Annotated in this window: 58 protein-coding genes, 1 tRNA gene, 1 rRNA gene, 1 pseudogene and 2 riboswitches (1 of these 63 running past the window's edge); of the genes and pseudogenes, 19 read left to right on the forward strand and 42 right to left on the reverse strand. The window is 44.0% G+C overall.

Going from position 1 to position 56,966, the window contains the following annotated elements; translation table 11 throughout:
- Window positions 1-126: ribosomal RNA gene (locus LWH95_RS17055) — 16S ribosomal RNA — on the reverse strand; the annotation flags it as partial.
- A gap of 470 nt (window positions 127-596) precedes the next feature.
- Window positions 597-698, forward strand: a riboswitch (TPP riboswitch).
- A 100-nt stretch (window positions 699-798) separates the two neighbouring features.
- Here LWH95_RS17055 and thiT point away from each other — a divergent pair.
- Window positions 799-1,377 (forward strand): energy-coupled thiamine transporter ThiT, encoded by a 579-nt coding sequence (gene thiT / locus LWH95_RS17060; RefSeq protein WP_003242272.1) that lies wholly within the window; start codon window positions 799-801, stop codon window positions 1,375-1,377.
- Window positions 1,378-1,417: 40 nt separating this feature from the next.
- Here thiT and LWH95_RS17065 read toward each other — a convergent pair whose 3' ends face one another.
- Genes LWH95_RS17065 through LWH95_RS17075 form a run of 3 tightly spaced genes read right to left on the reverse strand, consistent with a single transcriptional unit; the run spans window position 1,418 to window position 4,036 of the window.
- The gene (locus tag LWH95_RS17065) at window positions 1,418-1,939 is read right to left on the reverse strand and encodes a GNAT family N-acetyltransferase (RefSeq protein ID WP_133486266.1); all 522 of its coding nucleotides are present in this window, start codon (window positions 1,937-1,939) and stop codon (window positions 1,418-1,420) included.
- 24 nt (window positions 1,940-1,963) lie between these two features.
- Entirely contained in the window at window positions 1,964-3,493 is a 1,530-nt protein-coding gene (gene floT, locus LWH95_RS17070; protein WP_003242269.1) for a flotillin lipid rafts scaffold protein FloT, read from the reverse strand.
- Window positions 3,494-3,511: 18 nt separating this feature from the next.
- Window positions 3,512-4,036, reverse strand: a complete 525-nt coding sequence (locus LWH95_RS17075) for an NfeD family protein (RefSeq protein WP_232920069.1) — start codon at window positions 4,034-4,036, stop codon at window positions 3,512-3,514.
- Between the two features lie 167 nt (window positions 4,037-4,203).
- Here LWH95_RS17075 and LWH95_RS17080 point away from each other — a divergent pair, with 167 nt between their 5' ends.
- Window positions 4,204-4,692 carry a DinB family protein gene (locus LWH95_RS17080; protein ID WP_032732387.1) on the forward strand — a complete coding sequence of 163 codons (489 nt, stop codon included), beginning with the start codon at window positions 4,204-4,206 and terminating at the stop codon, window positions 4,690-4,692.
- Window positions 4,693-4,697: 5 nt separating this feature from the next.
- Here LWH95_RS17080 and LWH95_RS17085 read toward each other — a convergent pair whose 3' ends face one another.
- From LWH95_RS17085 to betB, 3 genes are all read right to left on the reverse strand, one after another.
- A complete protein-coding gene (locus tag LWH95_RS17085; protein ID WP_148982745.1) occupies window positions 4,698-5,276 on the reverse strand; it encodes an MOSC domain-containing protein in 579 nt (192 codons plus the stop codon).
- A gap of 88 nt (window positions 5,277-5,364) precedes the next feature.
- Complete coding sequence (gene gbsB, locus LWH95_RS17090) at window positions 5,365-6,573, reverse strand: choline dehydrogenase (protein WP_032732389.1); 1,209 nt, start codon at window positions 6,571-6,573, stop codon at window positions 5,365-5,367.
- Between the two features lie 16 nt (window positions 6,574-6,589).
- A complete protein-coding gene (gene betB, locus LWH95_RS17095; protein ID WP_232920048.1) occupies window positions 6,590-8,062 on the reverse strand; it encodes a betaine-aldehyde dehydrogenase in 1,473 nt (490 codons plus the stop codon).
- 198 nt (window positions 8,063-8,260) lie between these two features.
- On the opposite strand from betB, the gene gbsR reads away from it, so the two are divergent.
- From gbsR to ktrB, 4 genes are all read left to right on the forward strand, one after another.
- Window positions 8,261-8,803 carry a transcriptional regulator GbsR gene (gene gbsR, locus LWH95_RS17100; RefSeq protein ID WP_003242257.1) on the forward strand — a complete coding sequence of 181 codons (543 nt, stop codon included), beginning with the start codon at window positions 8,261-8,263 and terminating at the stop codon, window positions 8,801-8,803.
- A 206-nt stretch (window positions 8,804-9,009) separates the two neighbouring features.
- Window positions 9,010-9,555: a biofilm surface layer hydrophobin BslA gene (gene bslA / locus LWH95_RS17105; protein ID WP_003242255.1), complete on the forward strand. Its 546-nt coding sequence runs from the start codon at window positions 9,010-9,012 to the stop codon at window positions 9,553-9,555.
- Window positions 9,556-9,700: 145 nt separating this feature from the next.
- A riboswitch (cyclic di-AMP (ydaO/yuaA leader) is annotated at window positions 9,701-9,849 on the forward strand.
- Between the two features lie 72 nt (window positions 9,850-9,921).
- Window positions 9,922-10,590, forward strand: a complete 669-nt coding sequence (gene ktrA, locus LWH95_RS17110; protein WP_003242252.1) for a potassium uptake protein KtrA — start codon at window positions 9,922-9,924, stop codon at window positions 10,588-10,590.
- Window positions 10,591-10,596: 6 nt separating this feature from the next.
- Entirely contained in the window at window positions 10,597-11,934 is a 1,338-nt protein-coding gene (gene ktrB, locus LWH95_RS17115) for a Ktr system potassium transporter KtrB (protein ID WP_232920049.1), read from the forward strand.
- Between the two features lie 36 nt (window positions 11,935-11,970).
- On the opposite strand, the gene LWH95_RS17120 is transcribed toward ktrB, so the two are convergent.
- The 4 genes from LWH95_RS17120 to LWH95_RS17135 form a co-directional block, all read right to left on the reverse strand.
- On the reverse strand, window positions 11,971-12,234 hold the full coding sequence (locus LWH95_RS17120; protein WP_003242249.1) for a YiaA/YiaB family inner membrane protein: 264 nt from the start codon (window positions 12,232-12,234) through the stop codon (window positions 11,971-11,973).
- A gap of 108 nt (window positions 12,235-12,342) precedes the next feature.
- Window positions 12,343-13,191: an exo-glucosaminidase LytG gene (gene lytG / locus LWH95_RS17125; RefSeq protein WP_003242246.1), complete on the reverse strand. Its 849-nt coding sequence runs from the start codon at window positions 13,189-13,191 to the stop codon at window positions 12,343-12,345.
- A gap of 151 nt (window positions 13,192-13,342) precedes the next feature.
- On the reverse strand, window positions 13,343-14,884 hold the full coding sequence (locus tag LWH95_RS17130) for an MFS transporter (protein WP_232920050.1): 1,542 nt from the start codon (window positions 14,882-14,884) through the stop codon (window positions 13,343-13,345).
- Window positions 14,885-15,044: 160 nt separating this feature from the next.
- The gene (locus LWH95_RS17135) at window positions 15,045-15,314 is read right to left on the reverse strand and encodes a hypothetical protein (protein ID WP_148982750.1); all 270 of its coding nucleotides are present in this window, start codon (window positions 15,312-15,314) and stop codon (window positions 15,045-15,047) included.
- A 99-nt stretch (window positions 15,315-15,413) separates the two neighbouring features.
- Between LWH95_RS17135 and LWH95_RS17140 the strand changes: the two genes are divergently transcribed.
- A complete protein-coding gene (locus tag LWH95_RS17140; protein ID WP_032732386.1) occupies window positions 15,414-15,899 on the forward strand; it encodes a cysteine dioxygenase in 486 nt (161 codons plus the stop codon).
- A 108-nt stretch (window positions 15,900-16,007) separates the two neighbouring features.
- Here the strand turns inward: LWH95_RS17140 and LWH95_RS17145 are convergent.
- From LWH95_RS17145 to LWH95_RS17155, 3 genes are all read right to left on the reverse strand, one after another.
- A tRNA-Ala gene (locus LWH95_RS17145) sits at window positions 16,008-16,080 on the reverse strand.
- A gap of 106 nt (window positions 16,081-16,186) precedes the next feature.
- Window positions 16,187-17,017: an undecaprenyl-diphosphate phosphatase gene (locus LWH95_RS17150; protein ID WP_232920051.1), complete on the reverse strand. Its 831-nt coding sequence runs from the start codon at window positions 17,015-17,017 to the stop codon at window positions 16,187-16,189.
- 92 nt (window positions 17,018-17,109) lie between these two features.
- Complete coding sequence (locus tag LWH95_RS17155; protein ID WP_003242238.1) at window positions 17,110-18,276, reverse strand: AI-2E family transporter; 1,167 nt, start codon at window positions 18,274-18,276, stop codon at window positions 17,110-17,112.
- A gap of 180 nt (window positions 18,277-18,456) precedes the next feature.
- Between LWH95_RS17155 and iolU the strand changes: the two genes are divergently transcribed.
- Window positions 18,457-19,443 (forward strand): scyllo-inositol 2-dehydrogenase, encoded by a 987-nt coding sequence (iolU, locus tag LWH95_RS17160; protein WP_232920052.1) that lies wholly within the window; start codon window positions 18,457-18,459, stop codon window positions 19,441-19,443.
- 40 nt (window positions 19,444-19,483) lie between these two features.
- On the opposite strand, the gene rhaA is transcribed toward iolU, so the two are convergent.
- The 9 genes and pseudogenes from rhaA to mcpB all read right to left on the reverse strand — a co-directional run bounded on the left by rhaA (window position 19,484) and on the right by mcpB (window position 32,320).
- Window positions 19,484-20,758 (reverse strand): L-rhamnose isomerase, encoded by a 1,275-nt coding sequence (rhaA, locus tag LWH95_RS17165; protein ID WP_232920053.1) that lies wholly within the window; start codon window positions 20,756-20,758, stop codon window positions 19,484-19,486.
- A 25-nt stretch (window positions 20,759-20,783) separates the two neighbouring features.
- Window positions 20,784-21,098 carry an L-rhamnose mutarotase gene (gene rhaM / locus LWH95_RS17170; protein WP_003242233.1) on the reverse strand — a complete coding sequence of 105 codons (315 nt, stop codon included), beginning with the start codon at window positions 21,096-21,098 and terminating at the stop codon, window positions 20,784-20,786.
- Between the two features lie 14 nt (window positions 21,099-21,112).
- Window positions 21,113-22,573, reverse strand: a complete 1,461-nt coding sequence (gene rhaB / locus LWH95_RS17175) for a rhamnulokinase (protein ID WP_232920054.1) — start codon at window positions 22,571-22,573, stop codon at window positions 21,113-21,115.
- Window positions 22,574-22,577: 4 nt separating this feature from the next.
- Entirely contained in the window at window positions 22,578-23,354 is a 777-nt protein-coding gene (gene rhaR, locus LWH95_RS17180; protein ID WP_232920055.1) for a rhamnose catabolism operon transcriptional regulator RhaR, read from the reverse strand.
- A 57-nt stretch (window positions 23,355-23,411) separates the two neighbouring features.
- Window positions 23,412-25,481: a bifunctional aldolase/short-chain dehydrogenase gene (locus tag LWH95_RS17185; protein WP_232920056.1), complete on the reverse strand. Its 2,070-nt coding sequence runs from the start codon at window positions 25,479-25,481 to the stop codon at window positions 23,412-23,414.
- A 137-nt stretch (window positions 25,482-25,618) separates the two neighbouring features.
- Entirely contained in the window at window positions 25,619-27,607 is a 1,989-nt protein-coding gene (gene tlpB / locus LWH95_RS17190; RefSeq protein ID WP_232920057.1) for a methyl-accepting chemotaxis protein TlpB, read from the reverse strand.
- Between the two features lie 112 nt (window positions 27,608-27,719).
- Window positions 27,720-29,708: a methyl-accepting chemotaxis protein gene (mcpA, locus tag LWH95_RS17195; RefSeq protein ID WP_442860846.1), complete on the reverse strand. Its 1,989-nt coding sequence runs from the start codon at window positions 29,706-29,708 to the stop codon at window positions 27,720-27,722.
- Between the two features lie 122 nt (window positions 29,709-29,830).
- Window positions 29,831-30,163, reverse strand: a pseudogene (locus LWH95_RS17200) (methyl-accepting chemotaxis protein); the annotation flags it as partial.
- Between the two features lie 168 nt (window positions 30,164-30,331).
- A complete protein-coding gene (mcpB, locus tag LWH95_RS17205) occupies window positions 30,332-32,320 on the reverse strand; it encodes a methyl-accepting chemotaxis protein McpB (protein WP_232920058.1) in 1,989 nt (662 codons plus the stop codon).
- Between the two features lie 160 nt (window positions 32,321-32,480).
- Between mcpB and LWH95_RS17210 the strand changes: the two genes are divergently transcribed.
- Complete coding sequence (locus LWH95_RS17210; RefSeq protein ID WP_003242213.1) at window positions 32,481-33,218, forward strand: protein-glutamine gamma-glutamyltransferase; 738 nt, start codon at window positions 32,481-32,483, stop codon at window positions 33,216-33,218.
- 12 nt (window positions 33,219-33,230) lie between these two features.
- Here the strand turns inward: LWH95_RS17210 and LWH95_RS17215 are convergent, their stop codons facing one another.
- From LWH95_RS17215 to LWH95_RS17245, 7 genes are all read right to left on the reverse strand, one after another.
- On the reverse strand, window positions 33,231-33,485 hold the full coding sequence (locus LWH95_RS17215; protein ID WP_003242211.1) for a hypothetical protein: 255 nt from the start codon (window positions 33,483-33,485) through the stop codon (window positions 33,231-33,233).
- Between the two features lie 24 nt (window positions 33,486-33,509).
- Window positions 33,510-34,541, reverse strand: a complete 1,032-nt coding sequence (locus LWH95_RS17220; RefSeq protein WP_232920059.1) for a nitronate monooxygenase — start codon at window positions 34,539-34,541, stop codon at window positions 33,510-33,512.
- A gap of 13 nt (window positions 34,542-34,554) precedes the next feature.
- Window positions 34,555-34,953, reverse strand: coding sequence for a secondary thiamine-phosphate synthase enzyme YjbQ (locus LWH95_RS17225; RefSeq protein ID WP_133486233.1), 399 nt, complete (start codon window positions 34,951-34,953; stop codon window positions 34,555-34,557).
- 117 nt (window positions 34,954-35,070) lie between these two features.
- On the reverse strand, window positions 35,071-36,735 hold the full coding sequence (locus tag LWH95_RS17230; RefSeq protein WP_232920060.1) for a glycoside hydrolase family 13 protein: 1,665 nt from the start codon (window positions 36,733-36,735) through the stop codon (window positions 35,071-35,073).
- Between the two features lie 125 nt (window positions 36,736-36,860).
- Window positions 36,861-38,153 carry a hemolysin family protein gene (locus LWH95_RS17235; protein ID WP_232920061.1) on the reverse strand — a complete coding sequence of 431 codons (1,293 nt, stop codon included), beginning with the start codon at window positions 38,151-38,153 and terminating at the stop codon, window positions 36,861-36,863.
- Window positions 38,154-38,196: 43 nt separating this feature from the next.
- Complete coding sequence (locus LWH95_RS17240) at window positions 38,197-38,874, reverse strand: zinc metallopeptidase (RefSeq protein ID WP_003242198.1); 678 nt, start codon at window positions 38,872-38,874, stop codon at window positions 38,197-38,199.
- A gap of 40 nt (window positions 38,875-38,914) precedes the next feature.
- Window positions 38,915-39,178 carry a hypothetical protein gene (locus tag LWH95_RS17245; protein ID WP_133486228.1) on the reverse strand — a complete coding sequence of 88 codons (264 nt, stop codon included), beginning with the start codon at window positions 39,176-39,178 and terminating at the stop codon, window positions 38,915-38,917.
- A gap of 46 nt (window positions 39,179-39,224) precedes the next feature.
- Between LWH95_RS17245 and mstX the strand changes: the two genes are divergently transcribed.
- A complete protein-coding gene (gene mstX, locus LWH95_RS17250; protein ID WP_060399374.1) occupies window positions 39,225-39,557 on the forward strand; it encodes a biofilm formation protein MstX in 333 nt (110 codons plus the stop codon).
- The gene (locus tag LWH95_RS17255) at window positions 39,554-40,537 is read left to right on the forward strand and encodes a potassium channel family protein (RefSeq protein WP_003242193.1); all 984 of its coding nucleotides are present in this window, start codon (window positions 39,554-39,556) and stop codon (window positions 40,535-40,537) included. Before mstX ends, LWH95_RS17255 begins: the two co-directional genes overlap by 4 nt.
- Here the strand turns inward: LWH95_RS17255 and LWH95_RS17260 are convergent.
- The 5 genes from LWH95_RS17260 to LWH95_RS17280 all read right to left on the reverse strand — a co-directional run bounded on the left by LWH95_RS17260 (window position 40,534) and on the right by LWH95_RS17280 (window position 45,330).
- The gene (locus LWH95_RS17260) at window positions 40,534-40,938 is read right to left on the reverse strand and encodes a YugN-like family protein (RefSeq protein WP_232920062.1); all 405 of its coding nucleotides are present in this window, start codon (window positions 40,936-40,938) and stop codon (window positions 40,534-40,536) included. The genes LWH95_RS17255 and LWH95_RS17260 overlap by 4 nt on opposite strands.
- 59 nt (window positions 40,939-40,997) lie before the next feature.
- The gene (locus LWH95_RS17265; RefSeq protein WP_080030921.1) at window positions 40,998-41,369 is read right to left on the reverse strand and encodes a hypothetical protein; all 372 of its coding nucleotides are present in this window, start codon (window positions 41,367-41,369) and stop codon (window positions 40,998-41,000) included.
- Window positions 41,370-41,427: 58 nt separating this feature from the next.
- Complete coding sequence (locus LWH95_RS17270) at window positions 41,428-42,780, reverse strand: glucose-6-phosphate isomerase (RefSeq protein ID WP_003242188.1); 1,353 nt, start codon at window positions 42,778-42,780, stop codon at window positions 41,428-41,430.
- A gap of 110 nt (window positions 42,781-42,890) precedes the next feature.
- A complete protein-coding gene (locus LWH95_RS17275; protein WP_003242187.1) occupies window positions 42,891-44,063 on the reverse strand; it encodes an iron-containing alcohol dehydrogenase in 1,173 nt (390 codons plus the stop codon).
- Between the two features lie 103 nt (window positions 44,064-44,166).
- Window positions 44,167-45,330: an iron-containing alcohol dehydrogenase gene (locus LWH95_RS17280; protein ID WP_003242185.1), complete on the reverse strand. Its 1,164-nt coding sequence runs from the start codon at window positions 45,328-45,330 to the stop codon at window positions 44,167-44,169.
- A 230-nt stretch (window positions 45,331-45,560) separates the two neighbouring features.
- On the opposite strand from LWH95_RS17280, the gene LWH95_RS17285 reads away from it, so the two are divergent.
- Window positions 45,561-45,797 (forward strand): DUF378 domain-containing protein, encoded by a 237-nt coding sequence (locus LWH95_RS17285; protein ID WP_003220771.1) that lies wholly within the window; start codon window positions 45,561-45,563, stop codon window positions 45,795-45,797.
- A gap of 44 nt (window positions 45,798-45,841) precedes the next feature.
- On the opposite strand, the gene yugI is transcribed toward LWH95_RS17285, so the two are convergent.
- The 3 genes from yugI to LWH95_RS17300 form a co-directional block, all read right to left on the reverse strand.
- Window positions 45,842-46,234 carry a S1 domain-containing post-transcriptional regulator GSP13 gene (yugI, locus tag LWH95_RS17290; protein WP_003228864.1) on the reverse strand — a complete coding sequence of 131 codons (393 nt, stop codon included), beginning with the start codon at window positions 46,232-46,234 and terminating at the stop codon, window positions 45,842-45,844.
- A gap of 203 nt (window positions 46,235-46,437) precedes the next feature.
- Window positions 46,438-47,598, reverse strand: a complete 1,161-nt coding sequence (locus tag LWH95_RS17295; protein WP_133486221.1) for an aminotransferase — start codon at window positions 47,596-47,598, stop codon at window positions 46,438-46,440.
- On the reverse strand, window positions 47,599-48,099 hold the full coding sequence (locus LWH95_RS17300; protein WP_009968070.1) for an Lrp/AsnC family transcriptional regulator: 501 nt from the start codon (window positions 48,097-48,099) through the stop codon (window positions 47,599-47,601).
- A gap of 150 nt (window positions 48,100-48,249) precedes the next feature.
- On the opposite strand from LWH95_RS17300, the gene LWH95_RS17305 reads away from it, so the two are divergent.
- On the forward strand, window positions 48,250-49,071 hold the full coding sequence (locus LWH95_RS17305) for an alpha/beta fold hydrolase (protein ID WP_003241092.1): 822 nt from the start codon (window positions 48,250-48,252) through the stop codon (window positions 49,069-49,071).
- A 27-nt stretch (window positions 49,072-49,098) separates the two neighbouring features.
- On the opposite strand, the gene LWH95_RS17310 is transcribed toward LWH95_RS17305, so the two are convergent.
- Entirely contained in the window at window positions 49,099-49,359 is a 261-nt protein-coding gene (locus tag LWH95_RS17310) for a YugE family protein (RefSeq protein WP_060399377.1), read from the reverse strand.
- A gap of 83 nt (window positions 49,360-49,442) precedes the next feature.
- On the opposite strand from LWH95_RS17310, the gene patB reads away from it, so the two are divergent.
- The 3 genes from patB to kapB all read left to right on the forward strand — a co-directional run bounded on the left by patB (window position 49,443) and on the right by kapB (window position 52,451).
- Complete coding sequence (gene patB, locus LWH95_RS17315; RefSeq protein WP_232920063.1) at window positions 49,443-50,606, forward strand: cystathionine beta-lyase PatB; 1,164 nt, start codon at window positions 49,443-49,445, stop codon at window positions 50,604-50,606.
- Between the two features lie 126 nt (window positions 50,607-50,732).
- A complete protein-coding gene (kinB, locus tag LWH95_RS17320) occupies window positions 50,733-52,019 on the forward strand; it encodes a sporulation sensor histidine kinase KinB (RefSeq protein ID WP_133486217.1) in 1,287 nt (428 codons plus the stop codon).
- A gap of 45 nt (window positions 52,020-52,064) precedes the next feature.
- Entirely contained in the window at window positions 52,065-52,451 is a 387-nt protein-coding gene (gene kapB, locus LWH95_RS17325; RefSeq protein WP_003241083.1) for a kinase-associated lipoprotein KapB, read from the forward strand.
- A 27-nt stretch (window positions 52,452-52,478) separates the two neighbouring features.
- Here the strand turns inward: kapB and kapD are convergent, their stop codons facing one another.
- Complete coding sequence (gene kapD, locus LWH95_RS17330) at window positions 52,479-53,096, reverse strand: 3'-5' exonuclease KapD (RefSeq protein ID WP_003241081.1); 618 nt, start codon at window positions 53,094-53,096, stop codon at window positions 52,479-52,481.
- 75 nt (window positions 53,097-53,171) lie between these two features.
- Window positions 53,172-53,375, reverse strand: a complete 204-nt coding sequence (locus LWH95_RS17335; RefSeq protein ID WP_232920064.1) for a hypothetical protein — start codon at window positions 53,373-53,375, stop codon at window positions 53,172-53,174.
- On the opposite strand from LWH95_RS17335, the gene LWH95_RS17340 reads away from it, so the two are divergent.
- The 3 genes from LWH95_RS17340 (at window position 53,278) to LWH95_RS17350 (ending at window position 56,887) form a co-directional block, all read left to right on the forward strand.
- Window positions 53,278-54,486, forward strand: coding sequence for a multidrug efflux MFS transporter (locus LWH95_RS17340; protein ID WP_332880198.1), 1,209 nt, complete (start codon window positions 53,278-53,280; stop codon window positions 54,484-54,486). The genes LWH95_RS17335 and LWH95_RS17340 overlap by 98 nt on opposite strands.
- A gap of 92 nt (window positions 54,487-54,578) precedes the next feature.
- Complete coding sequence (locus tag LWH95_RS17345) at window positions 54,579-56,453, forward strand: transglycosylase domain-containing protein (protein WP_003241076.1); 1,875 nt, start codon at window positions 54,579-54,581, stop codon at window positions 56,451-56,453.
- A 20-nt stretch (window positions 56,454-56,473) separates the two neighbouring features.
- Complete coding sequence (locus tag LWH95_RS17350) at window positions 56,474-56,887, forward strand: thiol-disulfide oxidoreductase DCC family protein (RefSeq protein WP_003241074.1); 414 nt, start codon at window positions 56,474-56,476, stop codon at window positions 56,885-56,887.
- Window positions 56,888-56,904: 17 nt separating this feature from the next.
- Here the strand turns inward: LWH95_RS17350 and LWH95_RS17355 are convergent, their stop codons facing one another.
- On the reverse strand, window positions 56,905-56,966 hold the final stretch of the coding sequence (locus tag LWH95_RS17355; RefSeq protein WP_003220744.1) for a YufK family protein. 496 nt of this gene lie beyond the right edge of the window; the window shows 62 of its 558 coding nt (coding positions 497-558); the start codon falls outside the window, past its right edge — the gene reads right to left on this strand; it ends in the stop codon at window positions 56,905-56,907.

The following is a 56,966-nucleotide window of genomic DNA, read 5'->3' on the forward strand; positions in this document are numbered from 1 at the left end:
TACCCACGTGTTACTCACCCGTCCGCCGCTAACATCAGGGAGCAAGCTCCCATCTGTCCGCTCGACTTGCATGTATTAGGCACGCCGCCAGCGTTCGTCCTGAGCCAGGATCAAACTCTCCGATAAATGGATCACAGGTTAAGTTCACCGCGTTCTGCGGCGACACCTGTGTGACCTGCATCGTGCAGGCCTTAGTTTGACTGACTACGCACATCGCTGTGCGATTTATTTAAAAATGAATTAACAGGTACGTTTTGTCTTGTTTAGTTTTCAAAGATCATTCTGTTACTTACTTCTCAATGAAGCAGCTTTACTAATATAACATTTGGCTTCTTTTTTGTCAACAACTTTTTTTCAAATTGTTTTGAAGCTTCTTGTTTTGTCTGCTGTTCATCAGCGACGTTTAATAATATAACACCTGTATTCATTTATAGCAATAGTTTTTTTAAAAAAATCTATAAAACAAATAAACTATAATCTTCGTCATGGTATCTGTCGCGTATTTATCATATAACTATTTTAAAAGAACATCTATTCAGTAATGCAATCTTGTTGTTTTTTTCTTTTTCTTGTATAGTAGAAACGAACTAAATACTGATGACCACAAGGGGAGCATTAAAGCTGAGAGTGAGCGGTTACGTTCTGACCCTTTGAACCTGTTAGTTAACGCTGGCGTAGGGATGTGGCAAAGTCAAATGAATTGCAGATTGTAAAGCAGTGCGTGGAACTTTTCTCATCCTTCCGCGTACTGCTTTTTTGTTGTCCTTTTGGTTTGTCTATTGATGGAAGGGGATTTTTATGAATCAATCTAAGCAACTGGTTCGCCTTATTGAAATTGCAATTATGACTGCGGCGGCTGTTATTTTAGACATCGTCTCAGGAATGTTTCTCCGTATGCCTCAAGGAGGCTCGGTCTCCATCATGATGATTCCGATCTTTTTGATTTCGTTTCGGTGGGGTGTCAAAGCAGGCCTTACTACCGGTCTGCTGACAGGCCTTGTTCAAATAGCGATCGGAAACTTATTCGCACAACATCCTGTTCAGCTATTGCTAGATTACCTTATCGCGTTTGCAGCTATCGGATTAAGCGGATTTTTCGCTTCTTCTGTCCGTAAAGCCTCTGTATCAAAAACAAAAGGGAAACTGCTTGTTTCAGTAGTCAGCGCAGTTTTTATCGGCAGTTTCCTGCGCTATGCCGCACATGTCATTTCAGGGGCTGTGTTTTTCGGCAGCTTCGCTCCAAAAGGAACGCCTGTATGGATTTATTCTTTAACTTATAATGCTACCTATATGGTTCCTTCATTCATCATCTGTGCAATTGTCCTTTGTTTATTATTTATGACAGCACCGCGTTTGCTCAAAACTGACAGAGCTTAACGAGAAACCCCCAGCGCAATCCGCTGGGGGTTGTTTTTTGCTATCTGTTAAGGACTGTTTTCAAAGCAGGAAGATCCGGCCAGCCAAACCCTATTTCTTTCAGCCTTTCTCCTGCAATTTCAAAGCTGTCCTCCGCTTCTCTTTCAGGGGAATAGGACTGATAAAATGTAATTGAGGGGTTCTTCTCCATCACCCAAACAAACATGCTCGAAAAGCCATGATGAAGCAAAAACTCTGCTCCTTTTGCTAAGAGCGCTCTCCCTGCCCCTTGCCGCTGATGTTCTTCTAAAAGGTAAATAGCGTATAGCTCGCCGTCATAGCCTTTTTGTTCAGAGCGGATAGGTCCAAATGAAGCAAAGCCGAATATCGAACCTTTTTCATCCTGAGCGACAAATACACCCTTTAACGAGCGGCTTTTCCATTTGTCTTCAAATTCCTTATAATTCAGACTGTTTAAGTAATCAGCCGGGACAATTCCGCGATATGTTGTCCTCCAGCTGTCCACATGCACCTTTGCAATGTCCTTTATATCTTCTACCTTTGCTTCTCGTAAGATTACCATCTGCTGCTATCCTTTCCGCAGTCATTATTCTGGTTTTTGGACCGTTTTTGCTTCTTTTATTTCATTTGTTAATTCGTTAATGCTTTGTTTTACGTTTCCTTTTCCTGAAAAGTTCTCAATCATTTCTTTTACGTCAATTCCCGACGATGCTTTCAAGCTTTCTTGCAGGCTTGACATTAAGTTTGTCGCATAGCTGGTTACTTTGTTGGCGCCGCTTGATTCACCGCTTCCACCTGTATCAACAACGGTGATTTTATCAATATTTGAAAGAGGTGCAGCAGCTTGTTTCGCGTATTCCGGAAGCATTTTTACGATCATGTCGAAGATCGCAGCCTGCCCGTACTGCTCGAAGGCAGCCGCAATTTTCTCTTTTGCTTCCGCTTCTGCCAGACCTTTTAGGCGGATAACCTCAGCTTCTGTTTCCCCTTTCGCTTTTTCAGCTTCTGCTTTTGCCAGTCCGTCAATTCTGACTTTTTCCGCCTCAGCCTTCGCCATTGCTTCTATACTGTACTTCTTGGCATCGGCTTCCGCGAGCTGTTTGGCTTTCTCGGCTGCTGCGGACTGCTCGACTGAATAACGGTCTGCATCGGCTTTTTTCTTTACCTCTGAGTCGTATTGGCGTTCACGGCGAAGAATTTCTTTTTCTTCCAGTTCTATTTGTTTTTGGCGTTCGATAATTTTAACCTGCATTTCCTGCTCTGTGACTTGCTGGCGCGCCCTGGCAGTCTCTAAATCATATGCCTGGTCGGCATTCGCTTTTGCCGTATCTTGTTCTCTGCGGTATTCAGCCATTTTGAGCTGATTGATTTTTTCAGCTTCAGCGATTTCTGTCGCCCGTTCAAGTTCTGATTTTTTTGCATCTTTGTCCGCTTCTGCCCGCTTAATCCGGGTTTCTTTATCAGCCTCTGCTGTTGCGATATCAGCATCACGCTTTACCTGGGCAATTCTCGGTTTCCCTAATGATTCAAGATAACCGTTTTTATCACGTACATCTTTAATGGTAAAGGAGACAATCACAAGCCCCATTTTCGCGAGGTCCTGTGAAGCGACACGCTGCACCTCTTGAGAAAATTTCTCCCTGTTTTTATAGATTTCTTCAACTGTCATTGAGCCGAGAATGGAACGAAGATGGCCTTCTAAAACCTCTCGCGCTTCCTGCTCACGATCTTCTTTTGATTTTCCTAAAAATTGTTCGGCCGCTGTAGCGATTTCTCCTATAGAACCGCCGATTTTAATAATCGCAGTTCCATCGGCCATTACAGGCACTCCTTGTTCTGTATAGACTTCAGGTGTCGAAACATCCAGTTTGCTTGATAATAGGCTTAGCGGCTCTGCCTGCTGGAAGACGGGAAGAACAAAGGTTCCTCCGCCGCGGACGATTTTAATACGGTTGCCGCCTTCATCGACATGAACGTTTTTATTGCCGAGATAGCTCCCCGTTACGATTAACGCTTCATCAGGCCCTGCCGTACGATACTTTGTGATAAACACGGCTATTAGTGCAATTAATAAAAAGAATACAACTCCGATGACAATTATAATCGGCATTGTCATATCACATTCCTCCTTGTTTTATATAGGTTCATGCGGAGTAACCGAAAGAACTCCGTTGTTGACATCTACAACTAAAACCGTTGTTCCGTAACTGATCTGCTGATTCTCAAAGCTGACCGCTGACTTCGAGATGGTGCCGCCTATCCCTTCAATGACCACTTCACCAAACCCGTCAACAGGAACAGCTGTAATCACTTTACCGACTCTTCCTTTTAGATCAGCTTCTTTATAAGCCAAAGATTCTTCAGCGGATGATAATGGTACGAGTACAAAGATGTGAAGCAATGTCACCAGAATGATCGAAAGGATGCAAGATAAAAACGCGAGCAACAGGCTGGACAGGGGCAATATAAGCTCGCCTATATATCCGCCTGCTGAAAAACATGTGAAAAATGCGAGCACCAATGTCGGATTAAGAAGCGGAATGCCTTCTGACATCCCTGCAAATACATCCCCGAAAAATAGAAATAACAGCGTAAGACTGCCCGCAATAATAAGCGTATAAAGATAAATTGTTTGTATAGGAACGCCCAATAACTCCAAATGCCTCATCCTTTCCTCATCAATGCATTGATGAACGGCTGCCGTTACCATTTATACGAGACACAATGGAAGAGGTTTCAAAATTTTTAGATAAATACTCCCTGTTAAGTGCTTTATAAATGATAATTGCTTATATATATGGTAATGTCATTTTAGGAGGAGATATGATGAGTATCTTTAATGAAGCCAGATTAGAAACGTGGAACGAAGTGAAAGGACTTTCTGACGAAAAGCTGAATCAAAAGCCTTCTGCTGAAGAATGGAGCATACGTGAAGTTCTTGACCATTTGAAAAAAATCGATATGGCCGCACAAAAAATGCTGAAGGAACGTGTAAAGGAAGCTCCTGTTAAAGAAGTTGAAGAAAAACCGCTTGAGACTGCACAGGACAGAAACAATAAACGGAAAGCTCCGAGTCACCTTGAGCCTGAGCATGATTTTATTTCAGGCAGTCAAATGAAACGCGAGCTTGATGTAGTGAGAGAGCAGCTGACAGCTGCAATTGCCTCTCTGAAAGAAGAAGATCTTAAGAGAGTGCTTCCGCATCCTGTGTTTCAAGAGCTGACTGTCAGACAGTGGATCGATTTTATCGGCCACCATGAAAAACGGCACCTCAGCCAGATTAAAGAAATTAAAGAAAAGGTAGAAAGGGTCTGATTTGATCAGACCCTTTCTGCTTTTCGTTTGACTTTCCGCTGATAGGAATGAACTTCTATTTCATCACCTGCATAAACAGCACCGGGTCTCTCAACAATGCAGACAATCCCTCTTATGCCCAGTGCGTGTCGGACGAAAGCAGGCGCCAGCTTCGGCTTATCCGGATAATAAGATTGAATGACTTCGCCCGGCTGGATACACGGATCATTTTCTCCCTCACACAGCAAAGCGGCTCCGCTTGGGAAAATGAGCCGGCTTCCTTCTTTTAATGATGTGAAATCATGTATGCCGCTGACTGCCACATTCGCCCCAAGCCATTCCGGCAAAATGCTCGGCACTCCCATTTGTAAAGCAATTTGATCACATTCCTCTATTGATACAATAGAAATTTGTCTGCGGTTGAAAATTTCTGTCCCTTTTGAAAACATCGGTTCTCTGGCTCCCGCTTTTTTGGTCAGGCCAAAATGCAAGTCGCCGGGGATGCCGCCATAATCAAAATCAAGCTTGTCCATTTGCTTTGTTACGAAACTTTCTGTATCTGCGATATATAAGCCTTCCGTTCTTGCAGTCATACGCTTCCACATCAGCCGGTACCTTCCTTCTTCTCTAAAATTTCCATCTATGCTTCATTATCCAAAAAAAATCCCGCTCTGTAAATGAGCGGGACATCGATTATACTGTTTTAGGTGTAAGGTTAAAGCAGCGCTTGTAGATCCAATTGTATGCTTTTTCATTTAAATCTCTAGGATTTCCGAAGGTTTGCGGATCTTTCATTGCTTCTTTTGACAAGCGTTCGATCATATCAGGTGATACTCCCTGCTCTTCTAAAGTCGGTACTTCTAAATCTTCAACAAGGTCATACATCCAATTGACAGATGCTTTCGCAGCTTCTTCTGTTGTCATATTGCTTGTATCAATACCAAACGCTTTCGCAATACGTGCAAACTTCTCAGGATAGCCCTTCCAGTTGTACTCCATGACAGGGCCCATCATCGCAGCCACACATTGACCGTGAGCGACTGGGATAATACCACCAAGCGTTTGGCTCATCGCATGAGCCGCGCCCGCTGATTCACTGCCGTAAGAAAGACCTGCAAGCATCGCAGCCTGCGCCATTCCGTATCTTGCTTCCAGATCCTCTCCGTCAGCAAATGCTCTTCTAATGTAATGAGCGGCATATTCAATCGCCATCAAGGCAACTGCATCCGTAATTGGCTGCGCAAATTTCATAGTATAGCACTCAATGGCATGAGCAAGCGCATCAATTCCCGTCATGGCTGTTACATGCGGAGGCATTGAAATATGAAGCTCAGGATCAATGATGGTCAGGTGCGCTGCGATCAGCGGACCGCCCGTGTTGAATTTGAATTCTCTTTCTTCATCTGTGATAACCGCCCACTGGGTTACTTCCGATCCTGTTCCGGCCGTTGTCGGAATTGTCGTCAGCGGAGGAATGCGGTTTTCCAGCGGTTTTTTTCCATCTGCCGCTTCATAATCAAGCACGCTTCCTTCGTGAGTTGCTTCTACTCCGATTGCTTTCGCTGTATCCATGGAGCTTCCGCCTCCAACTGCCACTAAACCATTACAGTTCTCTTTTTTGTATAGCTCAGATCCTTCATTCACCAGACGGACAGGCGGGTTTGGCTCTACTTTATTAAAGAGCACCACTTCAATGCCTGCTTCTTTAAGTGATTCGATAACAGGATCAGCGACGCCGGCTTTATAAATCCCAGGGTCTGTGACAAGAAGTGCTTTTGAAACACCCAGCGCAGCTACTTCTTCACCCGTATGCTTGACGGCTCCGATTCCGTGCTTAATCACAGTCGGAATTTCAAATGTGTGGAATTTTTGCATGCTTTCTACTTTCATATTTAATGTCATCATTAATCTCCCCCTCTTATGAATTGAACCAATTAACCGCTGCTGGTTTTGTATTGCGATACACATGTTTGACTTCTGTGTATTCTTCAAGGCCCATTTTTCCAAGCTCGCGTCCGAACCCGGATTGCTTATAGCCGCCCCATGGCGCCTGCGCAAAATACGGATGGAAATCGTTAATCCAAACGGTTCCCATTCTCAAGCGGGCTGCTACGCGTTCACACTTTTCAATATCTTTTGACCATACCGCTCCGGCCAAGCCATAGATGGTATCATTTGCAAGCGTGATTACCTCTTCTTCCGAGCTGAAGGTTTCGACCGTCAATACAGGACCGAAAACCTCTTCCTGAACGATTCTCATGCCAGACTTGCAGTTAGAGAAAATAGTAGGTTCATAGAAAAACCCGTTTTGCAGCGCAGGATCTTCCGGGCGCTTGCCGCCTGTCTCCAGCTTTGCGCCTTCTTGTATTCCGATCTCTACATATTTTTCTACCTTTGCCCTGTGCTCTGCAGAAATAAGCGGGCCGCTTTCTGTCTCTGCGTGAAAACCGTTGCCGAGTTTTATGCGCTTTGCCCGTTTGACAAGCTCTGCTAAAAACTGATCGTGAATGGCATCTTCAACAAGCAAGCGGGAACCGGCAGAGCATACTTGGCCGGCGTGGAAAAATACAGCGTTTAATGCCTGATCAACCGCAACCTCTAAATCCACGTCCTTGAAAACGATATTTGGATTTTTCCCGCCCAATTCAAGCGCGATTTTTTTGACATTTCCGCTTGCCGCCTGCATGATTTTTTTGCCTGTTTCGATTCCACCCGTAAACGAAATCAAATCGACGTCTTTGTTAGCGGCAAGCTCGTCGCCCACTGTGGCTCCCGGTCCAAGGACAAGATTCGCGACCCCTTTTGGAACACCGGCTTCTTCCATTAGCTTAAAGACTTTGATTGTCGTCAGCGGCGTGATCTCACTCGGCTTCATGACGATCGTATTTCCTGCAGCCAGTGCAGGCGCGATTTTCCAGCTCGCTTGCAGGAGCGGATAATTCCACGGAGTGATCTGGCCGCATACCCCGATTGGCTCTCTGATGATTTTGCTTTCCGAATCAGGGATCGGAGATGAAATGATCTCTCCGCCATCTTTGTCCGCCAATCCGGCGTAGTATTGAAAAACATTGGCGATATCGTCCATATCGGCCTTACTTTCTTCGAGTGTTTTTCCCGTATCAAGAGATTCAAGCTCAGCCAGTTCATCAAGATCGCGTCTGATTAATTCCGCAATTTTCAGAACAATATTCCCGCGTTCAAGCCCAGATAGAGATGGCCATTCTCCTTTGTCAAATGCTCTTCGCGCGGCTGCGATTGCCTTGATGGCGTCCTCTCGCCCTCCCTCGCTTACGGTTGCAATTTCTTCTTGATTAAATGGATTGATAATGCTTCGGATCTGCTCTTTTTCGGCACTGATCCATTCTCCGTCAATGTATAATGTTTGACTCATATAAGCCTCCTTGACGTAAATAAAGTTTGTTAAATAAAAATTTAACGTTTTTAACAACCTTAATCTAACACATGGTTTTTAAACTGTCAAAGCCCCATCTTGATTTTTCATTTTGACTTTTCTTTATGTTTCGTTAAGATAAAGAACATAAAGAAATAACTTAACGAATTTAATTTTCTAAAGGAAAAGAGGGTCAGTATGGATGAAAATCCAGAGTTTGCAACTATAGAACAGGCACGGGATCTTGTTATCGACTCCATTGCTGAAACGATGGATCTTTACGGAATTACCCGCAGTGTCGGGATCTTATATGGGACGATGTATATGAGGGATGAGATGACGCTTGACGAAATGCGTGAGGAATTGCAAATGAGCAAGCCAAGCATGAGCACAGGTGTCAAAAAGCTTCAGGACTTAAATGTAGTGAAAAAAACATTTCACCGGGGCATCCGTAAGCATACATTTGTGGCTGAAAAAGATTTCTTTAAATTTTTCACTAATTTCTTTCCGCCAAAATGGGAGCGGGAAGTTCAAGTGAATGTAGCAGCGATTGAGGAAGCTCAGGCTGATTTACAAGAGGTTTTAAGCAAGGAAGGTCTCAGTGAGGACATAAAAAATGAAGCGCTCCAGTTATACGAGCAGCTGGAAAGCTCTAAAGCCTACTATGACTGGCTGAAACGTCTTGCTGAATCGGTGCAGAGCGGGGAAATTTTTAAGTTTATACCGATCGAAACAAAGTAAAACAGAAAACGCCTGGGAAACCGGGCGTTTTTTTGTTCGTTTATATGTAATTACTACAAATTTGAAAAATACGGGAAAAACACCCCATTTACTTCCAAAATATTTGATGGTAATTTTATGTAGGTAAAATTTGTATTTGGCCATTCAGAGGAGGTGAAAAGCGGGCAGGCCTGTATATTTTATAACTTTTTAGGGGGAATTTTATTATGAAACGCAAATTATTATCTTCTTTGGCAATCAGTGCATTAAGTCTCGGCTTACTCGTTTCTGCACCTACAGCTTCTTTCGCGGCTGAATCTAAATCAACTTCCGCTCATACCGAGTCTACTATGAGAACACAGTCATCAGCTTCATTGTTTGCAACAATCACAGGGGCCAGCAAAACTGAATGGTCTTTCTCTGATATCGAATTGACGTATCGTCCAAACACGCTTCTCAGCCTTGGCGTTATGGAATTTACATTGCCAAGCGGATTTACTGCAAATACGAAAGACACGATGAACGGAAATGCTTTGCGTACAACACAGATCCTCAACAACGGGAAAACAGTAAGAATTCCTCTGGCACTTGATTTGTTAGGAGCTGGCGAATTTAAATTAAAACTGAATAACAAAACACTTCCTGCCGCTGGTACATATACTTTCCGTGCGGAGAATAAATCGTTGAGCATCGGAAATAAATTTTACGCAGAAGCCAGCATTGACGTGGCTAAGCGCAGCACTCCTCCGACTCAGCCATGCGGCTGCAACTAATCTAAAAGACCGGTTCACGCCGGTCTTTTTTGCGTTTTCACCTCCCCTTTTTTCTCTATTTCCAGTTATCTTTTTTCTTGTTTAAAATTTAAATTGACAAACACTAGAAACAGGAGTAAATTCTTGAGTGTTCAATTTCATACAAACTCTTTTACCGCTTAATCAAACACGAACGGGGGAACCAACGATTGGCTGTTTTATTAACAGCCTTGGGGTGAATCTTACTAAGTAAGAGGGGGTACTCTGAATCCCTAATCCGACAGCTAACCTCGTAGGCGTATACAGAGAGGAGGTCTATTTTCGGCCATTCTTTGCAATGGCCTTTTTTACTTCAAAAACGTTAATTTACTAAGGGAGATATGAACATTGGGAAGAATTAAAAATAAGCAATTTGCCGTGATCGGGCTGGGCCGTTTTGGCGGCAGCATTTGCAAAGAGCTGCATAGAATGGGCCACGAGGTCCTTGCGATTGATATCAACGAAGAAAAGGTAAATGCATACGCTTCTTACGCAACTCATGCAGTGATTGCCAACGCCACCGAAGAGAACGAATTGCTTTCATTGGGAATACGTAATTTTGAATATGTGATTGTTGCCATCGGAGCGAATATTCAAGCGAGTACGCTGACTACCTTATTATTAAAGGAGTTTGACATCCCGAACATTTGGGTAAAGGCGCAAAACTATTATCATCATAAGGTGCTTGAAAAAATCGGCGCTGACCGCATTATTCATCCTGAAAAGGATATGGGCGTCAAAATCGCACAAAGCCTTTCTGATGAAAACGTTTTGAATTACATTGATTTATCTGATGATTACAGTATTGTCGAGCTGCTGGCAACACGCAAGCTTGATTCAAAATCGATTATTGATCTGAATGTAAGAGCGAAGTACGGCTGCACGATCCTGGCTATTAAACATCATGGAGATATTCGTCTTTCTCCCGCACCTGAAGACATCATTCACGAACAGGATTGCCTGGTAATCATGGGGCACAAAAAGGATATTAAACGTTTTGAAAACGAAGGGATGTAGACAAAGGTGACAATTCAAAAGGATAAAGTGATCAAATGGGTTCGGTTTACACCGCCTCAAGTGCTTGCAATCGGTTTTTTCCTTATCATTATCATCGGTTCTGGGCTGTTAATGCTTCCGATTTCTACAACGAAGCCATTGTCATGGATAGACGCCCTTTTTACTGCGGCTTCCGCTACAACCGTTACTGGGCTTGCAGTTGTCGACACCGGCACTCAATTTACACTTTTCGGGCAAACGGTCATCATGGGGCTGATTCAGATCGGCGGGCTTGGATTTATGACATTTGCCGTTTTGATCGTCATGATATTAGGAAAAAAAATCGGATTAAAAGAACGAATGCTTGTCCAGGAAGCCTTAAACCAGCCGACAATCGGCGGCGTCATAGGCCTTGTCAAAGTCCTGTTTCTGTTTTCGATTAGTATTGAATTGATAGCAGCACTCATTTTATCCATCCGGCTTGTGCCTCAGTATGGCTTGGCATCCGGCTTGTTTGCCAGTCTGTTTCACTCGATATCTGCTTTTAACAATGCCGGGTTTTCGTTGTGGCCGGATAATTTGATGAGCTACGTTGGCGATCCTACAGTGAACCTTGTGATTACTTTCTTATTTATTACAGGAGGGATCGGATTTACAGTTCTGTTTGACGTTATGAAACATCGGCGCTTTAAAGCCTTTTCTTTACATACGAAGCTCATGCTGACAGGAACGCTGATTCTGAATGCGATTGCTATGCTTGTGATCTTTATTTTAGAGTACAGCAACCCTGGCACGCTTGGCCACCTGCATATAGGGGATAAACTGTGGGCTTCCTATTTTCAGGCAGTGACGCCGAGAACCGCAGGCTTCAATTCCCTCGATTTCGGAAGCATGAGAGAAGGAACAATTGTATTTACTTTATTATTGATGTTTATCGGAGCAGGAAGCGCCTCAACGGCGAGCGGCATTAAGCTGACTACGTTCATCGTGATTTTAACGTCTGTTATCGCTTATTTGCGAGGTAAAAAAGAAACGGTTATTTTCCGCCGTTCCATCAAATATCCGATTATCATTAAGGCTTTAGCTGTGAGCGTCACCAGTCTATTCATCGTGTTTTTAGGAATTTTCGCCCTGACGATCACAGAACAAGCGCCCTTTATTCAAATTGTATTTGAAACCTTTTCCGCATTCGGAACTGTCGGTCTATCAATGGGATTGACTCCTGAACTCACAGCAGCAGGAAAATGTATTATTATTGTCATCATGTTCATCGGAAGAATTGGTCCTTTGACGTTCGTCTTTTCATTCGCGAGAACAGAGAAATCAAATATTCGTTACCCTGACGGCGAGGTATTTACGGGATGATAACAAAAAATCCGGCGATTTAGGCGCCGGATTTTTTTATGATTCGATATGAGATTGATTTTGTCTTTTTTCCTGCTCCGCAATGATTTCGTTATCTTCTGCGTTATCACGGGTCACTTTTTGTGTAAGAATCGCACCGACCGCTACAAGTATCATAACAGCAATGTAGTAGCCTTTTTCATTGAGTTCCAGGTTATCAGCATTATAGAGTCCGACACTAAACAAAAATACTCCCGCAAAAAAAGTGAAATAAGCTAATACTGTAAAAGCAACCGTGTTTCTCCGTCTATATTTCTGCACCTTTGTTCCCTCCTGAAAGCATAGTCAATAAGTGATAACTTCCGTGGAATATTATACCTCAAATTCCCCGGAATGGAACAAAGAATTAAAAATACCAGTAAAAAGGTCTCAGGTTGCTTCCTTTATTTCAACAGCTGAATCATCAATCCAGCCGATGAGTTTATCATTGATTTGAAATTGGTACCATACGGACTGGCCTTTCTGCTTTTTAGATACAACCTTTATGTCCTTGCCGACGTAAGATTGGGCAGATGTCAGTTTAATGGACCGATCATCAGTAGAAGGCTTGGACCATACGTCTTGAACGGCACTGTCTTTGATAGAACCGTATAAATCCACTGATTTCAGGGATGGATTTACCTCATCGTACTCATCTAAATCGTATTTTTCTACAATAGCGCTGATTTTGTCAGCGTAGTCAGGGTCTGTAGCATATCCTGCTGTTTGCAAGGCAGTTGCCGCTTCCTTATAATCCTCAGCCTCAAGCACCGGTTTATACTTCTTTTTATTCCACGATGTGCCGCGGACAAACAATTGGGCGTGGTCATTCATAGATTCAAAAAACGTGCTGTATTTTCGAAACTTCGCGCGAATGGTTTTTCTTTTCCCTTTTTCAAATTCGTCCGTTTCCATCGTGACGTGATGGCCTTTATAATTTCCTTTTACGCCAAAAAGGTTGTTGGCCTGAGCAGCAAGCTCGCTGTTCCCCCAGTCAGATTCGAGAATGGCCTGAGCGATCGTGATGCTGGGGAGGACATGATATTTCTCATACAAAATTTGTGCATGTCCGGACAGGCTGTCAATAAATACTTGCTGTTCATCAATTTCTTCAGGTTCTTTGGATGTTTCAATCGGTTTTGATAAAGTTGTCGCTAATACAAACAGGGCTAGCGGAATCGATACAATGAAAAATAGTGAAATGAAGAGTCTACGTTTTTTCAGTTTTTTACGGGCCATGAAAACCTTCCTTCAAGTTAAAAGATTACGAATGTAAAAGAATCTACTTTTAGAATTTTACTTGCACTTCTAATATTTTTCAATTCTTTAGGGATAAAGTTGTGAAAGGATTGCAAACAAAAAACCTTTTCCCTCAAGGAAAAGGTTTTGATCATATATCAAATTTCTGTTTAAACTTTCTGAGTGCATTACGATATTCTGTATCATGTATTACTTTATGTGATTTGACAGCAGCCTTTGACAGTGCTGAAACGGCCGGTTTTTCCGGAGCCGGTTTCGCTTTATCATGCGGTTTATGAGCCAACTTGTGCCCCATACCTGTGGCGTTCATACAGAATGATAAGCAAACGAGCAGCACGCTCAGGACAAAAGAAATGAAAAAGAGATCATGATAAGCAGTCATCATAGAAACCTGCATCGTACCGCTTTGTCTGGCAGCATCTTTTTTCGTAAAGAAGCCGATGAGGATTGGAACTCCCATATAGACAAACAATCTTAAAAACTGAACAGCTGTCATTCTCTTGACCAAATCAGGCAGCGGGCCGCCCATAGCAGCTCCCATCAGCCCAGCGGCAACTGTCAGCCCTGTTCCAGCCGCAAGCATAATAAACAGCACTGCGAATATAGAGAGTGACGCTTGATCCTGCATATGCAGCCATTGAAAATTCACAAACACGAGAATGAGGCCGCCGATAATACCGAGCATCCCTGGCCCGACTCTATCATAAAACAGTGCGCTCAAAATGGCCGCGATCGCCACTCCGATTAAAAGAGTCAAGTTTAGAAGAATGAGATGCTCCTGAGAAATATCATACATTTGACGGAGCAAGCCTTGAAAAGCAGCAAGGCTGACAGCTACCGTTATCGTCCCTGTAGCTATGATAAATAAACCGAGCACCGGTTTTGGCAGCAGCATCAGTTTAATAGAAATAAAGGGGTTCTTCACTTTATATTCCACAATCAATAGAACAAGGAGCAAACATAACGTAATCCCGAAACCAGTCCATACATAACCTGATGAAAGCCCCCATTTTTGCAGAAGAATGAAAGTAACCGCTGAGGCTGCGGCAAGGCAGACAGATAAAAGGATTCCCGCACCATCTAGCGGCTGTTCTTGTTCTGCCGCCCCATGATGCTCATCATGAAGAAAGAAATAGCTCACCGCGACACCGATCAGTGACAGTGTGCCAAAGATGAAAAACAGCCATCTCCAGTGGCCGCAGCTTGTTGCAATTGTTCCTAGGATCGTACCGATGATAACAGAGCCATAAAATCCCCCGATCAGCACCAGCAGTGCATAATTCCTGCGGTCAATCGGAAATGACAGAACAAGCATAGGGATCATAATCATCAGCATGACGCCTGTAGCCGCTCCCTGTAAAAAGCGCCCTGCCGCCATCCATGCAATATCGCTCGAAAATGCGAAGAGCAGTGAGCCAAGTATAAAAACGGGTAATGAAGCCAAATAGATCGGACGGGCACCGAATTTTTTCCTCAGCAGCGGTCCTGCCGGCACTAATAAAGCAAAGGCCATATTGCCGATCAATATTGGATTTACTGATGTGAAGTCACTTGTTCCAACCGTCTTCTGAACAAGGCCTTGAACTGACGACAACGCCGTGTTAGACATCAATCCCGGCCCGACCGCTAAAACGGCAAGCAAAGAAATCACCCAATAGTGTTTTGTCTTCATGTTGTCATTCCTTCCTATATGAATACATACGAAACACATCTTTTTTTGAAAACAAAAGAAGCTAATAGATTTTGCATGCCATTAGCTTTCATTCTAATTCTCTCCCCATCAGGGGACATGATATTATTTTATGATAATATGTGAATAAATGAGCATATACTCAAACATTATTCCAAACCGATGGTGTTTTGTCAATGGCGCAAATTTCAAGCACAAAACACGAACAGCTTTGCCCGGAGCCATAGGGCTCGAACTCCACTTCGTGAGCTTCCATAACCGAGTCAATCAAAGTAAGCCATTTTAAAAGTGCATCGGAAAAATCTTTCGCCTTCTTCTTAGGTAACGACGGCGCTTTTCCGTTCACTTTTTTATTAAAATTCGAATTAATAAACATGAATAAGTTGTTGGCCGCACATTTTTTTGTGTTCACTAGGCGTTTGCCGCCTCTAAATTGTATATAGGTAAATATCATGAATTAATCTGCGAAATACCTATGCTAGTCAATAAATGACCCGGGAGGCAAAAACGTATGGAACTGTATGAGTGTATCCAAAACATTTTTAGCGGCTTGAAAAATCCATCGGTTAAAGATTTGGAAACTTCTTTAAAACAAATTCCACACGCATCAACATTGAGTCAACCGTATATTAAGGAACCAGACCAGTACGCTTACGGCCGAAATGCAATCTTTAGAAACAACGAATTGGAAGTTATCGTTATTAACATTCCGCCACACAAGGAGACAGCAGTACATGATCATGGTCAATCCATTGGTTGCGCAATGGTGTTAGAAGGAAAACTTCTCAATTCTATTTATCGCTCAACCGGCGATCACGCAGAACTCTCCAATTCATACTTTGTCCACAAAGGAGAATGTCTTATTTCAACCAAAGGTTTAATTCACAAAATGTCCAATCCTGCTTCCGAACGAATGGTGTCTCTTCATGTTTACTCCCCCCCTTTGGAAGACATGACGGTCTTTGAGGAACAAAGTGGTGTATTGGAAAGTTCATGATTTACAGGTGAACCGCTCTACTTTGACTTAGGATCAACAGAAGGGGGCAGCGAATGATCCTTTTATTAAAAACAAAAAAACCCTTATAGAAATAAGGGTTTACAGGTATGGAGCCAAGGGGGATCGAACCCCTGACCTCTACGCTGCCAGCGTAGCGCTCTCCCAGCTGAGCTATGGCCCCGTATGTAACGTCATGTTTATTATAGATGATTTTTTGTTGAAAAACAAGCTGTTCCCTCTTGAATGAACAGAAAAAATAAGGCTCCAAAAGAGCCTTATTTTTCGGTTTACATCATGATTAAAAGTAAAATCACACCGAGGATGATTCGATAGATGGCAAATGGGACGAGTTTGATTTTATTGATCAGTTTTAAGAAGAAACGGACGACAAACAGCGCGACAACAAAGGCGCAGATAAAGCCGACGATGAAAAACGGCATCAGGTCCGAGCTTAAGCTGTCCCAATGCTTCACAAGGCTTAAAAAGCTCGCTCCCATCATGATCGGCATCGCCATAATAAACGTAAAGTCGGCTGCCGCGCGGTGGTTTAATCCGAGGATAACGCCCCCGGAGATGGTTGAACCTGAACGCGAGAAACCCGGCCAAAGGGCAAGACATTGGAATAAGCCGACCCCTATTGCCTGCTTATATGAAATGCGGTCGAGAGTGTCTGTCGCTGTTTTCCGTTTATTTACCCAATCAGCAAAAAGCATCAGGACTGCCCCGGCGATTAAACCGATGGCAACAGTTTTAACGGAAAATAAATATTCATCAATGTAATCCTCAAACAAAAAGCCGAGGACAGCTGCAGGCACGAGCCCGACGGCAATTTGCGCAATGCTTAATTTATGTCCCTGCTCCTGGTCGCTTGTAATATTCTTTTTTAAGCCGATCAAATTCAAAATCCGGTCTTTAAACACGATTGCTACCGCTAAAATGGAGCCTAGCTGAATAACCACTTTGAATGAGTTGGCAGCTTCTTCTGACATCAGATCGCTTGATTTAAGCCAGATATCGTCTACTATGATCATATGTCCTGTCGAAGAAACCGGCGCGTACTCTGTTAATCCTTCTACGATTCCTAAAATGGCAGCTACAAACAATTCCCATAGAGTCATGATTTTGATTCTCCCCATTAGACATTTATTTTTTTACATAACGGGAGCTTTCCATAAATGGAAAGCCCGTCTTACATAACTATAAACGAAAATCACACTTTATGACCCGACGTATTTTCTTTTTTTTCTTCATCGTATAAGTGTGACTGCATTTTAAACCAGTCAAATAAATGTGTTGTAATGACTTTGGCAACTGCATATCCAGGAATTGCCAGAATGATTCCAACAACGCCAAACAGCTTGCCGGCTGTTAATAGCAGAAAAATAATCGTAATCGGGTGGATGTGAAGGTTTTTCCCCATAATTTGCGGAGAGATCAATTTCCCTTCAATCAGCTGAACAATGGTCCATACGATGACCAGCTTAAGCAGCATGAGCGGCGATGTCACTATGGCGATGATAATCGCTGGCGTAATGGCAATCGTCGGTCCTAAATATGGAACGATGCTTGTACAAGCCGCAATGACGGCTAGCAATGAAGCATAATCCAGCCCGATAATCAAATAACCGATAAACAGCAAAAACCCGATACAGAAGCTGACAATGATCTGGCCTCTGATATAAGAGCTTAACCGATGATTCATTTCGCTTAAGACTGTATATGTCTGTTCTTTCAATCGAGTCGGCACAAATTTCAGTATATAGACCGGCAACTTTCTTCCGTCTTTTAATAAATAGAAAAGAATAAACGGAACCGTGACGATCGAAATGATGATCTCAGTCAGTGCGCCGATAAAATTCCCAACGCCGGTAAAGGTGCTATTCACAATCGTCGCCGCCTGATCTGAAATCTTTGTTGCGAGATCAGATATATTGATGTTCATCGTTTGCTGGGCCTGGTTGACGAAATTGCTGCCGATAAGCTGTTTCGTCTGACTTTCTACGATATCCACATATCTCGGGATGTTGTCAATCAAGCTCATAATTTGTTCTTTTAAAAAGGGGATGATGGACACGATCGTGATCGTGATCAGCCCGATAATCAATAGATATAACAGCAAAATAGAATAGATTCTTCTTATTCTTCTTCTCTCAAGGAAATCGACGACTGGGTTTAACAGATAAAACACAATACCCGTTAAAATAATCGGCAGTGAAATCGTTTTGAGAAGAACAATAATCGGGGTGAAAATGTATGATGTTTTTGTAAAAACAAGAATATTTAAACCAATCAGCAGCAGCACAAGCAAAAATAAAACAAACTTATTGTCCAAGAAGAATCGCTTGAATCTGCCGCTCCATGTTTGCAACGTCTCCACTATCGTTCCTCCGTCATACTTAGTTTAATTAAATTGTACACTATCGTCCCTATAATGAAAAATAATAACGGCTAATTGTTGGAAAAACTTCCTTGCTTTAAAGATGTGATTTGATCTATCATGTGCTTTTCTCCTTTTTAAGCTATAATTTAGCTATATCATACAAAAGGAGCGATAAGAGTGATACGTTTTGCAATAGTAGGAACCAACTGGATTACAGACCGCTTTCTCGAGTCAGCAGCGGAGATAGAAGATTTTCAGCTGACAGCCGTTTATTCAAGATCGGCTGAACGTGCTGCCGAATTTGCCGCTAAACACGGTGCTGAGCACACCTTCTCAGATCTTCAGGAAATGGCGGCAAGCGATTGCTTTGATGCCGTATACATAGCCAGTCCGAATGCCCTTCACAAGGAACAAGCCGTTCTCTTTATGGACCATGGCAAGCATGTGCTTTGTGAGAAGCCGTTTGCTTCGAATGCAAAAGAAACGGAAGAGATGATCTCAGCGGCTAAGGCAAACGGCGTTGTCCTCATGGAAGCGATGAAGACCACTTTCCTGCCGAATTTCAAAGAGCTGAAAAACCACTTACATAAAATCGGCACTGTCCGCAGATTTACCGCAAGCTACTGCCAGTACTCCTCACGGTATGACGCGTTCAGAAACGGCACCGTCTTGAATGCGTTTCAGCCTGAGCTTTCCAACGGATCATTAATGGATATCGGTGTCTATTGTATTTATCCTGCAGTCGTGCTGTTTGGTGAGCCGCAGAATGTGAAGGCGAACGGATATGCTTTGTCTTCCGGTGTGGATGGAGAAGGAACCGTCATTCTGTCTTACGACGGGTTCGAAGCCGTTTTGATGCATTCTAAAATCTCTACTTCTTATGCCCCGGCAGAAATCCAGGGTGAAGACGGAACGATTGTGATCGATACGATTCACCGGCCTGAACGAGTGGAAATCCGCTATCGCGACGGCCGCCTGGAAAACATCTCGATTCCTGATCCTAAACCGGCGATGTTCTACGAAGCAGAAGAATTTGTTACGCTCATAAAAGAGAAAAAGCAGGAATCGGAAGAAAATACATTTGAACGGTCTTTGATCACCGCCAAAATCATGGAAGAAGCAAGAAAGCAAATGGGGATTGTGTACCCTGCCGATCAAGCCTAAAAAAATCCGCCCGCGTGCAAAGGCCGCGGCGGATTTTTTATTAGACAATCGGAGTAGATGCATTCCTTTTTAAAAGCACCTTTTGTTCATACTCTTTTATGTCATGGAGCCATGCCTCTTTTACCGGCACGCCCATTTGTTCACAGTAGGAATCCCAGATGGCCCCGAAAGGATATGTTTTGAATTCCTCCATCAGCGCCAGCCTTTCTGTAAAGCGGCCCTCTTCCTGCAATTGTTTTAAATAGCCGTTCGGGAGAAGTAATGCATACAATAAAGCTTTGACCATATTTCTCGTTCCAATGGTCCAGGCGGCAACACGGTTAATGCTGGCATCGAAAAAATCGAGGCCGATAGCGACCTTCTCGAGAGCCTGGTTGCGTACAATTTCAAGAGCGATTTCTCTCAATTCATCATCTAAAACCACAACATGGTCGCTATCCCAGCGAACGGGACGGGACACGTGCAAGGCGAGTTTATCTGTGTAAAGCAGCATGGACGAGATCTTATTTGATACCGTTTCAGTCGGGTGGTAATGGCCTGTATCAAGTAAACAAAGCTTATGATTCGTCAAAGCATAAGCTAAATAAAACTCATGAGATCCGACAACATATGATTCGGAACCGAGACCGAACAGCTTGCTCTCGAGTGAATCAAGATTGTGTTGTTCACTGATCTCCTCTGCGAAGATCCGATCCAGTGATTCTTTTAATCTTTTACGCGGTGTCAGCCTGTCACTCGGAATATCCTTATAACCGTCGGGAATCCAAATATTCGTCAAGCAGGGTGTACCTAATTCTTTCCCGAAGTATTCCCCGATACGGCGGCACGCGATGCAATGCCTGATCCAATATTCCCTGATGGTCGGATCGGGGTGTGAAAGGGTGAGTCCGTCTGCCGCTTTCTCGTGCGAAAACAAGGTGGGATTAAAATCTAAACCAAGACCGAGATCTTTTGCCCATTTCACCCAGTTTTCAAAATGCTGCGGCTTCAATTCGTCCCGTTCAGTCGCTTCCCCGTTTGTTTCTGCATATATCGCATGCAGGTTCACGCGGTGCTTTCCAGGAATGAGGGAAAGAGCCTTCTCCAAATCTCTTCTTAATTCTTCAGGGGTTTGCGCTTTTCCGGGATAATTGCCGGTCACATCAATTCCGCCTGAAAGCTCACCCTTATTTACTTCAAAGCCTTCAATGTCGTCACCCTGCCAGCAGTGGATTGAAATGGGCACTTGTTCTAATTGCCGAAGCGCCTCTTCAACATCGATTCCCCATTTTTCATACGCCTGTTTTGCACTGTCATAATTGGCTTTTATGGTCATGCGTCTCTCTCCCTTTTTCAGTTTTTTAATCCAAATAAAAAACTTCCTTAAGATCTATTGAAACAGGACTGAAATCCGGATTGGTTTTCATTAATGGCGACATCGATTTCCACCACCTCTGGCAAACTTCTGTGTCCGCCATCTTTCTCCACTTCTCTTCATCCTCTATTTCTAAATAAGCAAAAAGCCTGCCTGTTTCTTCGTCTAAAAAAATGGAATAATGGTGGGCTCCATGAGCTTTGAGTGCTTCTGCCATTTCAGGCCAAATGTCAGCATGCCGCTGTTTGTATTCCTCGTACTTGTCTTGATGGACAAACATGATACTGGCTTTTCTTTTCACACCTAATCACCTCTTCACCCTTTAGATAGCGCTTTCAAAACAGTTTGCCGAAATGACTGAATGATCGTGCTTCTGTCAATGTCTTTAGGTGTAAACACTTTGATCGGAAAGGAATTTCTGACGGCTTGCCGGGCTTCTTTTATGTCTTTGACTTCTTTGGCAGCAATCATTTGCATTAGTATATTTCCGATGGCGGTTGCCTCTATGGGCCCTGCGTATACCGCTTTTCCGCTCATGTCTGCCGTTAATTGATTTAAGAAATCATTCCGGGCTCCGCCGCCAATGATATGAAGCTGCTGAATCGTTTTTCCTGTGATCGTTTCCAGCTCTTTGATGGCTATCGCATAGATGATGGCTAAATTGCTGTAGATGCAGCAGGCAAGTTCGCCTGCAGTGCGGGGAATCTTCTGGCGGGTTTCTCTGCAATAATGTTGTATTTCCTCTATCATGCTGTCTGGATTCAGGAAACGTTCATCATTTAAGTTTATAAACTGCAGGAATGGTTTTGTTTTTCGGGCTTCTTCTGCAAGCTGCTGGAAAGAGTAATCTGCTTGTAATTGTTGTCTTACTTCCTGTATCACCCACATGCCGATGATGTTTTTGAGAAAGCGAATGGTGTTGTTTGCGCCGCGTTCATTTGTATAGTTGTTTTTTAAAGCCAGATCAGTTAATATCGGCGTTTTGTTTTCAACCCCGATTAACGACCATGTTCCGCTGCTGATATACGCCCAGCTATCGTTTACACCCGGAGCCGCGATGACGGCCGAGGCAGTATCATGCGTTGCGACTGTTATCACCTTGCAAGCCGGCAGATCATAATCCGGGAACCAATCATTTCTCAGCATGCCGAGCTCACGCCCCGGCTCAGTCAGCGGCGCAAATTGATGTTCCTGAACAGACACGGCTTTAAGCAATTCAGGATCAAGCTTTCCAGTTGAGACGTTTAAAAGCTGTGTTGTTGATGCATTTGTAATTTCCGTTACGGCTTTTCCGGTTAAACAATAGCCTAAATAATCAGGAACCATTATAATTTTGTCTGTTGTTTTCAGCAGCTCACGGTCTTCTTCATACAATTGATAAATCGTGTTAAAAGGCTGAAATTGTATTCCTGTTTTTTGATAGATTGTGTCTTTTGACAGGGTGTATTCCAGTTTATCTATTGTGTGTTCTGTTCTTTTATCCCGGTAGGACATCACTTCCTGCAAACGATTGCCTTTGTCGTCCAGTAAGACATAATCAACTGCCCATGTATCAATGCCTACGGTGCAGCGTTCATACCCAAGCACTTTCACCTTTTGCAGTCCTTGCAGGATTTGTTTTAGCAAATGATCAATATCCCAAAAGCAATGTCCGTCTCTTTGAATGAAGCCGTTAGCGAATCTGTGAATCTCTTGTACTTCAAGCTTCCCTTCCTTCAGTTCACCTACCATGACTCTCCCGCTTGATGCGCCTATATCAATGGCAGTATATATCATTCTTTCACCCTCTCTTCGGAAGGGGAACAGCTGTCACGTTCACCTTTTTGTCTTCAAGAGCTTTTACCGATACCGGATCAAGTCCGGAATCAGTTATAAGGAGGCTGATATCTTGCAGCGAGGCGATATGTGAAAACTCGCGGTTCCCCCATTTACTTGAATCGGCCATCAAAATGGTCTGATCAGACCTTTCGATCATCCGTTTTTTGAGCAGTGCCTGCCACTCGTTTGAGTCGCTCATCCCGTTGTTTAAGTCAAATCCTTTACATGACAGAAAGGTTTTGTTGACATGGTAGGTATCAAGTGAACGCTCTGCTAACGGGCCGGCAAACGATAATGATTTTGCCAGCAAAATGCCGCCTGTTGAAATGACTGATATGTTTTCTTTATTGCTGAGTTCAATGGCTGCCTTCATTGAGTTTGTAATGACAGTGAGCTCAATATTAGGGAGTATTTTCGCCATGTACCAGGCGGTGGTGCTTGCATCGAGAATGATTCGGTCTCCGCTCTTTACATATTTGGCTGCTTCGTGAGCGATGGCTTTTTTTTCTATGACATTTGTGATTTCCCGTTCAGAAAAATGAACTTCTGATTCCCGCTGCTGAATACTGACCGCTCCTCCGTGGCTTCGGCTCAGTTTATGTTCTTTCTCAAGCTTCTCAAGATCGCGCCGAATGGTTTCTTCTGTGACAGAAAATATGTCACTTAATTCGGATACGCGGATGCTTGAACGCATATTCACTATTTCTACTATTTTTTGTTGCCGTTCTGCTACTAGCATCGGTAACGCCCTTCCTCATATCGTAATCCGTCTTGTTATTTTTATCATAGCATACTTCTAACGCGTGAAAGCAGCAGGGACGCCGCCGTCTACCGTGATCATGCAGCCCGTTGTTTTTTCGGCTTTAGAAGAAGCGAAAAATGCGATGGCTTCGGCAATATCCTGCGGGTAAATATTGACGAGCAACGCCGTGCGTTTCCGGTAATGTTCCTCAAGCTGATCTGGTTCAATCCCGTATGCTGTGGCCCGTTCCTCCCGCCAGCTTGATCCCCAGATAGCCGATCCTTGAAGTACCGCATCCGGCAAAACGGAGTTTACCCGGATCCCGTATTCCCCTCCTTCTGCTGCGATACACCTTGCCAAATGGGTTTCAAGCGCTTTTACCGAGCTGTAGGCAGATGCGTTTTTACCCGCATAAACTGAATTTTTTGATCCGACAAATACCATGCTTCCGCCTCTGTTTTGCTGTTTCATTTGTTTAAACGCTTCACGGGCCACAAGGAAATAGCCTGTTCCTAATACATTCATATTAAGATTCCATTCTTTTAGACTTGTTTCGTCAAATGGGCTTGATGTGGCCAGCCCGGCATTATTGACGACGATATCAATGCCGCCGTAAGCAAGCGCCGCTTGTTCAAAGGCTGACTGTACTTCTTCTTCCTTTGTCACATCCATTTTGACAGCCATTGCCCGTCCTTCTCCATATGCATCGTTTATTTCCCCGGCAATTTTCTGTGCACCTTCTTTATTAAGATCTGCTGCGATCACGTGCCCTCCTTCAGCTGCAAAGCGGCGGCATGCTGCACTGCCGATTCCGCCGGCTCCTCCTGTTATCAACGCTACTTTACGGGAAAATTCTGCTTCCGGCGGGGCCAGCGTGAGCTTATATAATTCTAACGGCCAATATTCGACATGGTAGGATTCATTTTCATTTAAAGAAACAAAGTGCCCAAGAGCTGTTGACCCTTTCATAACGGCGATGGCCCTCCGATATAAAGCGCCGCTTACTTTAGACATGGCGTAACTTTTCCCCGTATTCACCATTCCGATGCCAGGAATCAATATTACCCGCGGGGCTGATTCAAAGATTTGGTCACCCTCCTGATGATTGCGTGTAAAGTAAGCCTGATATTCTGATGTAAAACGTTCGACTCCTGACTTGATCAGATCCGCCAGTTTATGCACATCTTGAGTTTCCGAATTCCACTCAATGTACAGCGGAACCCGCTTTGTGTGAACAAGATGATCCGGACATGCCGCACCGATTTGCGAAAGCGCTGGCGCTTGGACACTGTTGACAAATTCCAAGACGTCATCATGATCATCATAGGAAAGGATCATTTTCTTTTCTTCACTGACAGCTCCTCTGATCACAGGCATGATAGCTGCTAAGATTTGTTTTCTTTGATCTTCCGGCAGCGGCTGATATCTTTTGCCTCCGAATATCTCATGTTGATTGATACGATCGTTAATATACTGCTCAGCTTCTTGAATGATGGATATCGTTTTTTCATAACATGTTTCAGACGTCTCACCCCAAGTGACTAATCCGTGTTTCTCCATTAACACAAGCTCTGCGTTGGGATTGTTCGCTACGCCTTCAGCGATCATTTTAGATAAAGTAAATCCAGGGCGTACGTATGGCACCCATACAAACCGGTTTCCGTAAATGTCTTCAGCGATTTGTTTTCCATTATCAGCACAGCAAATGCTGATAATCGCATCGGGGTGGGTATGGTCAACGTGATTGTATGGCAGAAAAGCGTGGAGCAGCGTTTCAATTGAAGGACGAGGATGCTTGCTGTCAATCATACAATGAGACAAGTAGTCTACCATTTCTTCATCTGACATGTGGTCCCTTTCGATCAGCGGGCGGATGTCATCTAATCTCAAACCGGTAAAGTTATGCGCTCTCATTGTTGCCAGATCAGAACCGCTTCCTTTCACCCACATGACTTCTGTTTCACGGCCTCTGAAATCCTTTTCCGTTGTTTTCATAGACGTATTCCCGCCGCCCCAGTTGCAGACAGTGCGATCTGATCCGATCAGATTGGACCTGTACACCAATTCCTCTACCCCTTTTTGCAGCTGTGCAGCATGATCTGAATCCCATACATGTTTCACCATATTTGATATTCCTCCGTCCCCTTTTTATTTGTACCCGCTTTCATTATATATGATCTTTGTTTGTTTTTGAATTATTTTTGTTTATTTTTGTTTTAATAAAAAAAGAAAGCGGCAGGATATGCCACTTTCTCTTTCCATTACGATTCAATTTTAAATTTCTTCGTGATGTCCTGAAGTTCTTCCGCCATGTTTGCCAACGTTTCAGCTGAAGAGCTGATTTCTTCCATGGACGCAAGCTGTTCTTCCGCCGAAGCTGCGATGTCTTGAATGCCTGCAGAGCTTTCTTTCGCCACTGCAGAAATATCTTCAACCGCACTTGACACTTCTTGTGATCCGTCTGACAGCTGTTCCACCGTCGCGTTCAGGTTTTGCAATTCGCTGGAAATTTGAGTTGTCATCTCATAGATTTGTTTAAAACTTTCCGCTGTTTGGTCAGTAATCTGCAAGCCTTCCTTCACTTCATGATTCACGGATTGGAACATCGCAAGTGAAGTGCTGATTTCTCTGACAATCTCTTGAATTAACCCTTCAATTTCCTTAGCTGAGTCTGCTGATTGTACGGCAAGTTTTCTAACCTCTTCCGCTACTACTGAGAAGCCTCTTCCGTATTCTCCCGCTCTTGCCGCCTCAATCGCAGCATTTAATGCAAGCAGGTTGGTTTGATCAGCAATACCGTTAATCACATTCAAGATGCTTGTGATGTCTTGCGATTTTGTTTCAAGACCTTTCACAACCGCTTCCGCTTTTTGAACGGATTGGTCGATTGTTTTCATTTGGCCGACTGTGTGTTCAACCAGTTTCTCTCCGCTGCCCGCTGCCTCAGAGGACTGGATCGATGATTTCGTAATCGTTGAAGAGGCTTGAGCCACTTTTGAAATCCCGTGGTTCATTTGAGAAAGATGGTTTGAGCTTGTTTCCAGTTTCTCGCTTTGCGCCTCATTGCCATCTGAGAACTGTTCGATGGCGAGTGTAATGTGTTCAGTTGCTTTGCTCGTTTGGGCTGCGCTTGCCGTCAGCTCTTCAGAAGATGATGCCACGTTTTCTACAGACGTTTGAATGACACCAATAACAGAACGCAATGATGCAGACATTTCGTTAAAGCTTTCGCCAAGCTGGCCGAACTCGTTTTTCGAGTGAATGTCAATGACTTCTGTGAGATCCCCGCTGCTGATTTTCGCGGATGTAGAAACCAGTTTTCTTAACGGCTTGGTGATGGCCCGGATAATAAAGAGAATGAGTATGCCGCCGATCGCAATTGACACGCATAGAATGATAACCGCTGTGTTCAGTACCGGACTTGAAGCATCTTGCAATTCACTGACAAAGTATGTGCCCGCGATTTTCCAGCCTGTCAGTTTATTAGTCGTGAAGGCCATTTTCTTTTCTTTGCCTTCGAAGATATATTCAAATGAGCCGTCTTCTTTGGAATATACTTGGTTTGTCCAGTTGCCTGATCCTGTTGTCCCAGGCTTAATCGTCGGATGGGCGATATATTTTTTGTTGCCTGTTGTAATAAATGCAAAGCCATTTTTGCCGATTTTGATTCTCTGTGAAGCAGTAAGCACTTCATCCAGATTTAAATCAAGTGCTATGACTCCTGAGCCGTCTTTTATTTGTTTTGAAATTGTGACAACCATATCCCCTGTTGCTTCATCAGTATACGGTTCTGAGAAAACAGCCTGTCCTTTTTTCGCAACGGCTTGTTTGTACCAGTCACGTCCTGTCGGATCGAAGCCTTTAGGGACACCGCTATCCGGATATTTGTAAAGCTTCTTACTTTCGGAAGCCGCATAGATTGCTCCTACATCGTCGTTTAGTGTCGTGTACTGCTTAAGTTTCTCTTTCAGTAAGGTTTTGTTTTTGCCTTGTAATATGTCTTTATCGATTGTCTCACTATAATAATCTATTGCTTTCACTTTATCTTCCAGTTTATTTTGCAGCGTACTGTTGAGCTCTTCAACATTTCCCTTCGCGCTGTTTATCAGCTCTCTGTCTAACGCGTTCCAAGCTGATTGATAACTGAAATATGCTAAAACCCCAACCGGCAAAATAAGCACTGCCAGAAATGCAGCGATAAGCGGTTTGCTGATCGATGGCTGTTTGATCCATTTTATGAATTTTCCCATTCTTGCTGACTCCTCCTTTAAGCTAAATCTAATATCGTCAAACTAGGATAAAAGGTTTAATAAAAAAACTAAAAAAAACACCCAAGCGTACAGGCTTGGGTGTTTGTGCTCATTATTCGATTTTAAATCGTTTGGTCATGTCGCGAAGCTCTTCCGCCATAGACGAAAGGGTTTCTGCTGACGAGCTGATTTCTTCCATGGAAGCAAGCTGCTCTTCGGCTGATGCCGCGATATCTTGGATATGAGCTGAACTTTCTTTTGAAATCGATGCAATGTGCTCGGATGCTCCCGAAACTTCCTCAGAGCTCGCAGAAAGCTGCTGAACCGTCGCACTCATATTTTGCAGTTCGCCGGCGATTTGGTTCGTCATTTCAGAAATGCGTTTAAAGCTCATTTCTGTTTTATCTGTGATATCAAGGCCTGTCTGCACCTCTTGATTGACAGACTGGAACATGCCGAGAGATGTATTGATTTCCTTCACAATCTCGATGATTAATCCTTCAATCTCTTTTGCTGAATCTGCTGATTGAACTGCCAGCTTTCTCACTTCTTCCGCTACAACGGAGAAGCCGCGGCCGTACTCGCCTGCGCGCGCCGCTTCAATCGCTGCGTTTAGGGCAAGCAGGTTCGTCTGATCTGCGATACCGTTAATCACACGCAAAATATTGGTGATATCTTTCGATTTCGTTTCCAATCCGCGTACGACTTGTTCTGCTTCTTTAACGGACCTGTCAATGACGTTCATTTGGCCGACGGTTTGATGAACAAGCTTGCCGCCTTCACTTGCAATTTCTGTCGATTGAACAGATGAATCTGTAATCACTTCAGAAGCTTGAGCCATATTCGTCAATCCGTCATTCATTTGATAAATGTGCTCTGCTGCGGTTTCAATGTTTTCGTTTTGTTTTTCATTGCCGTTAGAAAACTGTTCAATCGCCAATGTAATGTGCTCTGTTGCCTTGCTCGTTTGGGCGGCTGATGCGGTCAGCTCCTCAGAGGAAGCCGCAACATTGTCTACCGAATCCTGGATGGCGTGTATGAGGGAACGAAGTGACGACGCCATATTATTGAAGCTTTTGCCGAGTTCGCCCAATTCATCTTTTGAACGGATATCAATGGTTTCCGTCAAGTCTCCCTCGCTGATCCGCTTAGAGGAACCGACGAGCTGTTTCAGCGGCGTTGTAATCGACCGAATGATCAATGTCATAACGATAATCCCTATAATAATAGCTGCTGCCAAGACAATCAAAGCAATGTGAAGGACAGGCTGGGCTGCCTCATGAATTTCATCCAAATACATGGTGCCGCCGATTTTCCATCCCGTTAACTTGTTTGTGTCAAAGGCCATTTTTTTCTTATCGCCGTCCATCGTGTATTGAAAATCGCCTTTATCCGCATTTAGCACCTTGTCGAGCCAGTCGCCCTTCAATTCAGTTCCTGAGGTTTCATTAGGATGGGCGACAACCTTTTTGTCCTTTGTCATGATAAATGCGTAGCCTTGTTTACCAATATTGACTTTTTTAGTTGTTTTCAGCAGATTTTCAATCGTCATGTTGATTGCGATAACGCCTGAACCATCTTTTGTCTGTTGGGCGATTGTCACAACCATTGTATTTGTAGAAGCGGTTTTATAAGGGTCAGTCACAACAACTTTTCCTTTATTCGCAACCGCTTTTTTGTACCAGTCGCGTTCAACCGGATTATAGCCGCTCGGCATCGGAAGATCCGGGTAACGGGTGAAGCGCCCATTTTTGTCACTTGTATAAATGGATTCTACATCTTTATGAATGCTGATATATTGTGAGAATTTCTCTTTAATGCTTGCATTGCTTTTTGCTTTATATCTCTCTTTTGTCAGCCATTCGCTGAAGTAAGCGGCGCTGTTTTCTTTTTCACCGATGCTGGTGTTAATAATTTCGTTTAATTGCTGTACATTTTCCAATGCGCTCCCCATCATCTGTCTGTCGAGTGAGCTGCTTGCCGATTGATAAGCAATGGCTGCCAATATGACAACCGGTATGATGAGGATCGACAGAAAGGAAACGAGAAGTTTCCGTGTAATTGATCTTTGTTTTATGAGTTGGAGTATTTTTTTCATCATTCATTTCTCCTTTTTTATGCTACCCTTCATATCGGCAGGAAATGGGTAAATATATACAGTAAAAAAGAAGAAATTTAACAAAAGTAACTAATTCCCCATAAATAGATAGTTATTTAGTCCTATTATCTATCCACCTTAAATCGTTTTGTCAGATCACGGAGCTCTTCAGACATTCTTTCAAGCGTCTGTGCAGATGAACTGATCTCCTCCATGGATGCCAGCTGTTCCTCAGCAGAAGCGGCGATATCTTGGATGCCGTCCGAGCTTTCTTTAGAAATGGCCGTGATATCATTTGAAGCAGCGGAAATTTCTTGAGCTCCCGCTGACAGTTCCTCAACCGTCGCATTCATGTTTTGCAATTCAGAAGCAATTTGATTGGTCATGTGCGATATATGTTTGAAGCTTTGTTTTGTTTCATCCGTCATGACAAGCCCTGTTTCAACTTCTTTGTTTACGAACCTTCTTTCAATCATTCACAAATTATATCAGCGGACCTTCCTTTATATTACATTGAAAATGAAAGTGAAAATGAAAAACAGTTCTAAAATCACCGAATGCACTAGATCTTTGTTATGAATTCCTTATAAAAAAACAGCGCCTTGATAAGCGCTGTTTTTCTGCTTTTATTCAATTTTAAATTGCTTTGTCAGATCACGAAGCTCTTCTGCCATCTGTGCAAGGGTGGTCGCTGATGAACTGATTTCTTCCATTGAGGCAAGCTGCTCCTCGGCTGAGGCAGCAATGTCTTGAATGCTTGCCGAGCTTTCTTTCGACACATCGGCAATGCCGCTGACTGCTGCTGAAACATGCTGTGAACGGTCTGACAGCTGTTCGACTGTGGAATTCATCGTCTGCAATTTGCCTGCGATTTCGTTTGTCATGCTGAAAATGCTCTGGAAGCTTTCTTTTGTATTGTCTGTGACAACAAGTCCAGACTGTACTTCCTGATTCACTGCTTTAAACATATGAAGAGAGGTTTCGATTTCTGCTACGATTTCTTGGATCAGCTTTTCGATTTCTTTTGCTGAATCAGCAGATTGAACAGCCAGTTTGCGCACTTCCTCCGCTACGACAGAGAAGCCGCGGCCTGATTCTCCGGCACGCGCCGCTTCAATGGCTGCGTTTAATGCCAGCAGATTTGTTTGGTCAGCGATGCCGTTAATGACTCTCAAAATGCTTGTGATGTCTTTTGATTTTCCTTCTAAGCCTTTGACTACAGCTTCAGCCTGCTGAACTGATTGATTAATTGAGTTCATCTGTCCGACTGTCTGCTGGACAAACTTTTCACCCGTTCCGGCGATTTCTGTTGATTGAATAGACGCCTTTGTAATATCTGATGATGTTTGTGAGACTTGCTGGAGCCCTTCATTCATTAAATTCAGCTGATGAGAGCTGGAATCCACCTTTTCGCTTTGCTCCTCGTTTCCGTTTGAGAACTGCTCAATCGCCATCGTAATATGCTCGGTGGCTTTACTTGTCTGTCCGGCAGAGGCGGTAAGCTGTTCGGACGATGCGGCCACATTGTTCACCGAGTCCTGGATAGTGCTGATCAGTGAGCGGAGAGATTGTGCCATTCCATTGAAGCTTTCCCCTAGCTCTCCAAGCTCATCCTTCGAACGGATTTCGATCGTTTCTGTCAGATCTCCGCTGCTGATTGTTTTCGATGATTGAACGAGACGTTTTAACGGTTTTGTAATCGAACGAACGATAAACAGAATTAAAAGCCCGCCTGCCGCAATGGAAGCGATCAGCACGATCATGCCTGTTATCAAAACAGACTTTGAGGCATCCTTGATTTCACTCATATACATTGTGCCGGCAATTTTCCACCCAGTCAGTTCATTTGTTGTATAGGTCATCTTTTTATCTTCGTTACCCAGAGTGTACTGGAGGTCACCGCTGTCATTGGCATACATTTTGGCAACCCACTCTCCTGACAGCTTTTCTCCAGCCTTATGGTCCTGGTGGGCAACATAGGTTTTGTTTTTCGTTGCAATGAAAACATAGCCTTCTTTTCCGACCTTGATTTGTTTCATCTGTTCTAACAATTTATCAATGGTAATATCCATGGCGACAACGCCAGATCCGTCCTTCAGCTGCTGGGCAATAGTAATGACCATGCTTCCGTCATTCGCTGCCACGTAAGGATCTGTCACTACAATTTCACCGCCGGCCTTCATCGCATCTTGATACCAAGGGCGCTGTCTCGGATCGTATCCATCCGGCAATTGTTCTTTCGGCGCTTGTACATAATTACCGTTTTCTGCGCCTCCATAAATTCTGGCTACTCCTTGATTAATCGAGACATATTGTGAAAACTTAGCCTTGAGCTCTTCTTGATTAGACTTTCCTTTGAACGCGGAGTTTTTAAGAGATTCACTGAAAAAGGTAACTGCTTTCGCTTTTGCTCCCAGATCATTTGTAACGGTTGTATTAAATGTATCTACACTGTTTTTCGCATTTCCCATAATTTCCTGATCCAGCTTTCCGCTGGCGCTTCGGTAAGAACTAAATTCCAATATAAGAATAGGGATAATGAGAATTGCAATAAATGAGACGATTAATTTCCTTGAGATAGACGGTTTCTTCAGCCAGTTGGTAAAAGTCTTCATGTTCAGTTTCTCCTTAGGGTTTGATACAGTATATATCGGCTGCTTAAAAAAGTTTTAAAATAAAAAATGGAAGAAGTTCTTTTTCGGCTGCCTTCTGTTTTTTTAAACTTTCATTGCCCAAGCCCTTTGCATATCTTATAAAAAACAAGGGGGGCTAAAGATGATTATTGTGTCCGGACAATTGCTCCGTCCCCAAGATATTGAAAACTGGAAGATTGATAAGAATTTGAATCCGCTGTTAAAAGAGATGATTGAGACGCCCGTTCAGTTTGATTATCATTCAATTGCTGAACTGATGTTTGAGCTGAACCTGCGGATGAATATCGTCGCAGCAGCAAAAACGCTGCACAAAAGCGGAGCGAAGTTTGCCACTTTTTTGAAAACATATGGGAATACAAAGTATTGGAGGGTTTCACCGGAAGGCGCCTTGGAACTGAAATATAGAATGCCGCCTTCAAAAGCCATTCGGGATATTGCAGAAAACGGACCGTTTTATGCGTTTGAATGTGCGACCGCAATTGTTGTTATTTATTATCTGGCATTGATTGATACAATCGGGGAAAAAAAATTTGATGCCAACTTTGACAGAATTATTTTATATGACTGGCATTATGAGAAATTGCCGATATATACGGAAACAGGACATCACTTTTTCCTCGGAGATTGTTTGTATTTTAAGAATCCTGAATTCGATCCGCAAAAAGCGCAGTGGAGAGGCGAAAATGTGATTTTACTGGGAGAAGATAAATATTTTGCACATGGCCTTGGAATCTTAAGCGGACAGCAAATTATCGATAAGCTGAATTCTTTTAGAAGAAAGGGAGCCGTACAGCCGGCCTACCTTATGTCTCAGGCGACCAGACTGGATGTTCCATCTCTTTACCGCATCGTCCGCTAAAAGCCCCATCGCCTATTTCCGGGACGATGGGGTTTCAAATGCTTTTCGTTTTCGATAAAAAGGGGCTGTGCCAAAATACTGGTTCGCAGCCCATTCCATTTTTTCGAGGTCATTTCTTGTCACGATTGGATCTAAGCTGCTCCATTTAATAAAACGGACAAAATAGTACCCTTTGATAGGAGCCATTGTAACTTTTGAGTGAGGCCAGCCTTCAAATACAAACTCAATTTTCCCTCTTTTTTTATAAGAATATTGAAGAATGTTCATCATCTGTCACCTCTGTTTATCAAGTTACGGTCGGCAAAGCTCGGCTAACAGCGTTTTCACATCAGCGGACCCGTTAAGCATTCCGACAGATTGCCCGGCCCACAGAGACATGTACCCGGAATCTTTTTCACTGGCTGCGTGCTTTCTCATCGGCTTTGTTAACGTGTTTTGCAATGGATAAGGAAGCGCGTTTGCCTCCTCAGTTTGCTGCTCTTTCATCCATTGATTGACTATACCCCTTGCAGGCTTACCTGAAAACAATGAGGTGAGGCGCGTGTCTGTCCCCCGCGCTTTATTTAATTCGCGGCTGTACGCTTCAGATACTTCGCATTCCTCACACATGAGAAACGGCGTCCCAACCTGTACGCCTTGGGCTCCGAGACAATGAGCGGCTTGGACGCCGCGCCGGTCGGCAATTCCGCCTGCAGCGATTACTGGAACGGAAACGGCGTCTGCCGCCTGGGGAATCAGCGACATGAGGCCCAGAGCGGATTCCCCGCTGACAGGCAGAAAGGAACCGCGATGGCCGCCCGCTTCGCTTCCTTGCAGTACGATGATGTCCATTCCGCGTTCTTCAAGCAGGACAGCTTCCTGCGGAGTCGTAGCTGTTCCGATGAGAGAGCAGCCATTTTTCTTTAACGCTTGAATGCTTTCGTCCGGCGGAATGCCAAACGTAAATGAACAGGCTTTTACATTGTGTTTGAGAATGATGTTTATTTTTTCATGGAAGTCCTTCCATTCTTCTTCCTCTGAAGAGAATGGAGGAGCCTGTTCGGCAAACGGAATTCTGTTTTTCCAAGTTTTAATCATGTCCTCATCCGGTTCTTTTCTGCTTTCCGGAACAAACACATTCACCTGAAATACTCGATCAGTCAGCTGCTGCATTTCAATGATTTGCTTTTCGAGCATGGCGGGACTGAGATATCCTGACGCCAAGCTGCCGAGCGCGCCTTCATTCGACACAGCGGCTGCCAGTCCGGGCGTGACAAGCCCGCCGGCCATTGGCGCTTGGATGACAGGTTTTGTCAGCGATAATGCTTTCATCCATTCTGTCATGAAAACCCTCCTGTTATCCTATGATTTTGATATAACATGTCCGTGTACGCGGCCCGTCAAATTCGCAGAAATAAATGCCCTGCCACGTTCCAAGAATGAGTCGGCCGTTGTCAATAATGACATGCTGTGAAGCTCCGACCGTACTCGACTTCATGTGTGCAGCTGTATTGCCCTCCATATGGCGATCCAGCTCGTGTTCCCATGGATAGACCTCATCAAACCTTCTGAGCATATCTTTTTTGACATCGGGATCGGCATTTTCATTAATTGTAATGCCCGCAGTCGTATGAGGACAATAAATCAGCGCCGCGCCGCTCGTTACACCTGTTTCTTGAAGAAACGCTTCCACCTCGCGGGTGATCTCAATCATTTCATCTCGTTTGGCCGTTTTGATTTGCAATGTTTTCAGCATTTGTTTCTCCTTTCATTTGTCCGCTCTGTTTGCTAATTCGTTCTGTGTTCTTTTTTTCCTGTTAAACCGCTCACATAAACTTGATAAAAGCAAAAAACTCCAGTCTTTGGCTGGAGTTTAGCGCCATACATATATTCTTGCTTCATACGGCTTTAACAGTACTGATGTTATGTGCTTGTGCGGCTCTGTTTCCACATTTGACAATACGAGTGCGTCTGATGACAATGGCAATCCGGAGCGCTTGAAAAAGGCCGGCGTTCCTGTCAGATTGGCTGCAATCAGTGCAGTATGGCTCTCGTTTTTCCGAAGATACGCAAAGATTTGCTGATCTTCCGGTAAAATGAGCTCGTATGTTCCATTGATAAAAACATCGTATGTATGACGCAGCTTGATCAAGCTTTTGTAAAAGTGGTATACGGATGTTTTGTCGTTTTTTTGCGCCTCGGCATTCAGCCATTTGTAATTCTTATTGATTCCGATCCACGGTTTTGCATCAGAAAATCCGGCGTATGGACCAGCAGTCCATTGCATCGGCGTTCGTGAATTGTCCCTTCCCTTTTTCCAGACAATTTTCATCACGTCCTCGTGGGAAGCGCCTTTCGCCGTTTCTATATCATACAGGCGTTTCATGGCGACATCATCATAGTCCTCAATAGATGGAAATGCCACGTTTGTCATGCCGAGTTCCTGCCCCTGATAAATAAACGGAGTGCCTTTCATGAGAAAATAGACAGAAGCAAGCGCTTTTGCACTTTCTTTCAGGTACACTCCGTCGTCTCCCCACACAGAAACTGAACGGGGCTGGTCGTGATTTTCCATAAACAGAGCATTCCAGCCGATCCCTTCAAGACTGTCCTGCCACTCTGTTAGAATTCGTTTGAAGGAAACGATATCAATGCTTTCATTGATCTCTACATCCCACAGGCCGAGATGCTCAAATTGAAAAATCATGCTGAAGATGCCGTTTTTTTCACCAGCCCAATCAGCCGCTTCCTTTGCAGCGACACCATTTGCCTCTCCGACTGTCATAATCGGATAGCGGGAAAATGTGTTTTCCTTTAGCTCTGTTAGCAAATCCATAATGCCGTCAGCATTCATATGATAAGGAAAGGAAGGAACGCAGTCCAGCCCTTTGGGATTCGGCATATCTGGAAGCCCCTCTTTTTTCTTAATATGCGTAATGGCATCCACCCGAAATCCGTCAATTCCTTTTTCAAGCCACCAATTGATCATGTCGTAAACGGCATTTCTCACTTTTTCATTTTCCCAATTCAAATCAGGCTGTTTTTTATCAAAAAGGTGAAGATAATACTGGCTTGTCTTTTGATCATACTGCCATGCCGGCCCGCCGAAAATACTTTCCCAATTGTTTGGCGCTTTTCCGTTTTTGCCGTCCTTCCAAATATACCAGTCGCGCTTTTCCGAGTGTATGGATGAACGGGATTCAATGAACCACGGGTGTTCGTCGCTTGTATGGTTCACGACAAGATCCATAATCAGCTTCATGCCCAGCTCATGTATGTCACCAAGCAGCTGGTCGAAATCAGCCATGGTGCCGAAATCGCTTAATATGTTTTTGTAATCCCTGATATCATAGCCGTTATCCGCATTGGGCGAATCGTACAAAGGGCAAATCCAGATGACGTCAGCGCCCAGCTCTTTTATGTAGTGAAGCTTGGATCTGATTCCTTGAATATCCCCGATCCCGTCGCCATTTGAATCTTTAAAACTGCGGGGGTAAATTTGGTAGACAACCGCTTCCTTCCACCAAGCCTTTTTCATACAGCCACTCCCTCCTAAGTGTCCCGGTCTATATATCTTATGTAGAAAAAAGGCTTTACAGCATTGCTTTTTCAGAAAACCGCCAGACGTCATAAAAAAACAGCCGCTCAATCTTCGGCTGCTTTTTATAAAAAGTCAGTTTTTTTAATTTCTATAAAACGGATGTGATGATCTTCGGCGTCGAGGATTTTAAACTCACAACCCTCTGCGTATATCACATCTCCTGCTTTCAGCTCCATTTTTTGCGTCAGAAGCCAGCCTGCAATCGTATCAATTTCTTCATTATCAATGGCAATGTCGAGCAGATCGTTTACTTCGTCTATTAGCGCTTTTCCATCCATTACATAATGGTGCTCGCCTTTTTTCAAAATGTGCGGCGTTTCATCCTGATCATATTCATCACGAATTTCCCCGACGATTTCCTCGATAATATCCTCGACAGTGACAAGACCCGCCGTTCCCCCGTATTCATCTACGAGAATCGCCATGTGAATCCGCTCCTTCTGCATGCGGATCAAAAGCTGCTGAACAGGGATGCTTTCAATGACTCTGATGACGGGCCTCATAATCTGCTTCAGCTTGATCGGCTGTCCGAGAAAATAAGCTTTAAACATATCTTTGCTGTTGATGATCCCTAAAATATGATCCTTGTCTTCTTTAATGACAGGGTAACGTGTATACCGTTCATTAATGATGTGATGGATCGCTTCTTCAAGCGACTGCTCCAGAGAGATAACCGCAATTTCTGTCCGCGGAATCATAATCTCTCTCGCTACCCGGTTGTCGAATTCAAAAATCTTATTCACATAGCGGAATTCAGACTGATTGATTTCTCCCTTTTCATAGCTTTCTGAAAGGATCAGCCTCAGTTCCTCCTCGCTGATGACAACCTCATGCTCCTTCACTGAATGAAAGCCAAACAATTTCACAAGAAAACTTGCAGAGCCGTTCAACGCTTTAATAAATGGATACGTGATTTTATAAAACCAGATCAGCGGCTTTGCAATCCATAAACTGACAGCTTCAGCCTTTTGAATGGAAACCGTTTTCGGGGCAAGCTCACCCATCACCACATGCAAAAAAGTGACGATGATAAATGCAACGATAAATGTGACAATGTGGTTAAACGGTTCCGGCATGCCTGTCATTGTAAATAAGGGATGAAGAATGCGTTCAAATGTCGGTTCACCAAGCCATCCAAGGCCGAGGGCAGTAATCGTAATCCCGAGCTGGCAGGCTGATAAATACTCGTCAAGGTTGGAGATGATTTTATGTGCGGCAAGCGCCCGGCTGTCACCGCTTTCGATGAGCTGGTTAATTTTTGAACCTCTGATTTTGACGATCGCAAATTCCGCTGCAACGAAAAGAGCCGTAATGCCAATCAAAACAAAAATGGCGATCAGTTGTAAAATAAGCAAAAAAAGCCCTTACCATAAATGGTAAGGGGCCACCTCCTTAACGTTAATTCTCATTACGACCGTTTAAGAAGATCATCACAAAGCGAAGAAGCTCAAACAGGGAAACCAGGGCGGCGGCCACATACGTTAAGGCGGCGGCGCTCAGCACTTTATTTACCCCATTCTCTTCATTGTTCCGGATGAATCCTTCTGACACAATAATTTGCTTCGCGCGTGAACTTGCATTGAATTCGACAGGCAATGTAATCAGCTGGAAAAAGACAGCGGCTGAAAACAAAATGATGCCAAGCCCGATCAGATTCAGGCTGCCGAGAAGCATGCCTCCTAAGAAAAGCAAAGGAGCTACACCGGATGCAAAATTCACGACTGGGAAGATTTTATGTCTCAGCACAAGCGCACCATATGACTCCTGATGCTGCAAGGCATGTCCGACTTCATGGGAAGCTACGGATATGGCGGAAATTGAGCGGCCGTAATAGACCGGCTCAGATAAACGCACCACCCGTCTTGTCGGGTCGTAATGGTCTGTTAAAGTGCCTCTTACCGGTTCGACCGGCACGTCGTAAAGACCGTTTATATCTAAAATCCGTCTTGCCGTTTCTGCCCCTGTACGTCCGCTTGAGGCTTCCACTTTTGAATATTTTTCAAAGTTGCTCTTTACTTTAAATTGTGCCCAAAACGACAATCCCAATGCGGCTATTGTTAAAAATATAAACAGCATTTTTCATCATCCTTTTTCCATGATCATTTCTCTATTACGATTATTTTAATGAGTTTTCTTTTCCGTGTACAGAAATGCGCTTCTTCCTCCGGCTCGGAGCACACAATCCGATCAGCAGAAAGAACAGACCTGCTGAAAACAAATAAAAGGAAAAGCTGCCGACCAGCTGTTTCAGAAAATGAAGCCAGGAGAAGCTGCCGGAAAAGTGATTATATGAATTCAAATCGAAAATAAACAAAATCACCGCGGATGCCGCCAGCTGCGTACCGATCAAAACCACGATCGTTCTTTGCAAGATCGTCATCTTTTTCATCCTTTTTGTTTTAGTTTATGGAGAAATCCATTTTTATATGTTTTGTTCATTTTTTGAAAAACATCATCGGAAGTGGGACATACTGTTAGAAAAAAGCACGGGTGTGATGGAAGCCATGAAAGTGACGAGTGAGGAAAAGGAACAGCTGAGCACAGCAATCGACCGAATGAATGAAGGGCTGGATGCATTTATCCAGCTTTATAATGAATCGGAAATCGATGAGCCGCTTATTCAGCTTGAAGATGATACAGCCGATTTAATGAAGCAGGCACGAGATACGTACGGCCAGGAAAAGCTAAACGAGAAATTAAATACAATTATTAAACAGATTTTATCCATCTCATTATCTGAAGAAGGAGAAAAAGAATGAAATCAAATCGGATATTTATTTCATGGCTCAGGTGGCCGTTATTTATCCGAATCGGGGTTATTATTTTATTTCTGATTCTTTTATTCGGCCAAATCATTTATGTACTTGAGCCGAAGCAGTTCACTTCGGTATTTGAAGGCATTTGGTGGGCTGTCGTTACCGTTTCGACAGTCGGCTATGGAGACTATGTGCCGCACACGCCGCTTGGACAGGCAGCCGGAATACTGCTGATTTTGAGCGGAGCAAGCTTTGTCACCGCATATTTCGCCACGTTATCTGCAGCCGCAATCAGCAGACAGCACCGCTACATCGAAGGAAAAGTCGCTTACAAAGGGCGGGGCCACATCATTATGATCGGGTGGAATGAAAAATCAAACCGGCTGCTGAAGGAGCTGCAGCTTACGGCCCCTTCCAAGACGGTTGTGCTGATCGATGAATCTTTAAAAGAAGGCCCGCTTATCGAAAACGTTCATTTCATACGCGGGCACGCTGCCGATGATGAGACACTGAAAAGGGCCAATGTTGCTGAAGCGGAGTCAGTGATGGTGACAGCTGATCAGTATAAAAGTGAAGCTGAAGCAGATATGCTGTCAGTGCTGATTCTTTTATCTGTTAAAGGGCTTAACCCCCTTGCATACTGTATCGTCGAGATTTTGACTGACCGGTTTGTCACCAATGCGGAGCGGGCAGGCGCTAATCAAATCATCGGAACTTCAGAATTTATCAGCCGGGCAATGCTGCAGCATTATCAAGTCAAATTACGGCCGTCTAAGCAGAACGGAATTAAGCTGACACTTGATCAACATGTGAAGCTTCTTTCTGTTCCTGACGATCTAAAGGGAGCTGCTTACAAAACGTGCGTCCTCCATTTCCTTGATCACAACACGACAATTATCGGCATACAAAAAGAGGAAGGGCCGATGATTTCCCCTCCTCTTACATATAAAGTGCTCGAAACAGACCAATTTCTTGCGATCTAATGCAGCAGAACATCCTCCAATTCTTTCACAAGGGAAGCGCCGATATCCAAATACGCCGGATCAATTTCCGCGTCGCGCCTTTCCGGCTCGGAAAATTGATTAAACAGTGATTGGAATGGCCCTCCCTCGGCATAATCGTCAAGATCCGCCTGAAACACCTGCCTCAGCATAAATGGCGTTCCGATCCGAACGGCCACCCCGCGTTCATCGAGACTGCCCTGTACCGCATTGACGGGAATCCTTAAAAACAAATAGCCGTCTCTATCATCAATTTTATAATCAAAGTAGCCGTGATCGTATTCCCAGCCGCCGTTTATCACATAACCGAGCGGCTTCATTACTTGTTCCAGTTCTTGAAGCAGAAAAGACTGCCCATCTATCGCGGAAGGTATTGGTATCATCAAAATGCCCCTTTTTCACTTATCCTGTCCCGTCGAACAAGACTTCATTCAGAGGCGTACTACATGGAAATCGTTGTTTCTTTCGTGCGGCCAACAAAAAAGAAAGCGCATTCAATTAAAAAGTAAACAGCCATTGCCGCTGCAAGCCCTGCAGCAGATTCCCATGAAACATAAACAACTGCGGCATAGAGTCCTAATTTAGTGAAAAGAGTATGAGATCGTTTTAAATGCATCATCCGGTGTACCGCATCGGTAAAAAGCGCAAGCGGCAAACCAATGAGAAGAAAGGCGTGGATGAAAAAGTGTGATAGCGTGCCGCCGAAGCTTGAAGAAAACTCTGTATACACGGCATCAAAGGAGATAAGAATGCTTAGAACAGCTGCAGAAAAAACGGCAATGATGAGATGTTTAACCATTTGTTTCATGAACATCAGCACCTTTCTGATTTTATAAAAAGCCGACCGGCAAATGCCAGTCAGCTTTCTCACATTAATCTTCCAGACGTTTTTCAAGCTCTGCTTTTTTCTCTTCAAAGCCAGGTTTGCCGAGCAACGCAAACATATTGACTTTATACGCCTCTACTCCAGGCTGGTCAAATGGATTGACGCCAAGGAGATAACCGCTCATCGCGCAGGCTTTTTCGAAGAAATATACAAGGTATCCAAAAGTATATGCATTCAGCTCAGGAATGTTGACGATTAAGTTCGGAACATTTCCGTCTGTATGGGCAAGCATCGTGCCTTGGAACGCTTTCTTGTTAACGAAATCAATCGTTTTTCCGGCTAAATAGTTTAAGCCGTCAAGATCGTTATCCGCTTCTTCTATTGTCAGTTCATGTTTAGGTTTCTCTACGTTCAGCACCGTTTCGAATAAATCTCTGCGGCCTTCTTGTACATACTGGCCTAATGAATGAAGGTCTGTTGAATAGTTAGCTGAAGAAGGATAAATGCCCTTCTCATCTTTCCCTTCACTTTCTCCGAACAGCTGCTTCCACCATTCCGCAAAGTATTGAAGCGCCGGTTCGTAGTTGATGAGCATTTCGATTGTTTTGCCTTTATTATAAAGCACATTGCGAACAACCGCATATTGGTATGCAGGGTTTTCTTCCAATTCAGAAGTCGCAAAATCTTTGCTCGCATCCAGTGCGCCTTTCATCATGTCGTCAATGTTGACGCCGCTGACAGCAATCGGCAAGAGGCCTACAGCTGTTAATACAGAATAACGGCCGCCGACGTCATCAGGAATGACAAATGATTCAAAGCCTTCTTCGTTAGAAAGCGTTTTTAATGCGCCGCGCTCTTTATCAGTTGTCGCGTAAATCCGGGCTTTCGCTTCTTCTTTGCCGTATTTCTCCTCAAGAAGCTTACGGAAAATACGGAAAGCGATTGCAGGTTCAGTTGTTGTGCCTGATTTAGAAATCACATTAATAGAGAAGTCAACATCTTCAAGAAGATCCATGACATCTCTCATATAAGATGAACTGATGTTGTTTCCGATGAAAATAACTTGCGGATTGCCGCGTTTTGCCTTTGGCAATGTATTATAAAACGCGTGATTAAGCGCTTCGATTGCAGCCCGCGCACCGAGATAAGAACCGCCGATGCCGACAACAAGCAATACATCAGAGTCAGATTTGATTTTTTCGGCGCTTTTTTTGATGCGCGCGAATTCTTCTTTATCATAATGTTCAGGGAGGTCCACCCAGCCTAGAAAATCGCTGCCAGCGCCTGTTTTTTCATGAATATTATGGTGTGCTGTTTTTACAAAGTCCCGTAGGTATGTAAGTTCATGTTCGTTGAAGAAAGTCAACGCTTTTGAGTAGTCAAAGCGTACATGCGTCATTGCTTGTCCCTCCATAACGGTATAATGTTTTCATCTTTCACTTTATATGAACTTATCTGTGAAATCAAGTCAAGAAGAAAGGGCGGAATGACTGGATTCCGCCCTTTGGATTATAGAGACGCGCGAAGGATGGCAAGTACGTCATCTTTGTTCAGTTTTTGGAAGTTGCCGAAGCCGCCGTGTTCCATTTCTTTGGCAGCGATATCAGCAATCAGCTCAAGCTTATCTTCTCCGATATTGTAATCGGCAAGGCGGGAAGGTGCGCCGAGGCTTGTCCAGAATGCAGACAGCTTGTCGATTCCTTCAAGTGCGATTTCTTTATCTGTTTTGCCTTCAGTATCAATGTCAAACATGTTGAGCATGAGGTTTTTGAAGCGGCCGACATTTGTATCAAGCGTGTATCTCATCCAGTTCGGGAACAGAATCGCGAGTCCGCCGGCATGTGGAATATCATACACAGCTGAAACAGCGTGTTCCATTGTATGAGAAGCCCAGTCGCCGAAGTAGCCCATTTGGAGCGTGCCGTTTAAAGCGATAGTGCCTGCATACAGGATTGTTTCACGAAGCTCGTAATTTTCCAGATCTTCAAGAAGCTTAGGAGCTGTTTCGATAACCGTCTGCAGAACCGCAAAGCACATTCTGTCTTGAAGCGGCGTGTTTTCGACATTATGGAAGTATTGCTCAAATACGTGGCTCATCATGTCAACCATGCCGTATACTGTTTGATTTTCTGGGACAGTGAACGTATTTACAGGATCTAAAATGGAGAAACGCGGATGAGTCACATTGCTGCCCCATACATATTTCTCGTTTGTTTCCCAGTTTGTAATCACGGAATCAGGGTTCATTTCAGAGCCTGTCGCAGCAAGGGTTAAAACAGTGCCGAACGGGAGCGCATCCTCTGCTGTTACTTTTTTGCTGAAAATATCCCAAGCGTCGCCGTCGTATTTGACGCCGGCAGCAATCGCTTTTGTGCAGTCAATGACACTGCCTCCGCCGACCGCAAGCAGAAAATCAATGTGATGCTCTCTGCATAGGTCTATGCCTTTTTCCACTGTCGCAAGACGCGGGTTCGGTTCTACACCTGACAGCTCATGAACCACAGCGCCTTCTTCTTTTAAAATGCCTGTGACTTGATCATAGAGGCCGTTGCGTTTAATGCTTCCGCCGCCGTAAACAAGCAGCACATTCTTGCCGTATTGCTTTAATTCTTTTCTTAATTGTTCAATCTGGCCTTTTCCGAAGATCAGCTTCGTCGGATTATAATAAGTGAAATTTTCCATTGTAAAACCTCCAAATAATGCTGGTAAAAAAAACAGATTTTCCATTGTAACACAAGTTAACAAAAAGAAAAAGGGAAGCAGCCGAGCAGCTGTTTCCCCTTTTTTATAGAGATGCTTTCAAAATGGCAAGCACATCTTCTTTGTTGAGTGATTTAAACTGGCCGAATGTACCGTTAGCCATAGCCTTATCTGCAATTGTGTCAAGCTGCTCATCATTAATATCGTAATCAGCAAGACGGTTCGGAGCGCCAAGGCTTGTCCAGAATGCAGACAGCTTATCGATACCTTCAAGTGCAATTTCTTCATCTGTTTTACCTGCTTCTTCAACATCAAACACGCGAACTGCAAGCTGTTTCATGCGGGCAGGGTTTTCAGATAATGTGTGTCTCATCCAATTCGGGAACAGAATTGCCAGTCCGCCGGCATGCGGAATGTCATAAACGGCTGATACTGCATGTTCAATATTATGAGTTGCCCAATCCCCTCTTGCACCCATAGAAAGCATGCCGTTTAATGCGATTGTTCCTGTATACAGGATCGTCTCACGCAATTCGTAATTTTCGAGATCATTGATCAGCTTAGGCGCTGTTTCAATGACTGTACGCAGAAGTGATTCACACATACGGTCCTGATACGGCGTATTTGATACATGATGGAAGTATTGTTCAAATACGTGGCTCATCATGTCAACCATACCGTAGATCGTGTGATTTTTAGGAACGGTGAATGTATTCACCGGATCAAGAATCGAGAATTTAGGGAATACGAGCGGGCTGCCCCAGCCGTATTTTTCTTTTGTTTCCCAGTTTGTAATCACCGAGCCTGAGTTCATTTCAGAACCAGTTGCAGCGAGAGTCAATACGGTTCCGAATGGCAGAGCATCCTTCGGCTGATGTTTTTTTGTGACGATATCCCACGCATCACCATCATACTTCGCTCCTGCGGCAATCGCTTTTGTACAGTCGATTACACTTCCGCCGCCGACAGCCAGCAAGAAATCAATGTTGTGTTCTTTACAGATGGCAACACCTTTATTAACAGTCGACACACGCGGATTCGGTTCAACGCCTGCTAATTCCTGCACGGTCACTCCGGCTTTATCCAGCTGTTCAATCACTTGATCATACAGGCCGCTGCGTTTAATGCTTCCGCCTCCGTAGACAAGCAATACGTTTTTCCCGTAAGGTTTGAGTTCCTCCGGCAGTCTTTCCACTTCCCCACGCCCGAAAATTAATTTGGTCGGATTCCAGTATGTAAAGTTTTGCATGACATCTCCTCCTTAGATTTTTTATTATGCAGAATGTCCTTACTACATGTAAAGCAATCAGCTCTCACCGGGTTGCATATCGCTTGGTTTTATATGGCAGGATGCTGGGAAAGAAACTGATATAGGTAAGGGAAGGCTGGATTCCCTCAATATGGAGAATGCATGTATAGATTCTCCAATATGTCACAATCTATAACTGTTTTAATAATTCATGGAGGAGGTTGCAGAACATGAGTACCATTCAGAGAATTTGTCTTGTTTTAACCATCATTGGCGCTATTAACTGGGGACTGATCGGATTTTTCCAATTTGACTTAGTAGCGGCCATCTTCGGCGGCCAAGGTTCAGCCCTTTCCCGCATCATTTACGGACTTGTCGGAATCGCCGGTTTAATCAACCTCGGTCTGCTGTTTAAGCCAAACGAGGAAAGATCACGTGAAGAGGCAGCAAATCCTGAAATGCGATAGGATAAAAAAGCACCGAACATTCCTGTCCGGTGCTTTTTTCATGCTTATTTTTTGATAAGATCTTTGCGGTTGGACATTTCGATCCACTCTTCAAGCTTATCTTTTAATGTGTTGAAACCTTGTGGTGTAGAAGCTTCTTCGCTTACTTGCGCAGCTTTAGGTTTTCTTGGTTTGCTTTCTTTTTTCTCAGGCGCAGCTTGTGTCGCACGAATTGAAAGGCTGATTTTTCCTTTTTCTTCATCAACAGCAAGTACTTTTACTTGTACTTCGTCGCCAACTGAAAGGTGCTCGTTGATATCTTTTACGAAACCGTGAGTCACTTCAGAAATGTGTACTAAACCTTGAGTTTCTTCATCTAATGCAACAAACGCACCATACGCTTGTAATCCTGTAACTTTACCAGTGTAAACACTGCCCACTTCAAATTTTGCTGCCATTCATAACAACTCCTAAGTTAAATTAAATATCTGTTTATACGCAATTTAAAATTATATCACACATGTCTTATTTCCGCAAAGAAAACTTTTTTTAATAAAAAATCAGGTTTATGCACAGCAAAAAGGGGGTAAACTGAAAATACCAAAGGCTTTCTAGTATTCCCCCCTTTTATTGGATGCGAACAAAAGGTTCGTATCTTTTTTTATGTTGTTTTGTGCAGGAAGCGTTTTATTCTGACTAATGCTTCTTGAAGCTGCTCGATCGAGGTTGCGTATGAACAGCGAATATATCCTTCACCGCTCGGACCAAACACACTTCCCGGAACAACAGCCACTTTTTCCTGCGTCAGAAGCTCCTCGGCAAACTGCTCCGAACTCATTCCCGTGCTTTTGATCGATGGAAAAGCATAGAAAGCGCCGCCTGGATGATGACAGCTAAGGCCGATTTCATTGAGCGTTTCTACAAACAAATTCCGTCTTCTTCGGTAGCTTTTTTTCATTTTTTCTACATCTTCCATGCCGTTCTTCAGACCTTCCAAAGCGGCAAACTGCGCCATTGCCGGCGCGCACATCATCGCATACTGGTGAATTTTAAGCATTGCATCCCGAAGAAAGGATGGTGCTGCGGCAAAGCCGAGTCTCCAGCCTGTCATCGCAAACGCTTTTGAAAAGCCAGAGATGACAACCGTCCGTTCCTTCATTCCCGGTAATGCCGCTATGCTTGTAAATTCCTCATCATATGTCAGCTCAGCGTAGATTTCGTCAGCCAAGACGATTACATCATGTTTTTTGGCAAACTCAGCAATCTCATTCAGCTCTTCCTTCGAATAAACCGAACCTGTCGGATTCGATGGCGAGCAGATGAGAATGGCTTTCGTTTTTTCAGTGACTGCCGCTTCAAAATCCGCAGCCGTTGCTTTAAATCCTTTGTCTGCCGTTGTGTGGACATGAACCGGAATCCCTCCCGCCAAAGAAACAAGCGCATCGTACGCCACAAAACACGGCTCAGGAATGATGACTTCCTCACCTGGATTCACAATAGCGCGGATCGCAATATCTAAAGCCTGACTTGCCCCTACTGTCACAATCAGCTCATTGTCTGGCGAGTAGCGAAGGTCAAACCTGCTGCTCAAATAACGGCTGATTTCCTCACGCAGTGAGTATAAACCGGCATTGGCTGTGTATGATGTATAGCCTTGTTCAAGCGAGAGAATGCTTGCTTCACGGACATTCCATGCGGTAACAAAATCAGGTTCGCCGACGCCTAAAGAAATGACGCCTTCCATCGTTGCCGCCAAATCAAAGAATTTGCGGATGCCGGACGGCTTTATTTGTTGTACATAGTCAGATAAATACGAAGTCATTTACGGGGACACCACGATTCTTTTGTCGTCGTCTCCTGTTTCAAACACTTTGCCGTCATGCTTGTATTTTTTCAGGATAAAATGAGTTGTCGTAGATACAACTGAATCAAGTGTGGACAGTTTATCTGAAACAAAACGCGCTACGTCAGACATCGAATTGCCCCGAATCACGACAGACAAATCGTACACGCCTGACATCAGGTAAACTGATTCAACCTCCTGGAACCGGTATATCCGTTCCGCCACTTCATCAAAACCGACTCCCCGCTTCGGCGTTACTTTGACGTCAATCATGGCTGTTACGCCTTCATGCCCGTCGACTTTTCGCCAGTCAATCATAGCGGAATAATCGATAATAACCTTTTCTTTTTCCAGTTTGTCAATAATTGTTTTTACTTCATTTACAGGGATCCCCGCCATCTTTGCAATTGTTTCTAAATCGGCGCGGCTGTTTTCGTCTAAAATTTCTAATATTTCTGTTTCTTTCTCTGTCAATTTCATTCGATTCACACCTTTGCAATGTCAAGAAATCTTCATGACATTATATCACGTTTTTTGACGAATGCTAAGAAAAAAACAAGGAGAAACTTCCGCTAGAATTGTCAATTTAAGGGCACAATACAGACATCTTATAAAAGGGAGTGACACAGAATGGAGGGGGTTTCACCAATAAGGCGGCTTACGGTCGATGGTGTCAATGTATACTATGAACATTATCAAAATCCGGGCAGGCAAACGCTTGTCTGCGTACACGGTTTTTTATCGTCTGCTTTCAGCTTCAGAAAAATAATCCCACTTCTCCGGGACAAGTACGACATCATCGCGCTTGATTTGCCTCCTTTCGGCCAATCCGAAAAATCGAAAACATTTATCTATACTTATCAAAACCTCGCGAAGCTTGTCATTGGGATTTTGGAACACTTGCAAGTCAAACAGGCTGCGCTTGTCGGCCATTCTATGGGCGGACAGATATCGCTGTCTGCTGTTCTGCAAAAGCCGGAGCTTTTTTCAAAGGTTGTGCTGCTTTGCAGTTCAGGGTATTTAAAACGTTCGCACCCGACAATTACTTTCGGGACCCACCTCCCGTATTTTCATCTTTATATCAAGCGCTGGCTCTCGAAAGAAGGCGTGATGAAAAATTTATTAAATGTTGTGCATGACAAATCGCTGATTGATGAAGAGATGATTGACGGCTATGGCAGGCCGTTTCAAGACGGGCAGATTTTCAAAGCCATGACAAGGTTTATCCGCCATAGAGAAGGAGATTTAGAACCCGAACAATTAAAGAAAATGAACAAGCCTGCTTTATTGATTTGGGGCGAGGAAGACCGAATCGTTCCTGTGGAGATCGGTAAACGGCTGCACGAGGATTTGCCTGATTCCGTGCTGTACTCACTTGGCCAGACTGGACACTTGGTGCCTGAGGAACGGCCTGAATTCGTTTCCGAACATATTGCAGAGTTTATTAAATAACAAAAAAACCGGTGTAGAACCGGTTTTTTAAGGCGTGCAGGAGCTGCTGTCTTTAATGAATAAAAGCTGGCCAGCCACTTCCCGGCAGCTGTCGATCGGCAGCGTTTGTTCAAAAGAAACTTCAAATATATGCTGAATGCTTTTCGCCAACACGTCGGGATCGTCTTCATCATAGACAGCCTGCACGACATCAACAGCTTCCGTTTCGTAAAATCCTTCTCCATATTTAAACGGGTCCCATTTGGCAATGATCTTGATCATTTCCCTGACCGCTTGACTTTCTTCCATAATCATCACCGCTTATAATAAGATTTGCAGTTCTATTTTATCATAGTTACGTTAAGAAGAAGAAACCATGAGGGGGTAACAGAATGAACTTTGATAAACGAGAAGAACGCCTAGGTACTCAATCGGTCAAATGGGACAAAACAGGCGAATTATTCGGCGTGACAGACGCACTCCCGATGTGGGTGGCTGATATGGATTTCCGCGCGCCGGAAGCGATAAATGAAGCATTAAAAGAGCGCCTTGACCACGGGATTTTCGGTTATACGGACCCAGATCAAAAAACGAAGGATGCTGTGTGCGGATGGACGCAAAACAGGCACGGCTGGAAGGTGAACCCCGAAAGCATCACATTCAGCCCGGGCGTTGTCACAGCTTTGAGCATGGCGGTACAAGCTTTTACGGAACCTGAAGACCAAGTGGTTGTCCAACCTCCTGTTTATACACCTTTTTACCATATGATTGAGAAAAACGGCCGGCGCGTTTTACATAATCCGCTGCTAGAAAAAGATGGCACATATGCAATGGATTTTGAGGACTTGGAGGCGAAGCTCAGTGATCCAAGCGTTAAAATGTTTATTTTATGCAATCCTCAAAACCCTTCAGGGCGTTCGTGGAGCCGGGAGGATTTACTGAAGCTCGGCGAATTGTGCCTTGAGCACGGCGTTACAGTTGTATCAGATGAAATCCATTCCGACTTGATGCTGTACGGAAACAAACACACGCCGTTTGCTTCTCTCTCTGACGATTTCGCTGAGATATCCGTGACATGTGCTGCGCCAAGCAAAACATTTAATATCGCCGGATTGCAGGCGTCGGCCATCATTATTCCGGACCGGCTGAAGCGCGCCAAGTTTTCCGCAAGTCTGCAGCGCAATGGTTTAGGCGGGCTGAACGCATTTGCAGTTACGGCGATCGAAGCTGCTTACTCAAAAGGCGGACCGTGGCTCGATGAATTGATCTCTTACCTTGAGAAAAACATGAACGAAGCTGAAGCCTTTTTGAGCACCGAGCTCCCAAAAGTCAAAATGGTGAAGCCGGATGCATCTTACCTGCTCTGGCTCGACTTCAGCGCTTACGGCTTGTCCGACGCGGAGCTTCAGCAAAGGATGCTGAAAAAGGGGAAAATTATTTTAGAGCCCGGGACGAAATACGGACCTGGCGGAGAAGGCTTTATGCGCCTGAACGCGGGATGCCCTCTCGCAACCTTACAGGACGGCCTGCGCCGCATCAAAGCCGCATTATCGTAAATATAGCTGTTGAACGCCTTTACGTCTTCATTCGTAAAGGCGTTCTTTATAAAGGAATTTTATATTTTACTTCTAATATTTAGTGTTATAATAGATTCATATTTTATACGAAAGGATTTCACACGAATGGAAATTCTAAAAGACTATCTCCTGCATATTTGCTTTATTTTGTTTCCTATTCTTCTCTACCAAGTGTTTTGGCTTGGAAAGCCGGCGATCCTTGTGCCCAAAATAAACAGCGGATTGGTCACGTTATTCGCCTGCGGCGCCTCCATTTTATGCATTATATTCCCTATTCATGAAATGAACTACATACAATACGGCCTCCAGATGATTCCCGTTATCATTTGTTTATTTTACGTTAGTACTGCTTCCGGGCTTACAGTCGCCGCATCTGTCTTATGTTTTGAACTGCTGTTTTATGAACCTTCCGCAATGTTTGTTTTCACTTTGCTGCCTTTTCTTACTATCATCCCAATATTATTTCAGAAAAAATGGCCATTCATGTCCAAAGCGAGAAAACTGCTGCTGTCTTTATTGATCGGCTGCTTGGAGATCTTCTTATTTTTCGCCTCCAGCTGGATTTTTTCCGCCTTGAATATTTTAAATTTTCAAAAATCAGGAATCTTACTTTATGAGGCGGCTGTCTCTGGGCTGTTCCGCTCCAGCGTTCTTCTTTTAAGCATCTATATTATCGAAAGCATCGCCGAAAATATCGCCCTGCGTTCACAGCTGATCCATTCAGAAAAAATGACGATTGTGAGTGAACTGGCAGCGAGCGTCGCTCATGAAGTCAGAAATCCGCTGACAGTAGTCCGCGGGTTTGTCCAGCTGCTTTTTAATGACGAAACCCTTCAAAACAAATCGAGTACAGATTACAAAAAGCTTGTACTGTCAGAGCTTGACCGGGCGCAAGGCATTATTACAAACTATCTCGATATGGCCAAACAGCAATTGTACGAAAAAGAGGTTTTTGATTTATCAGCTCTTATCAAAGAGACAAGCTCCCTTATGGTGTCGTATGCCAATTACAAGTCTGTAACCGTTGAGGCCGAAGCAGAGCCGGGCCTTTTAGTATACGGAGACGCAACAAAGCTGAAGCAGGCTGTCATCAACCTGATGAAAAACAGCATTGAAGCGGTTCCCCACGGGAAGGGAATGATCCACATATCAGCCAAAAGAAGCGGCCATACGATCATGATTAACATCTCAGATAATGGAGTCGGCATGACAGACCATCAAATGCAAAAACTCGGCGAACCTTATTATTCATTAAAAACGAACGGAACGGGACTTGGGCTCACCGTGACCTTTTCCATTATTGAGCATCATCACGGGACCATTTCGTTTAACAGCAGCTTCCAAAGAGGCACCACGGTGACGATTAAGCTTCCCGCCGACCTTCCTCACTAGCAAATCGATTGGAACTTTAATAGAATAAATGCGAGGTGATGACAGATGAGCACGTTTGAGACAGGCTCTATCGTTAAAGGATTTTATAAAACAGGTGTATACATAGGAGAAATTACTGCTTGCAGGCCGCAGCATTATTTAGTGAAAGTCAAAGCGGTTCTCACCCATCCCGCTCAAGGGGACCTTCATCATCCAAAACAGGCGGATGTGCCGTTTTTCCATGAGAGAAGAGCGCTCGCATACGGTGAACAGACCAATATCCCCCATCATATGGTGAAGCCTTATGATGGCGAAGTGCCGGATTATACCGAGTCTCTGCGGGAGGCGGCAGCACAGCTGAGAGCCAAATTGAATGAGGATGGTTCGGAGTGGGCAAAGCGCTCCCTGAATAATCTGGACGTTTTAGAAAAAGAATATTTTAACCGGCCATAACCCAGTCTGACAAAAGATTGGGTTTTTTTAAGTTGCGCGTTTAAACAGTTCGGATAAATCGATTCTTTCGCCGATTGTCGGCGGTTTTGGCTTTTCGAGATACTGCTTATCCTGCTCAACAAGCTTAAAAAGCTTATATGCTGTGAGGGCGTCATCAAGCGCTTTATGATGGGTGCCGGTTCCGGTATCTCCATACTCCTCGGCAGCTTTCCATAAACCCGTCAGTGTCCGGTCTCCAAAAAAGTTTTTGTATTCAAGCGATAAATCTCTCATTTCTCCCTTAAACGGGAAAGGAATATGGTTAAACATACAGTTTTGCTTCAGCACTTTCATGTCCATGTTTCCCCACGTAATTATCGTGCTGTTCTTCTCAGGATCAAGCTCGTTTAGTTTGCGGATGAAATCCTCGAACCTCATCCCCTCGTCTACCTGCTTTTGGGTTATTTTTAAAAACGATTTGCAGCGTTTTGTCAGCTTCGGGAATTTTTTCGGTCTGATATAGCTCGAAAACGTCTCAACTACTTCATCATCAACCGACTTTACAATTCCGGCTTCAATGATTTCCGGGAAGAAATTTTGCGGGCTGTACTTTCCATCAGGCATCGTAAATTCGAAATCAATAATGAGTAAGCTGTTTGTCGTCACCTTTTTACACCTGCCTTTCCTCCGATCAGAAAATGCTATCTTTATAGTATATCAATTCCCCTTCTCGACCTTTCTTCATTTTCTAAAAATAATGAATTTCCCCAGCCGCTTTGTTTCTTTTAAATCGTGAATCGTTTCTTTATAATTAGTAAGGAACCTGAAATAATAAGAAGGTGATGTTATTTCTATCCGCAAGAAAAACTTTGTCATTGTGTGGCTGGCGAATTTCTTTGTATCAGCCAGCACAACGATGATCGTTCCTTTTCTTTCCTTATACATTGAGACGCTCAGCACTTTTTCAAACGGCTTTGTGCAAAGGTGGAGCGGCTATGTGTTCGGCATTACATTTCTCATGGCGTTTTTGGTATCCCCGTTTTGGGGGCGGTTCGGAGACAAACGCGGATACAAGAAAATCCTCATGGCAACCGGAACGGGCATTGCCCTCAGTATTTTATTCATGGGCTTTGTTACATCGGTGTACCAATTGTTTTTTCTGCGTATGGCAATGGGGCTTGTAACCGGATTCATCCCGACATCTCTTGCGATGATTTCGGCACAGACTCCGAAGAGCTCAGCCGGTAAAACCCTCGGCACGCTGCAAATGGGGCAAGTGTCCGGGAGCTTGTTCGGCCCGCTTTTGGGAGGCATGCTTGCTGATCGTTTCGGCTTTACGTATACCTTTTTTATCACATCCTTTGTGATTTTCTTATCTGTTCTTCTCGTGTTATTCGGTGTCAAAGAACAGCCTCTTGCAGAAAAGGCAGCCAAACGTACGTCTTACTCGAGAAAAGAAGTGCTCTCCTATATTTTTCACCAGCCGGCGCTTTGGGTCATGATGCTGTTAACCATGCTGATTCAAACAGGAAATTTCAGTATCCAGCCGCTGCTCGCTTTATATGTAAATGAGCTGCACGGACCTGTCAATCTGGCCTTTTTCTCCGGCATGGCATTTTCAGCAACGGGACTCGGAAGTTTGCTGCTGGCTAGAAAATGGGGAGATCTGGGCGACCGCTACGGCCACCGCCGCATTTTAATCGGACTTTTACTCGCCGCCTCTATCTTTTTTATTCCGCAGGCGCTCGCGTCCTCGCTCAGCGTGCTCCTTGTTTTCAGATTTTTATTTGGAATGGCGATGGGCGGCTTGCTGCCATGCATCACGGCAGCGATCCGCGTACAGGCTCCCGGCAGCATCCAAGGAGAAGTTCTCGGCTACAACGTCAGCTTTCGCTTTTTAGGAAATGTGCTTGGGCCTCTTCTCGGCGGAATCATATCGAGCCATTTTACAATTTCGGCCGCCTTTTATGTCACAGCGTTTCTCTTTTTCGCCGGCGCCTGCCTGCTTTGGATCATGCAGAAATTCCGGAAAGATTCTTATGCCAAAGCAAGCTGATTCTCAGAAAAAACTAAGGAATCTTCTAAATTTAACCTTCTCGTAAACTCAAAAGAATGGTACGATATGGCTAGAATTTAGGAGAAAAGAGAGTGACCATGTTACGAAAAATAATCGGATGGATTTTGCTCCTTTGCATAATCCCATTGTTTGCATTTACAGTTATCGCTTCCGGAAAAGAAGTAAAACAAATGAAGTCCCTGGATCAGGTGCTTGATAAAAATATTAATCTGAAAGATATCAGCCTTGTTCAGAACAGCTACATGTATGACAGGGACGGCTCCCTTGTCTCGGAAATCGTCAGCGATCACGAAAACCGCGTGCTCGTTCCATTTGACAAGATTCCCGAGGAAGTCAAACAGATTTTCTTAACGTCTGAGGACAAACATTTTTACGAGCATAAAGGCTTTGACTTTATGGGAATGGTGCGGGCAACTGCTTCTAACGTAAAAGACAAAAAAATTGACCAGGGCGCCAGCACCATCACACAGCAGCTTTCAAGAAACTTGTATTTAAGCCACGAACGCTCCTTCAGCCGCAAGCTGACTGAGCTCGCATATTCTTATCAACTAGAGAAAAAGTATACGAAAAATGAAATTCTTGAAGCTTACTTAAATACCATTTATTTCAACAATGGCGTTTACGGCGTCGGTTCAGCGGCTGAATTCTATTTCAGCAAACCGCTCAAATCTCTCACAGTGGGAGAAATGGCTTTTATTTGCGCTATACCTAATAACCCTACATTATATGATCCTCTCAAGCATTTTGACTACACGAAAAGCCGTCAAGAACGTTTGCTTAAAGGGTTAAAAAATGCCGGTGTCATTACGGATAAAGAGCTGAAAAAAGCCGTAAAACAAAAAATCAAACTGGATGTTGAAAAAAGAGAAGATAAATATCCGGACTATGTTTCCTATGTCAATGATGAATTCACTCAGCTGGTGTCTGAATCAGAAGGCTTTGATAAACGTCTTCAAAAAGCGTCAGGAAAACAAAAAGAAAAGATCGAAAACGAGCTGTCCGCAAGAGTCAGCACTCTGATGAAAGACGGCGTAAAAATTTATACCGCGCTTGATCCGTACATGCAAAATCAAGTTGTGGCACAAATGAATTCCAAGCTCCCGTATGCGGACGTACAGGGCGGAGCGGCTGTGATTAATCATCAGACGCATCAAATCATCGCTCTATCTGGCGGGAAAAACTATCAAAAATATGATTTTAACCGCGCCTACCAGGCATACAGGCAGCCGGGTTCATCCATTAAGCCGCTTCTTGATTACGGCCCTTATATTGAACAGACCGGCGCGACAGCAAGCAGCTCCATTGATGCCAGCAAGTTTTGCAGCAGAGATTACTGTCCGCAAAACTACAATAACCGCACGTACGGCACAGTGACGCTCGATACGGCGTTTAAAAATTCATATAATACACCGGCTATCAGAATGCTGGACCGTGTGGGAATCCAAAGAGCATTCAGTTATATTGAGCCATATCATTTTTCCAAACTGGTCGACAGCGACTATCTTCTCCCGGCAGCGCTTGGCGGATTTACAAACGGCATGACGCCTCTTGAGATGACAAAGGCATATACGACATTCGGCAACAGCGGAAGCTATACGCCGAGCCATGCGATTACAAAGGTGACAGATTTAAAGGGAAAAACACTTTATAAATGGAATGATAAGTCGACTCAAATATTCAGCGTCCGCACGAACATGCAGCTGAAAAAACTAATGTCTTCCGTTGTGAAAAGCGGGACAGGGAAAAAAGCATATTTTAAAGCGCCTTACATCGGCGGTAAAACAGGAACATCAAATGATTATCACGATATGTGGTTCGTCGGCCTGACAGATACGTATACAATGGGTGTTTGGGTCGGAAAAGATACACCGAGCAGCGTTGAGTATCTTCACAGCATCAGCCCTCAGCTTTCCATCTGGAAAGGAACGCTGCAAACGGCTTATTAAAGAATCGGAGGGGATCTGGCGTGCAATCAGAACAAATTCCAAATCGCGTTTTGCTGTTTGACGGCGTGTGCAATTTATGCAACGGCGCCGTGCAATTTATCATTAAGCGTGATCCGGACGGATTGATTTCTTTTACATCGCTGCAGTCGGAAACAGGTCAGAGCCTGCTGAAAAAGAGCGGGCTCCCGACTGATCAGTTTGACAGCTTTGTCTTTATTGAAGACGGCCGAGTTTACACAAAGTCAACTGCAGCCATAAAGGTTTTCAGGCATCTGCGGGGCCCATGGCGGCTCTTCGTCCTGTTTTTCGCAGTGCCGAAGCCTGTCAGAGATATGGTCTATTCTTTCATTGCCAAAAACCGCTATAAGTGGTTTGGCAAAAAAAATGAATGTATGCTCCCCTCCCCTTCTATTAAAAAAAGATTTTTACCGTAAACGAAAAAATGGCTAGCTTACACAGGTAAGCTAGCCATTATGCTATTATAAAGCTTGATAAATATGAACAGAATACCGA

The organism is Bacillus sp. G16, assembly GCF_021282335.1.
Lineage (GTDB): Bacteria > Bacillota > Bacilli > Bacillales > Bacillaceae > Bacillus > Bacillus inaquosorum.

What these genes read in the sequence shown, in the direction of transcription:
- lytG (WP_003242246.1), bottom strand. Translation starts at nt 13,191, where the DNA reads ATGGCCCGTAAAAAACTGAAAAAACGTAGACTCTTCATTTCACTATTT.
- LWH95_RS17280 (WP_003242185.1), bottom strand. Translation starts at nt 45,330, where the DNA reads ATGCAAAACTTTACATACTGGAATCCGACCAAATTAATTTTCGGGCGT.
- bslA (WP_003242255.1), top strand. Translation starts at nt 9,010, where the DNA reads ATGAAACGCAAATTATTATCTTCTTTGGCAATCAGTGCATTAAGTCTC.
- LWH95_RS17225 (WP_133486233.1), bottom strand. Translation starts at nt 34,953, where the DNA reads ATGCTGAAAACATTGCAAATCAAAACGGCCAAACGAGATGAAATGATT.
- mcpB (WP_232920058.1), bottom strand. Translation starts at nt 32,320, where the DNA reads ATGAAGACTTTTACCAACTGGCTGAAGAAACCGTCTATCTCAAGGAAA.
- LWH95_RS17300 (WP_009968070.1), bottom strand. Translation starts at nt 48,099, where the DNA reads ATGAAATTGACAGAGAAAGAAACAGAAATATTAGAAATTTTAGACGAA.
- thiT (WP_003242272.1), top strand. Translation starts at nt 799, where the DNA reads ATGAATCAATCTAAGCAACTGGTTCGCCTTATTGAAATTGCAATTATG.
- LWH95_RS17260 (WP_232920062.1), bottom strand. Translation starts at nt 40,938, where the DNA reads ATGATACCAATACCTTCCGCGATAGATGGGCAGTCTTTTCTGCTTCAA.
- LWH95_RS17255 (WP_003242193.1), top strand. Translation starts at nt 39,554, where the DNA reads ATGAAATCAAATCGGATATTTATTTCATGGCTCAGGTGGCCGTTATTT.
- LWH95_RS17150 (WP_232920051.1), bottom strand. Translation starts at nt 17,017, where the DNA reads ATGACTCTATGGGAATTGTTTGTAGCTGCCATTTTAGGAATCGTAGAA.
- LWH95_RS17275 (WP_003242187.1), bottom strand. Translation starts at nt 44,063, where the DNA reads ATGGAAAATTTCACTTATTATAATCCGACGAAGCTGATCTTCGGAAAA.
- LWH95_RS17210 (WP_003242213.1), top strand. Translation starts at nt 32,481, where the DNA reads ATGATTATTGTGTCCGGACAATTGCTCCGTCCCCAAGATATTGAAAAC.
- LWH95_RS17215 (WP_003242211.1), bottom strand. Translation starts at nt 33,485, where the DNA reads ATGAACATTCTTCAATATTCTTATAAAAAAAGAGGGAAAATTGAGTTT.
- floT (WP_003242269.1), bottom strand. Translation starts at nt 3,493, where the DNA reads ATGACAATGCCGATTATAATTGTCATCGGAGTTGTATTCTTTTTATTA.
- gbsB (WP_032732389.1), bottom strand. Translation starts at nt 6,573, where the DNA reads ATGACATTAAATATGAAAGTAGAAAGCATGCAAAAATTCCACACATTT.
- mstX (WP_060399374.1), top strand. Translation starts at nt 39,225, where the DNA reads ATGTTTTGTTCATTTTTTGAAAAACATCATCGGAAGTGGGACATACTG.
- betB (WP_232920048.1), bottom strand. Translation starts at nt 8,062, where the DNA reads ATGAGTCAAACATTATACATTGACGGAGAATGGATCAGTGCCGAAAAA.
- LWH95_RS17270 (WP_003242188.1), bottom strand. Translation starts at nt 42,780, where the DNA reads ATGACGCATGTACGCTTTGACTACTCAAAAGCGTTGACTTTCTTCAAC.
- LWH95_RS17130 (WP_232920050.1), bottom strand. Translation starts at nt 14,884, where the DNA reads ATGAAGACAAAACACTATTGGGTGATTTCTTTGCTTGCCGTTTTAGCG.
- LWH95_RS17230 (WP_232920060.1), bottom strand. Translation starts at nt 36,735, where the DNA reads ATGAAAAAGGCTTGGTGGAAGGAAGCGGTTGTCTACCAAATTTACCCC.
- LWH95_RS17085 (WP_148982745.1), bottom strand. Translation starts at nt 5,276, where the DNA reads ATGTGGAAGCGTATGACTGCAAGAACGGAAGGCTTATATATCGCAGAT.
- LWH95_RS17265 (WP_080030921.1), bottom strand. Translation starts at nt 41,369, where the DNA reads ATGTTCATGAAACAAATGGTTAAACATCTCATCATTGCCGTTTTTTCT.
- LWH95_RS17240 (WP_003242198.1), bottom strand. Translation starts at nt 38,874, where the DNA reads ATGCTGTTTATATTTTTAACAATAGCCGCATTGGGATTGTCGTTTTGG.
- LWH95_RS17335 (WP_232920064.1), bottom strand. Translation starts at nt 53,375, where the DNA reads ATGTATAAGGAAAGAAAAGGAACGATCATCGTTGTGCTGGCTGATACA.
- mcpA (WP_442860846.1), bottom strand. Translation starts at nt 29,708, where the DNA reads ATGATGAAAAAAATACTCCAACTCATAAAACAAAGATCAATTACACGG.
- rhaR (WP_232920055.1), bottom strand. Translation starts at nt 23,354, where the DNA reads ATGCTAGTAGCAGAACGGCAACAAAAAATAGTAGAAATAGTGAATATG.
- LWH95_RS17185 (WP_232920056.1), bottom strand. Translation starts at nt 25,481, where the DNA reads ATGGTGAAACATGTATGGGATTCAGATCATGCTGCACAGCTGCAAAAA.
- LWH95_RS17305 (WP_003241092.1), top strand. Translation starts at nt 48,250, where the DNA reads ATGGAGGGGGTTTCACCAATAAGGCGGCTTACGGTCGATGGTGTCAAT.
- patB (WP_232920063.1), top strand. Translation starts at nt 49,443, where the DNA reads ATGAACTTTGATAAACGAGAAGAACGCCTAGGTACTCAATCGGTCAAA.
- LWH95_RS17310 (WP_060399377.1), bottom strand. Translation starts at nt 49,359, where the DNA reads ATGGAAGAAAGTCAAGCGGTCAGGGAAATGATCAAGATCATTGCCAAA.
- LWH95_RS17080 (WP_032732387.1), top strand. Translation starts at nt 4,204, where the DNA reads ATGAGTATCTTTAATGAAGCCAGATTAGAAACGTGGAACGAAGTGAAA.
- LWH95_RS17220 (WP_232920059.1), bottom strand. Translation starts at nt 34,541, where the DNA reads ATGACAGAATGGATGAAAGCATTATCGCTGACAAAACCTGTCATCCAA.
- gbsR (WP_003242257.1), top strand. Translation starts at nt 8,261, where the DNA reads ATGGATGAAAATCCAGAGTTTGCAACTATAGAACAGGCACGGGATCTT.
- rhaB (WP_232920054.1), bottom strand. Translation starts at nt 22,573, where the DNA reads ATGATATATACTGCCATTGATATAGGCGCATCAAGCGGGAGAGTCATG.
- LWH95_RS17245 (WP_133486228.1), bottom strand. Translation starts at nt 39,178, where the DNA reads ATGACGATCTTGCAAAGAACGATCGTGGTTTTGATCGGTACGCAGCTG.
- kinB (WP_133486217.1), top strand. Translation starts at nt 50,733, where the DNA reads ATGGAAATTCTAAAAGACTATCTCCTGCATATTTGCTTTATTTTGTTT.
- LWH95_RS17295 (WP_133486221.1), bottom strand. Translation starts at nt 47,598, where the DNA reads ATGACTTCGTATTTATCTGACTATGTACAACAAATAAAGCCGTCCGGC.
- tlpB (WP_232920057.1), bottom strand. Translation starts at nt 27,607, where the DNA reads ATGGGAAAATTCATAAAATGGATCAAACAGCCATCGATCAGCAAACCG.
- LWH95_RS17065 (WP_133486266.1), bottom strand. Translation starts at nt 1,939, where the DNA reads ATGGTAATCTTACGAGAAGCAAAGGTAGAAGATATAAAGGACATTGCA.
- LWH95_RS17140 (WP_032732386.1), top strand. Translation starts at nt 15,414, where the DNA reads ATGGAACTGTATGAGTGTATCCAAAACATTTTTAGCGGCTTGAAAAAT.
- yugI (WP_003228864.1), bottom strand. Translation starts at nt 46,234, where the DNA reads ATGGCAGCAAAATTTGAAGTGGGCAGTGTTTACACTGGTAAAGTTACA.
- kapB (WP_003241083.1), top strand. Translation starts at nt 52,065, where the DNA reads ATGAGCACGTTTGAGACAGGCTCTATCGTTAAAGGATTTTATAAAACA.
- rhaA (WP_232920053.1), bottom strand. Translation starts at nt 20,758, where the DNA reads ATGACCATAAAAGCCAATTATGACAGTGCAAAACAGGCGTATGAAAAA.
- LWH95_RS17285 (WP_003220771.1), top strand. Translation starts at nt 45,561, where the DNA reads ATGAGTACCATTCAGAGAATTTGTCTTGTTTTAACCATCATTGGCGCT.